We start from the raw sequence: 57,671 nt of genomic DNA on the forward strand, positions 1-57,671 counted from the left end.
GAGGAAACGGCGCTGATAAAAGAGCAGACACGGATAAGATTTTATCGAACAATCCTCATATTAAGTTTTTCAATGATTACCGCGGCTATGTGCGCTGTACGGTCACACCGGAAGAATGGCGGACAGATTACCGCGTCGTCCCATATGTGACCGAGCCGGGTGCAGCGGTTTCGACAAGAGCTTCCTATGTTTATCATAAAGACTACACAGGGCTGAAACGGACCGCTTCCAACATTGTGCCTGGAGGCGTGAAGAAGTCTAACGAAGTCGAAGAAGACCGCTTCCTCGCACATACAAGAGCCCATCAGAAGCAAGTGAAGCAAAAGGATAAAAAGGTAACCCAGTAATCAATGAAAGGATGACAGCAAATGCTTTCAAATATCGGTATTCCGGGTCTCATTCTGGTTCTGGTGATTGCGCTGATCATTTTCGGGCCTTCAAAGCTCCCGGAAATCGGCCGGGCTTTTGGAAAAACGCTGACCGAATTCAAAAGCGCGACAAAGTCTTTAGTATCTGCCGATGACAATGAGATCGGACAGGAGCCTAATGCGAAAAAGCAAAGCTGATCCATCGGCAAGATGATCAATAGAGCGGGCGGGTAAACCCGTCTGTTCTTTTTTCTGTTTAACATGCGAAGGGGAGGAAGGCGAAGGTGAAAAAAAGGGAAACACATTTGATTGCCCATCTTGAAGAACTGCGCCAGCGAATCATTAAAACGCTTCTTACGTTTATTCTGTTTCTCATCACCGGCTTTTTGTTTGTTCAGGACATCTATGACTGGCTGATCAGAGACCTTGATGAAAAGCTTGCTGTACTGGGGCCGGGGGATATTCTTTGGGTTTATATGATGATTGCGGGGGTGCTGGCGATCGCTGCCACCATACCGGTGGCTGCTTTTCAGACATGGCGGTTTGTGGCGCCTGCGCTGACCGACCACGAACGGAGGACGGCATTATTTTATATACCGGGACTGTTCATTTTTTTTATTTTGGGGATTGTATTCGGCTATTTTGTGCTCTTTCCGCTCGTTCTTCAGTTTTTGATCGGCTTATCTGCCGGCCATTTTCAAACGATGTTTACGGCGGAGCATTATTTTCGCTTTATGATGAACCTCACACTGCCATTCGGGTTTTTGTTCGAAATGCCCCTCGTCGTGATGTTTTTAACGAGCCTCGGGATTTTAAATCCGGCCAAGCTCAGTAAAATGAGAAAAATTTCTTATTTTGCGCTGATCGTCGTATCAGTTGTGATCACGCCGCCCGATTTTATCTCGGATGTGCTGGTGATCGTCCCGCTGCTTGTATTATACGAATTAAGCATCTCTTTATCAGCGTTTATCTACCGGAAAAAAACAGCTGCACAACAAGGGGCTGAGGCTCAAGGCTGAAGACGGACTGTGTCTTCAGTCTCTTTTTTTTGCTTGAAATGAAAAAAATCAGAAAATAATGATATTGACAATTTGTTTATTTGTCTTACAATTAAACAAAAAGATGAATGGAGGGATTTTCTAAAACAGAGACATCGCATTTTAGCCAAATGACAACGCTTTCTCAGGAAATGAACGACAGGGGGATGACGGAGATGAGTCAATTACGGAAGGCGCCGGAAGGCATATTGGGTTTCCCGGTGGCACCCTTCAACGGGGAAGGAAAACTGGAGGAAGAAGCACTTTACGAAAACATCCGCTTTTTATTGGATGAGGGGCTTGAGGCGGTTTTTATCGCTTGTGGCTCAGGAGAATTTCAGTCTCTCAGCACAAAGGAATATGAGCAAATGGTCGAAATTGCCGTCTCGGCGGCAGGCGGGAAGGTGCCTGTTTACACAGGAGTGGGCGGCAACTTAAGCACTGCTTTGGAATGGGCGCGGATTTCCGAAGAAAAAGGGGCCGACGGCTATTTGATTCTCCCGCCGTACTTGATACACGGAGAGCAGGAAGGCCTCTATCAGTACACGAAAACAATCATTGAAAGCACGGATTTAAATGCCATCATTTATCAGCGAGACAATGCGGTTTTGACGCTTGAACAGATTCAGCGGCTGACCGATCTCGAGCAGCTTGTCGGACTCAAAGACGGCATAGGGGATATGGCATTGAATATCAGTTTGTCATATACGATAGGAGACAGGCTGGGCTGGCTCAACGGAATGCCGATGGCTGAAGTCACGATGCCGGCCTATGCTCCGATTGGCTTTACCTCGTATTCTTCGGCGATATCCAATTATATTCCCCATATTTCCAGAATGTTTTATGAGGCATTATTAAACGGTAACGACCAGCTTGTCAAAGAGATTTATGAGCATGTCATCATGCCGATCAACGAGATCCGCAAACTTCGGAAAGGCTATGCCGTGTCCTTGATCAAAGCCGGCATGGAAATCATGGGGCTTCATGTGAAAAACACGGCGAGACCGCCGATCGTTCCGGTGGAAAAAGAACATTGCCGGCAGCTCGAAAACATTCTGAAAAACGCGATGGCGCGTTATCCGAAAACGACCGCTGCCCTATAAACAAAAGGAGGAACTTGAAGATGTCTGTTGCAGCTGAAAATAAAACGTATTTTAACTTTATCAACGGCCGCTGGATGAAGGCCGAATCGGGCGGGATGGAACAGAGCTTGAACCCGGCAGATACACGGGATATCGTCGGGCTTGTCCAAAAATCTTCGATTGAGGATGTAGACCGGGCGGTTGAAGCGGCCAAGCAGGCCAAGAAGGCGTGGAGAAAGCTGTCGGGTGCGGAGCGCGGTCAATTCCTTTACAAGGCCGCTGACATCATGGAACAGCGCCTCGATGAAATTGCCGAATGTGCGACGCGTGAAATGGGCAAAACACTGCCTGAAGCGAAAGGAGAAACAGCACGGGGAATCGCGATTCTCAGATACTATGCCGGAGAGGGGCTGCGAAAAACAGGTGATGTGATTCCGTCGACCGATTCATCCGCTTTTATGTACACCGACAGGGTGCCGCTCGGCGTCGTCGGCGTCATCTCGCCGTGGAATTTCCCTGTTGCCATCCCGATTTGGAAAATGGCGCCTGCTCTTATCTATGGAAATACGGTTGTCATTAAGCCGGCTACGGAAACCGCAGTCACCTGTCTTAAGGTTATCTCGTGCTTTGAAGAAGCAGGGATTCCGTCAGGCGTGGTCAATGCGGTGACAGGACCGGGATCATCGGCCGGCCAAAGGCTTGCCGAGCACCCGGATGTGAACGGAATTACGTTCACAGGATCGAATCAAACAGGAAAAATTATCGGCCGGACGGCATTTGAAAGAGGGGCGAAGTACCAGCTTGAGATGGGCGGCAAAAACCCGGTGATCGTAGCGGATGACGCCGACCTTGATATTGCGGTTGAAGCGGTCATCAGCGGAGCGTTCCGATCGACAGGCCAAAAGTGTACGGCGACAAGCCGCGTCATCGTCTTAAACGGCGTTTATGACCGGTTTAAAGAAAAGCTGCTTCAACAGACAAAAGAGATTACAATTGGCGACAGCTTAAAAGAAGATGTCTGGATGGGACCGATTGCGAATAAACAGCAGCTTGATAACTGTCTGTCCTATATTGAAAAAGGAAAGCAAGAAGGCGCGGACCTCATTTTCGGCGGCGAGAGGCTGGCAGATGGGAAATACGAAAACGGCTATTATATCAGGCCGGCCATTTTTGACAACGTCACTTCCGGCATGACGATTGCTCAAGAAGAAATTTTCGGCCCGGTCATCGCTTTAATCAAGGCGGATACACTTGAGGAAGCTTTGGAGACGGCCAATGACGTCAAATTCGGCCTGAGCGCCTCCATTTTTACGCAAAACATTGGGCGGATGCTGTCATTCATAGATGAAATCGAAGCGGGGCTCATTCGCGTCAACGCCGAAAGCGCCGGTGTCGAACTGCAGGCGCCATTCGGAGGCGTTAAACAATCGAGCTCGCATTCACGGGAACAGGGAGAGGCAGCCAAAGAATTTTTTACAGCCGTAAAAACGGTATTTGTCAAACCGTAAATTAGCCGTTTCGGTACAAATGAATAAAGGAGAAGATGCTATGAAAAAAAATCGTGCAGCCTCCCCCCATACCGCGGGGAAAAGAAGTTCTGTCCGCTGGTTTGTCGTGTCTATGCTGTTTCTCGTCACATCCATTAATTATGCCGACCGTGCGACACTCTCGATCGTCGGCGATTCTGTGCAGCATGAGCTTGGGCTAAGTTCGGTGGCGATGGGGTATGTCTTTTCCGCATTTGGCTGGGCGTATGTTGTCGGCCAAATCCCCGGAGGCTGGCTGCTCGACCGTTTTGGGTCGAAAATCGTCATTGCTGCCAGCATCTTCTTTTGGTCATTGTTTACACTTTTGCAGGGGACGCTGGGCTTTTTCGCCGCGGGAACGGCCGTTATCCTTTTATTTGCGCTCCGATTTCTCGTCGGTCTGTCAGAAGCGCCGTCCTTTCCGGGCAACGGCCGGGTGGTGGCTTCCTGGTTTCCAAGTTCTGAACGCGGAACAGCGTCGGCGATCTTCAACTCGGCGCAGTACTTTGCACTTGTCATTTTTTCGCCGCTGATGGGGTGGCTCGCCCACTCTTTCAACTGGCATACGGTTTTTGTGATTATGGGTGCTCTAGGGATCGCGATGTCGTTTATTTGGCTGAAAACGATTTACGAACCAAAAAAACATCCGAGAATGAATGCCGCCGAACTGGCGTACATCGAAGAAGGCGGCGCGCTTGTCTCGATGGATGAGGGAAAGAACGCGGAAAAGAAAGAAAAGGAGTCGCAATGGCCTTACATTAAGCAGCTTTTAAGAAGCCGGATGCTGCTCGGGGTGTATATCGCCCAATACTGCATCACAACGTTGACCTATTTCTTTCTGACATGGTTTCCGGTCTATCTCGTTCAGGCGCGCGGCATGTCGATCCTTGAAGCGGGTTTTGTCGCATCGCTTCCTGCAATCTGCGGATTTTTAGGAGGGTTGCTGGGCGGGTTCGTGTCAGATTACCTTCTGAAAAAGGGCTGCTCCATAACGGTTGCCAGAAAAACGCCGATCATCCTTGGAATGCTGATGTCCTGCTCGATGATCGTATGCAACTATGCAGATTCGTCTTGGCTGGTCATCTCCATCATGTCGCTTGCCTTTTTCGGAAAAGGATTCGGCGCGCTGGGCTGGGCGGTTGTGTCAGATACCTCGCCAAAGGAGTGTGCCGGCTTGAGCGGCGGCATCTTCAATACCTTTGGAAATATTGCGTCCATTACGACGCCCATTATCATCGGATATATCGTGAATGCGACAGGCTCATTTAACGGAGCGCTTGTTTTTGTCGGCGCCAACGCGATTGCCGCGGTATTAAGCTATCTGTTTCTCGTCGGGCCGATCAAGCGCATCGAACTGCAGAAAGAGGGAGACCCTGCAGACACCACTTTATCCATGTAAAATGTAAGCGCTTTAACAAGAGGGAGGCTAAATCGATATGAATACAAACATCCATCAGCAGGTAAAAGAGGAGAAAGCATCGCAAACACCGTCTATTGCTGATATGCAGGTCATACCCGTGGCAGGGCACGACAGCATGCTTTTGAATTTGAGCGGAGCTCACGGCCCCTTTTTCACACGGAATATCGTGATTTTAAAAGATTCATCAGGTGCTCTCGGCGTCGGCGAAGTCCCGGGCGGCGATCGGATCCGCCAGACGCTTGAGCAGGCGAAGCCGCTTGTTATTGATCGGCCGCTCGGCGCTGTTCAATCGATTTTGCAGTCTGTCAGGAGTCAGTTTAAAGACCGGGATGCCGGAGGACGCGGGGTGCAGACTTTTGACCAGCGGACGACGATACACGCAGTGACTGCATTGGAAGCAGCTTTGCTCGATTTGCTCGGGAAATTTCTCGGCGTCCCTGTGGCGGCGCTGTTGGGGGAAGGCCAGCAGCGGGAAAAAGTGAAGATGCTCGGCTATTTGTTTTACATCGGCGACCGAAAGCGGACGACGCTTCCCTATATCAGTGAACAAGAGGCAAGTGACGACTGGTTCCGCCTCCGCCGTGAAGAAGCGTTAACACCCGGAGCGATCGTCCGTCTTGCTGAAGCAGCTCAAGAACAATACGGTTTTCACGATTTTAAATTGAAAGGCGGCGTCCTCTCGGGAGAGGAAGAAATCGAGGCGGCATCCGCTTTAGCGAAGCGGTTTCCTGAAGCGAGAATCACACTTGACCCGAATGGCGCGTGGTCATTGGAAGAAGCGATTGCGCTTTGTAAGGGAAAGCGGGATGTGCTCGCCTACGCGGAAGACCCTTGCGGAGCGGAAGCCGGATACTCGGGGAGGGAAATCATGGCCGAATTCCGCCGTGCGACAGGCATTCCGACAGCGACGAATATGATTGCCACAGACTGGCGGCAAATGGGGCATGCGATACAACTGCACGCCGTTGATATACCGCTTGCAGACCCGCATTTCTGGACGATGCAGGGATCCGTCCGCGTTGCTCAAATGTGCCATGAATGGGGGCTGACATGGGGCTCTCACTCCAATAACCATTTTGACGTCTCACTGGCTATGTTCACTCACGTTGCCGCAGCAGCTCCGGGTGACATCACGGCGATTGATACGCATTGGATTTGGCAGGATGGACAGCGTCTGACAAAACAGCCTTTTTCAATCGCTGACGGATATGTCCAAGTTCCTGATCAGCCAGGGCTCGGCATTGAAATCGATATGGAACAGGTGGAAAAAGCAAATGAGCTGTTTGAGAGAATGACAGCAGGCGAGCGGAATGATGCCGTTGCCATGCAGTTTTTGATTGAAAATTGGCGTTTCGACCCTAAACGCCCTTGTCTTGTTCGATAATTGCTGAAACAGCGGTTTGAGAGGCCCCTAGCCGACATTGTCATACGCGATATTTTGTCTTACAATATGAACAACTGAAAGGGGGCCCACAGTCGTGGAAGAAGATATGGAAACATTGCAGGTCGAATCAGTCAATCGCAAGACATTGGCAAAACAGGTTGTTGAACGAATCGTCCATTTATTATCAAGCGGCCAATTGAAACCGGGGGACAAACTGCCGACGGAGATCGAGCTCATGGAAAAGCTAAATGTCAGCAGACCCGTTCTCCGCGAAGCTTTAATATCACTCGAAACGCTCGGAATTATTAAAAGAAAAACCCGAGACGGCACGTATTTTAATGATAAAATCGGCATCCAGCCGTTTTCTGTCATGCTGGCTTTGGCGGTCGATAATTTGCCGGCCATTATTGAAGCGAGGATGGCACTTGAACTCGGGCTTGTCACGATCGCCGCAGAAAAGATCAATGACAGTCAGCTCGAAAGGCTGCAGGAAACGATCGATATCATTGCAAACAGCACAGATAATCATTATGGAGAAGCGGATAAGGAATTTCACCGGATTATCGCTTTGAGCGCAAACAACCCGGTGCTGGAAGGCATGATTCAATCACTCTTGATCACACACGCCAAAATCGACAGCCAGATTCCATACAGGGAAAGGGACCGGACTGTCGAATATCATACGAATATTTTGAAAGCCCTTCAACAAAGGGACCCATATCAAGCCTATCACCATATGTATGAGCATTTAAAATTTGTACGTGACAAAATACTGAATGGTCTTCGTGATGAAAAAAACAATCATTAAATTGTTTGACAGCGCTTTCTAACATGTGCCGCGGCGGGAGAAGGGCCGCGGAAAGGCGCTGATCGAAAAGGGGAGTTGATCAATCCTTATGCTTGTCAATCAAACTGAAACCCCGTTGTACATTAAGGTGAACGAAAAAGACAATGCCGCAATCATCGCCAATGCCGGCGGACTGCCGAAAGGGACGGTGTTTCCTTGCGGGCTTAAACTGCAAGAGCGCATTCCCCAAGGGCATAAAGTGGCTTTAACGAACATTACACAGGGCGGAGAAGTTATTCGCTACGGTGAAGTCATCGGCTATGCCGTTAAACCAATCGAAAAAGGCGGGTGGATTTCCGAGTCGCATATCATGCTTCCGGATGCTCCGCCGCTCGATGAACTGCCCATCGCCAACAAAGTTCCAAAACCCGCTCCCCCTCTTGAAGGGTACACATTTGAAGGATACCGGAATGAAGACGGGAGCGTCGGCACGAGAAACGTGCTGGGCATCATGACAAGCGTGCAATGCGTCGCAGGTGTTCTCGATTACGCAGTTAAACGAATTAAAGAGGAACTGCTCCCAAAATATCCGAATGTTGATGGTGTCGCTGCATTAAATCATCAGTACGGCTGCGGTGTGGCGATTAATGCGCCGGAAGCCAGAATCCCGATCCGAACAATTCAAAATATCGCCAGGCACCCTAATTTCGGCGGCGAAGCGATGGTGATCGGACTCGGCTGCGAGAAGCTCCTTCCGACGAGGATAGAGCCGGAAGGAGACGCTGAAAATATTCTTTCATTGCAGGAACGGCAAGGGTTTCAGCAAATGATTCAATCGATTATGGAAATGGCCGAAGAGCGCTTAAAAAGGCTGAATGAACGGAAGCGGACGACATGTCCCGTTTCAGACCTGGTGATCGGCCTTCAGTGCGGAGGCAGCGACGCCTTTTCAGGGGTGACCGCAAACCCTGCGGCGGGATATGCTGCTGACTTATTCGTTCGGGGAGGGGCCACGGTTTTATTTTCGGAAGTCACCGAGGTCCGCGATGCCGTTCATCTCTTAACACCGCGCGCTGTCAATGAAGAAGTCGGCCGCGCCCTGATTCGGGAAATGGCTTGGTATGACCGCTATTTGGAAAGAGGCGAATCAGACCGAAGCGCCAATCCGTCGCCAGGAAACAAAAAGGGCGGACTGGCAAACGTGGTCGAGAAATCGCTCGGATCGATCGCGAAATCGGGAAGCAGCCCGATCAGTGCCGTACTTGCGCCTGGTGAGAGGGCTGTCCAGAAGGGCCTCATTTTTGCGGCGACACCTGCAAGCGATTTCGTATGCGGCACCCTGCAATTGGCCTCGGGCATGCATTTGCAGGTATTTACAACCGGTAGGGGAACACCGTATGGCCTTGAGATGGCTCCGGTTTTGAAAGTGGCGACCCGGCAATCGCTATCAGAAGATTGGCACGATTTGATTGACGTCAATGCCGGACGGATTGCAACAGGCGAAGCTTCAATAGAGGAAGTCGGCTGGGAAATCTTCCGGACGATACTTGACGTTGCAAGCGGAAGGAAAACATGGGCGGAACATTGGGGGCTTTCCAATGACTTGTGTTTATTCAACCCGGCGCCTGTGACTTGATTGGAAAGCACCTTAAAATAGGTGCTTTTTTAATTGCGAACTCATTTTTGACAAGAAGTATCAAGTGGTTCTTTTTTCATATTTCCTCTTTGGCGGACTAAACCGCAATACCCTTCGAAATCTTGGTGCATCAACCATACTGCCTGTTTTTTCAAAGAATTGGCATACGATTTGCAGTTTGGATGATTCATATTTCCTATTTATCTAATTTATTCCATGATGTAACATAAAAAAGTATCATTTTCAAGCAGGTCATTCGCATCAAAACGAAGTGCTTGCAGCTTAACATAAAAGCCCTTGGAGGTTTAATAAAATGAAAAAGATGATGATATTGTGTTTTTCTATAATACTAGTCTTTACAGGAGGATGCAGTATGAACGACAGTCAAAACGGCAAGAACGGCAATCAAGAAGAAGCGGTCAAACCGAAAGACATGGATCCGAAAAACCTGCCGCAAGTCCCGGCATTCCAGGATGAGAAAACTAGAGAATACATGGCATCAACAAAGGAAATCGAGCCCGGCTATTATCTGCTTGAGTCTAAGCTAAAAGGGTTTACAATGTTGTTTCCGGAGGATGGGAAGTATGATGACAATTTATCCTCTCTCGGAAAAGATGAAGAGATATTCTCTTTTTATAGCTACGATGAAAAAACGAATGTTTCTCTTAATGCTTCTGTAGAATATTACCTAAATCAATCTTTTATCAATAATCCAAATGAAATGTTAGAACAAGTGAGGGAGGAAAATGGATATAAAGGACAATTTGAAAAGTTCGAGGAAAAAGATAAGGATATTTATTTTGCGTATATGAAAACTGTTCACGACGATACAAATCAAAAAAATAATGAGACTCATTCATATATTGGTTATGTAAATAAACAGAATTATGTTGGTATACAATTTACATTTGACTTTACTTGTCTAAAGAGTTCTAAACCTTGTTCATTTGATGTTGATTCTGCTGAAAAGAAAGCTAAGAAGTTAGTCAAATCCATCGTATTTTTAACTGATAAGGAGAAATAGGATGGCAACTAAAAATATATTTGAAAATGAGAATGTGAAACTTCGTATTATAAACTTGGAATACAGCTATAAAAATAGGTTTGCTTCAAATAATCCAAATGAAGTGAAAAAAGCTAAAGACAATTTTGAGGCAGATGTTCGCAGAATTTATAAAGAGGAAACAAATCATGAACTTCCAGAAAATATTGAGATTTTTACGTCAAAAGAAATTCTAGAACATAGTAAGGATAAAACAATCAGTCAATCAGGCTATGATGGAACAGCTATTCATATAAAGGATAAGACAAAACATATCGATCAGCTCCACATTATTTCTGAGGGCAGCGCCGATAATGAAGATTGGAAATATAATTTCTTTGGATTGTTTTTGGGAATGGATAACAGACAATATAAGGCTACAAGGGAATTTTCAAGGGCCTCCAAGAGAAAAGTCGGTAACTCTAAAGAGTTAAAAACTTATGCTATGGGCCATTCTCTCGCAAACAATAACCAAGTTTTAGTGCAGTTAGTAAATGGTGAATTTGATGAAGTTTATGGTGTGAATGGGGCCCAAATAAGTGTAGATCATTTATTGTTGATTGATAAGAAAATGGCAAGGGAACTAAGAAAGAAGTATCAAGTAAACGATTTATCAACAATCCCAAAAGACAAACTCAAAAAAGCTATCATCAAATACTACAACGACAAAGGCGTCACAGCCAACATCACCCAGCGCATTTCCAGTGACGATCCGCTCTACGGTGTCAGCGGGAAGGCTGATTTTATTACGTTCGGCGATGTGAAGATGACGAACACACACCCGGATATAAAAGGATTCCGAAGTGTCATCGATCATATTCCTGATGAAGATGTGAGGAAACTGAAAGGGTACTTTCAGAAATATGCTGCTGATTATCGAAAGGGCGGCATTCAGGGTTTTGCTATGGAAGCAATCGGCGTAGATATGGATTTTTTAAACAGAATCATGAATGAAGAGGGTACAGCTCAGCAAATAGCATATTGCTTGAAACATCCGATCCGCCTCTCGAATATGGTGGGTGCACTTGATAAAAAACTGCCAGAGTTCAAAGAGTTTTTTGCAAAAGTCAAGGCCTACAGCGGTCCAGTTCTCAATCAACTTGAGGCAAATGGTTATATTGACGAAGCGAAAAAGAAGACCATCCAAAAAGACATTGCCGAAGTAGAGCGGCTGACTGGAAGACTGGACGTTTTATATGAGAAGATCAAATTTCTTGTCGACTGGAAGACTGTCATATTCACCCTAAGTAATGGTCAACTTTCTCAATCACTAATGAAAAATTTAATCGAATTTTATTTAACTTATAAAGCATTGGAAGAAGCTTTGGGCAAACTGGATCAAGATACAAAAGACCTTCTCAATCTTATTGGCGATGGCCACAGCATCACCCCGCTTTTAAACGCTTTATCCAAAAAGAAAGGCATCAGCTACAAAGGCGGAGACATCTATTTTTCAAAGAAAGGCAAGGATGGAAAAGAGATAAAGGTCAACCTGTCATCTGCCGTCAGGATTTACCAGACGGGGATGGCCGCCATTTCGAAGATTGAGGATGAAATTGACCGCTACCAACGTGTTTTCCACCATGAAATCCACGATCATTTCGCAACTAAAAAAACTGAGTTGACAAAAGCCATTCATGAAATGGAAGCCAATCCCTCCCGCTACCAATTCGACCTTCAATTTAAACTTGCCTCAGGCTTCGTCGGATCAAGCGGAAAGCTGAATAAAATCGTCGTCCACGACTCGTACCACACGGCCCCGCTTCCTCAGTGCGACGGCGTCGTCAGCGAATTAAAAAAACAAACCTCCAGCAAAAAGAGATTTGTGAAAGATATCCGCTCAAGTATTGAGAAATTGTTTGATGAGGACGAGGAAATTTCGGCATTATTTGATTTTAAGGCATAGGGGGGATATTAAGATGGTAAAACCGTTATTGGAGGAAACTGAAACAGTTTCAGCGACATATATGTTTTTAAGCAGTATTTCAGCAAAGGATAAAGCGGCCCGGCTGAACGCGCCGCTAAAAAGCGTTTTAAAAGAACTGAAAGAATTTGATAAAGTGCTAAAAAGCGAAATCGAAGGGCAAAAAGGCATGATGATCACGAAAATTAAAGAAGAATTGGATCACAAAAGTGAAAACCGAAAAACCGTCATCACCCGGATGAAATCAGACAACGAGCAGTTTGCAAACAGTTATCATGACATTATTGAAACTTTACGGAAACAAAACGTGACGCTTTACTATAAAAAGAATAAGCCCCTTGATCAATAAAAGATGACCTCTGACATCAGAGGTCATCTTTTTGTTCCAATGACTTGTGTTTATTCAACCCCGCGCCTGTGACTTGATCCGTGTTAGTGGGAAAGTAGATTGGTATCGCTCAAAAGATCCGGAAGCTATAAGAGGATTCAACTAGAAATATAAATTAATTTTTATAAAAAACACACATTTTTCAATTACAATGAATGTAATTGCACGTGTGTTTTTATGTTGAAAAGGATGGGTGAACAAGATGCAGCGCATATTGCTTATTGAAGATGATCATTCGATCAGTGAAATGGTCGATCATTATTTAACAAAAGAAGGATTTGAGGTCGTGCTTGCTTTTGACGGAGAAGAGGGCGTTCGCTTGTTTCAGCAAGGCAATTATGATGCGATTCTGCTCGACATCATGCTCCCTAAGCTGAATGGAATGGATTTTCTGAAAATGATCCGTGAACAGAGCAAAGTTCCGGTTTTAATGATTTCCGCAAAAGACGGGGATGTCGATAAAGCGCTGGGGCTGGGCTTTGGTGCGGATGATTATATTGCCAAGCCGTTTTCGATGATCGAACTGACCGCAAGAATAAAAGCCGCCATTCGGCGCGCAACGCAATATTCCGCCAGTGAGCCGTCAAATCAAAAAATAGTACGTGTTCACGAGCTTACGGTTGATATAGAAAATGTATCCGTACAAAAAAATGGTGAACCGCTTCAGCTGACATCGACGGAATGGAAAATGCTGACTTTGTTTGTGACAAACCCTAAAAAAGTGTTTACAAAAGAACAAATCTATCGTTCGGTTTGGAATGATGATTATTTTGGCGATCAAAATATTATTAACGTTCATATGAGGCGCTTGAGGGAAAAGATAGAGGATGATCCTTCCTCCCCGCAATATATTAAAACGCTTTGGGGCATCGGCTATAAATTAGGAGAGTTTTAGGATGACAATGTTATGGATTGGCATGCTGATATTTTTGGCGTCTCTCAATATCGTTCAATATAAAATGAAAAAACAGCGGGACCAAAACTTGAAGTACATCACGGAAAAGCTCAATGTGATGCTAAATGAGCAGGCGGCTGATCAAATTTTATTAGGAACGGCTGATAAAGTACTGCGGGATCTGCTCGTGCAAATGAACCTGTTTGTTGAGGAGCGTCAGCGCATAACAGCCCGTTTTGCAAAAACGGAGCAGTCAATGAAACGAATGCTGACCAATATGTCCCATGATCTGAAAACTCCGCTGACCGTCGTGCTCGGATATATCGAGGCGATTCAAAATGACTCGGACATGGCGGAAGAAGAGCGTGAAAGGCTGCTGGAAAAACTTTATCAAAAAACAGGCGAAATCATTCAGCTGATGAATTCTTTCTTCGACTTGGCCAAGCTCGAATCAGAAGATAAGCAAATACTGCTCACTAAAATACATATCAACGAAATATGCAGAAAAAACATTCTCCAACACTATGACGCTGTTCAGGCAAAAGGTTTTAAAGCTGTCATCGACATCCCGGATACCCCTGTTTATGCACATGGAAATGAAGAAGCGCTTGACCGGGTTCTGCAAAACCTTTTATCAAACGCGATTCAATATGGTGCAGATGGAAAGCTGATCGGATTGTCCCTTACATATGATGACACGCGGATTGTCATTACGGTATGGGACCGTGGGAAAGGGATTGGTGAGTATGATCAGCAGCGGGTGTTCGAAAGGCTGTACACCCTTGAGGAATCGAGAAATAAAGCGTTCCAGGGAAGCGGGCTCGGCTTAACAATTACAAAAAGGCTCATTGAGAAAATGGGAGGGGTCATCTCTCTCCAAAGCAAGCCGTATGAACGGACGGCGTTTTCCATCACGTTAAAACGAATGACCTATTAGCAAACGTAAGAATTTCTTAAGAAACAAGAAATAAAAAAGACAGCGTCCATCGCTACAATAGACGTATAGCAGAGAAAGGAAAGGGGAAACAGAGTTGACTTACATCGTACAAACAAGCGGGCTTACCAAGACATTCAAAGGTCAAGAAGTTGTGTCAAATGTAAGCATGCATATACGAAAGGGAGAAATATACGGTTTTCTCGGCCCGAACGGAGCCGGGAAAACGACCGTCATGAAGATGCTGACGAGCCTCGTAAAACCGACAAGCGGGGAAATCAATATTCTTGGGCATAAGCTGACAAATCAATCTTACGAGATTCTCGGCAAAATAGGCAGCATGATCGAATACCCGATTTTTTATGAAAATCTGACAGCCAATGAAAATTTAAATCTGCACTGTGAGTATATGGGATATCACAATAAAGCGAAGATTCAAGAAGTGCTGGACATGGTGAATTTAAAAAATATCGACAGCAAACCTGTCAAAACATTTTCCCTCGGTATGAAGCAGCGTCTTGGAATCGCGCGTGCCATTCTCACCAAACCCGACTTGCTCATCTTAGATGAACCGATTAATGGCCTTGATCCCATCGGGATTAAAGAAATCAGAAACTTATTTCAAGTATTGAGCAAAGAGTATGGCATGACATTGCTCATCTCAAGCCATATCCTGAACGAAGTAGAGCAAATTGCAGATACAATCGGAGTGATTCGGGACGGCAGGCTTGTTGAAGAAGTATCGATGGAAAGCGTAAGGGGCCGGAACACAGAGTACATTGAACTCGTGACGCCGAACCAATTGCATGCTTGCTTTGTGCTTGAACATGAGCTGCAGATTGCTAATTTTAAAATACTAAATGATAAAACGATCCGAATTTATGATGCCGAAGCTTCTCAAACAGCCATTTCTAAAGCTCTGATTTTGAATGATGTAGAAATTGAATCCATGAATAAAAAGCATACTTCGCTTGAGGACTACTTCCTCAGCTTAATCAACGGCAATGCGGTCAACGCATAAGGAGGCGGAGAAATTTGCTGAATTTGATGAGAATCGAAATGAAAAAGCTGAAGCTGGGCTGGTATGTACGCGGAGCCGTCTTTGCCACTTTCATCATTCTCGGTTTTCTGTGGATGGTGACCTTCACAGAAGGCAAGGATACATTCCAAACGATTGATGAAACATTTCTTGTGATCGGCACTTTCGTCAGAGCGGTTTTTATCGTGTTCGGCGCTGTGCTGATCTCAAAATTAGTGATTTCAGAGTTTAAAAACAAGACAATACTTGTGATGTTTACGTACCCGATCAACCGAAAAAAACTGCTGGCCGCTAAACTGCTGATCGCAGGCGGGCTGACCTTCATCACGATATTGCTATCAAATGCATGCGTTGCAGCTGGTTTTTTTCTGCTGAACTCAATCTATGGGGTCATCCCCGGCGAATTAACAATTTCTACGGTTTCTCAGCAGGCTTTGAAAATGCTCATTTTTGCTTTTGGCGCCGCCGGAACGAGTTTAGTACCTATCTTTTTCGGGATGAGAAAGTATTCCACTGCGGCAACGATCATTTCGTCTGTCGTGATCATCATGCCGATCAGTTCCACAAGCCCGGGCTTTTCTATTTCTTCAATTGTTTATATTCCCTTATCTCTGGCCGCTGTCGGTCTGTTTTTTTCCTTTTTGGCTGTAAGGCGTATCGAAAAAATAGATGTATTCTAACGGAGTTGAAGTTCAATGCTGAATTTGATTAACTTGGAGTTTAAAAAAACAAAATTAGGGTGGTATTACAAAGGTGCAGTGATTGCAAATCTATGCATTCTCGGTATGTTGTGCCTGATCGGGGCAGACGAAAAAAGCCTCCCTCAAGCAAAAATGTCGATGGCTGACGCGGAATCCACGCTGCAGCTTATCGGGATTTTTGTAAGGTCTGTGTTTATTGTATTCGCTGGTGTGCTGATTGCCAAACTGATCATCGGAGAGTATAAAAACAGAACCATCACGGTCATGTTTACATATCCGGTCAGCCGAAAAAAACTGATCGCCGCAAAACTGCTGCTCACTGGCGGATTGACCTTTTTGACAATGATCGTGTCCGAACTGATTGTTGCATTTATTTTCTCGCAGCTCAATGATGTCTATCAATTCAGCCCGGAAAAACTGACGATACATGACATAGGAAATGAGATAGGCAGTATGCTCATTTATGCTGCTTCCTCTACAGGACTGAGTTTTATTCCATTATACTTTGGGATGCGCAAACAATCAGTTCCTGCCACCATTGTGACATCCTGTATCTTGACCACGTTGATCGGTCAGCAAAGCAATGAGATTTCGCTTGCTTCCATCATTTACATTCCAATTTCATTGGCTGTAGTCGGGGTTGCCATTGCGTTTTGGTCGATTCGAAAAATTGACCAGGAAGATGTGTTATAAGATCTCCGTATATCGTGAAGGTGCAAATTGACGGAATACCGGCATTTACCTATACTTGAAGAACTGAAACAACAAGGAAAACGGGTGAACATGTCATGGAATTTGAAATTCGCTATATTTCTTTTTACGTCATCCAGGTCGACGGCAAGGATGAGCAGGCCAACAAGCAATATAAACATTTTCAGACGCTGGATACCGAGGAATTCGAAAACAGCGAGCTGAAGGATTTCTTAGACGGGGAATTGAAAAAAATCGTCAAGCGGAAAGCCGAACGCCATCCGAAGTCAGAACAGGTGCCGACGAAAATCGGCCGCTTCATCACAGAGCCGGGGCATGAGCTTGATTCTAATCCGAACTACAATCTGTTTCACAAAACAAAACTGGCAGAGACAAAGGAAGAATTCAATGAACTGAGCGAACAGTTCGTCCGCACATACCTCGACACGAGCGCCGTCAGGGGAGGCGTTTTTTTAGTGGCGACAGCCGTGCCGCGCAAATACTTCGATGATACATTTGTCTTTGTCATGAAGTGCGATTTTGAACCGAAGGTCGCTTCGATCGCCGATGAATCATCGCTGATCCGCAAGGTCGAAATGGCGATCACGACGAAAAACATGAAATCGATTCAGTATCCACACATGCCTGAAGAAGGCATGACAGAGGCAAGCGAAGTGAAAATCCACCAGGCCTCACACGCCCGCTACTTTGAAGACTTCTTAAAATTCGTCGAGTACGGCGAGTCGATGCCGGAAATCATGAAGTCACAAGTGATGAACATGGTGCAGGAGCACGTGTACGAAGCATTTGAAGACAAAAGCGAAGAACTTCAGCAGTTTGAACACGACCTCGAAATCTGGGAAGCGAGCGAAAAGCGGGAAATTCAGGAACGTCTCGACACCCATCAAGTCATCGAAGCCTCCGCCCAGATCGTTGAACACATGCCTGAGGCAGAGCTGAAAATGAAATTGGGAGAAACCGAGATTAAAGGACTGCTGGCCGAATTCGGAGATTCAATTCATCTCGCCAAAGTAAACGGCCGCTATGTGGCGCTCATTGAAGCGGAGACGATTTCGTTTGAAAAGGGCAGCTCTCCGGTGGAGTTTTATAAGCCTGAGGGGCTGCATGAGGTGATTGAGCGGATACGGAATAAAAGTGACAGGGAAGATGAGAAATAAGAAAAGGCATCCGTTTTTTTGGATGCCTTTTGATTTTTTATCCAGATAAATGAGACTGCTAAGGATACTTTCTATGTAAATTACTGTTTAATAAGGTTAATATAAACATAATCAAGCCGATATAGGGAGTATAGAAAGAATTGAGGAGAGGTACCCAATGCGTCTCAATAGTCAATACATCCGTACACAGCTGATGGTTCAGAATATGTTGAAAAGGAATGCGGCTGATACAACTTTAAAAAATGTCTCTTCTGATATAACTGCCCTTACGAAGAAGGCCAGCAGCCAAGCGGGAAGACCATCGAAGGAAAGTTTGAGTAAGCTGAACTACTCAAAGGACAGTATTGTGAATCATGCCGGAGCTTTCAGGCGGGCATACGAAGCAGCAAATGATCGAACTGTCGCAGATACAGGGAAAGAAACGAAGATTAATGCCCAAAACCCCTATGAGTCAGAAAGTGATATCAGGAAAAAAATCTTAGATGAAAAATACAGCAAAATAAATGCAATGAACAAAACGAAACCTGACCCTTTAGGCTATATTAAGGATAAATACAAAAATCCCAATTCCCCTTATTTCAGAAATGACTTGTCGGCAGCAGAAAGACAAGCTGCATATGACAATGAAACTGAGTGGCTGTTCAAAGGAAAAGCGCAAAGTTATAATATGCAGGATGCCGCGTTTCGAAATGTGACTTTTAATGGGGAAGTAGAGACGGAGAATGAGAAAATATATCAGCGCAGCCAAGTCAACAAACAGCTTCAAGCGCTGCTGGATCAATATCATATTGCCATTCCAGCGGATACGGCGCTCACCTTTACGATTTCACCGATTGATTATCAAGTAAAGGTGAGCGGAACAGATGATGAGCAACTCATTCATCAAATTGAACATATATTGCAATCAGGAGAAAACAGCAAACAGTTATTTCTGCATATCATGAAAAGCTTGAGCAGCGATTCAGCCCAATATTCCAAAGAAGCGCACCAAAAATATCAGACGGTTCGCGAGATATATGAGGTGACAGGGTATCACCTGAAGGACTTGAAAGTGGTTGATGGCCGATATGTAACACCTGATGGCCGTGATTTGTTAGATGTGTATAAAGAAGAGCTGGAGAAGGACCCCGTCCAAAAGAAAACGGCCCATTTCGCAATCGCTCATTATGGAGCAGAGCTGAACAGGCTTGCGGAAGCCGGATATGATTCTGTTCCGGATTTTATCTTATCTATTGACTACAGCAACGGGTCTTTGCGGGATACAGGGCAAAAGAAGAGCTATGGAACCGGGGATACGGCTTGGCTAAGAGAATTAAAGCGCCGAACGGGTGTGAATTATTAGTTTAAAAGGCAGGAACGTAACCCTTTTTTCTGCTTCGATAAGCGAATTTCCTTTATCAGGATGATTTTCTGAAAAATTGAATTTTACATTGCGGGTCATTCCAAAACTTGTTAAAATAAGGCTAACTTTGATGAACGGAGGGATTTCCCAAATGGCATACATCAGATTCCGATTGAACTTTGTCCTCGCTAACTAAATTGTGAACAAAGTCTCTGCCCGTGTGCAGAGTAATCGGGATTAGTCTGCCTGTTTTTAGGGGACCCTTATGCAATAATTGAGGGAGAGGCGCGGATTCCAGCGCCTCTTTTTGCCTTTAAAAATAGATGATCTGAAGTTTGCCTTCAGTTTATTTGACATATCTTTTTTCCGTTTACTTTCCAGCACAGGCAGACGACCTGTGCTTTTTTTATTAAAAAACCTCAGTAAAGGGGAAGATCGTATATGGCAACTGTAAATGGGCAAATTGAACATACATTAAAACTTGCCGAAAAACACGGCCTTCGGCTGAAACGAAAGCATGCGGAAATCAACGAGTCCGGCATGGATTTTCAAGTCGTTTTTGCCGAAGATGAAGCAGGTAAGAGATGGGTCTTGAGAAAACCGCGGCGCGACGATGTGATTGAAAGGGCAGTGTATGAAGGGAAAGTGCTGAAGCTGCTGCAAAACCGCCTTCCCGCTGCTGTTCCGGATTGGCGCATTCATACCCCCGAACTGATTGCATACCCGAAGCTTCCGGGGGTTCCTGCCGCAGTCATTGACATGGAGATTAAGAATTACGTATGGAACATGGATCATGAGCCCCCGGCTGAAGCCTTTGTCAAGTCATTGGCGAAAACGCTCGTGCTATTGCACAGCATCGATCATAAGGCAGCAGAAGAAGCGGGCATGCATGTGATGAATCCGGATGACGTCAGGCGGTCAAAAGCAGAGCAGATGGAGTGGATCAAAAGAGAGCTCGGGGTCAGCGGCGAGCTCTGGGAAAGATGGCAAAAGTGGCTGTCTGACGACTCGTATTGGCCTGAATATACCGCGTTTATCCACGGCGACTTGCATCCTCCGCATATTTTGATTGACCAGCATCAGAGCATAATTGGACTGTTGGATTGGACGGAAGCAAAAATCGCCGATCCGGCAAAAGACTTTCTTTTATACGAGACGATTTTAGGAGGAGCCGAAACCGCCCGGCTCATCGCCTATTATGAAGAAGAAGGGGGCCGCGTCTGGCCGCGGATGAAAGAGCATATTACGGAATTGCAGGCCGCCTACGGCATCGAAATCGGCATGTTCGCCCTGCAGACAAAACAAGAAGAGCACTTGAAGATGGCGCTGGACGCGCTTGGCGTCAGACAATAAAAAAAGGGCTGTCGATATCAATCGACGGCCCGTTTTACATCATAATTTTTTCAATCACAGCAAAAAAAGCCTTTTTCTCTTCTTCCGACAATTTACCAAAGAGCTTGTCGATCAAGGCCTGTCGGTTCTCCACCATTTGTGCGGCGATCTTCGTTCCTTCTTGCGACAGTTCGATCCAGACGGTGCGCCGGTCATCGTTATTTCTCGATCTGATCACAAGACCCTCTTTCTCCAAATGGTTCAGAGCCGTTGTCGTTGCTGATGGAGACAGGGCGACTTCCTGTAAAATCTCCTTTATCGTACATGTTCCGTGTCTGTAAATGATTCGCAAAATAAACCCTTTGCCGCTCGTGATACTTTTCGGAATCGTTTCTTCGTCTAATTTCTTTGAAGACCGCAAATATTTCGTGAAAGCATGGTCCAATAGATTCGCTTCAATCCGATGGTGATTCATGAAGGTTTCCTCATTTCCGACATCGTGTAGTAGATCAGCAATTTCATGCTGACCAAACAAACATAGGTCTATTTTATCATAAGCGAATGCTCCGCAAAAAACGATTTTATGAATTTTAAAATGAGCCATTTAATTTCTTTTGTTATCAATTCATAAAGATAATAATTCTATTATGAAATAGTTTTACAATGGATATATTTTGTTTTAGAATGAATTTGTGCGTCACATAATCTCACCAGGTTTTGTGAGAAACAATGAAAATTTGGAGATGAAAATTTTGAGTACACTTCAGCAATTAATCAATCATCATATGGAAACGTCAGATGGGTTAGAAGCATTGTCCGGAGGAGATCGAACGTTTACGTTCAAAGAGTATCATCAACGGGTGAACCAGCTGGCTCATTATCTGCTGGAGGAGGGTGTTCAAAAAGGAGACCACATCGCGGTTTTATGTAAAAATAATCATCATTTTCCTGTCATTTTGCTGGCGTCTCTTAAAATCGGAGCGACAGTCGTGCCGTTAAGCTGGCAGCTGACATCGTATGAATTAAAAGGAATCTTGAACAACTGCCGGCCGAAGGTGATGTTTTATGACTTGGAATTTGCCGATATACTAACGCCGCTCCGCGAACAGCTTCAGTTCTGCCTGATGATTGAAGCGGGTGCGGGAATGAACACGACTGAACAGTTTGAGAGCTTATTTAAAAACAGGCCGCTGCAGGTGGAAGCTGAGCAGGTGACAGAGCATGATCTGGCTTTAATGCTGTTCACCTCGGGCACGACCGGAAACCCGAAAGGCTGCATGGTCAACCACGGCAGTCTGGCCGCATACTTGACAGAGGTAAACGTGAAATCGAAGCAGCTGAAAGGCGCGCGCTTTTTGGCAAGCCATCCGCTCTATCATATGAGCTCGCTCAACCATGTTTTTCAGGCGGCTTTTGAAGGAATTGCCCTTTATTTCTTATGGGATCCCGAACCGTTTGAAATCCTGCAGGAGATCGAGAAGAAACGCATTCATATGATGATGGCGTTTCCTTCCGTCTACACCTACATGCTGGAGGAAATGAAAAGACATCCATTCGACCTGTCATCTGTGAAAATGCTTGTTTCCGGCGGTACCAAGGTGCCGGCGCGGTTGATTAAGGAGTACAATGATCTGGGAATCCTGATGGTGCAGGGGTATGGCAGCACAGAAGCATGGACGGTCAGCGTATGGCGGCCTGACATGGGCTGGGATAAAGTCAATTCAGCCGGCAAGCCGATTCCACAAGTCAGCATAAAGATCGAAGACCCTGATACACATGAAGAGCTGCCGAGGGGAGAAGTCGGAGAAGTCGTCGTCAAAAGCCCGTATGTTTTTGAAGGGTATTACCAAAATCCTTCCGCCACGCAAAAGGTGCTAAAAGACGGCTGGTTCTATATGGGGGACTCCGGCAAACTCGATGAAGACGGATTTTTATATATTACCGGCCGGTATAAAGACGTCATTGTCTACGGAGGCGACAACATTTATCCGGACCAAGTGGAGGAAATCATCGATCAAGTGCCCGGAGTAGTTGAATCAGCCGTCATCGGCGTCCCGGATGAAATGTACGGCGAGGTTCCAAGGGCGTATGTGGTGAAAAACGAAAGCTCCGGCCTCAAGAAGGAGGACATTATCGCGTATTGCAAAGAGCGCCTGTCCGACTATAAAATTCCTGAGATTGTCTTTACGGAAAGCCTTCCGAAAAACAGGCTCGGCAAAATCGTCAAAAAAGATCTGCGTGAACTGGCAGTCAAAGGGCAGTGAGCGCAATGATTGACCCGAAAGCTTATCCAGCATTGGATAAGCTTTTTTGCTGATTCCTTGCATCAGCTGCCGTTTTTTGTAACGTTTTCCAATGCTAAACCCACTACAACATTAGGAGGTGTTGACAATTGAAATCGAAATGGAGTGCGATGGTGGTATGGGCCGGTCTTTTATTGCTGGCCGGATGCGGTGCACAGAAGGAGGCTGATCCCCCGCGCGGCAGATCAGCGCAAAAAACGGAAGCCTCGTTTTCTGAAGCTGAACAGCGGTTTGCGCTCGCCTTGTTTCAAGACATGATAAAAGAGGAAGGGAGCCGGAAAAACATCTTCCTCTCGCCTTACAGTATTCAGCAGGCACTTTTGATGACGGCAAACGGAGCCGCGGGAGACAGCAGAAAGGAACTGCTCGGCACTTTAAATCTCAACCAGGCGGATATGGCATCGATCAACAGGATGTCACAATCTGTGAATCGTTCTCTTGAAACGCTGCCTCGCGGCGAATTTTCATCAGCTAATTCGATATGGACCAAAAGGGAGCTGAAAGAAAGTTTTCAAGACGCGATCAAAGGCCTTGGCGACGCCTATCAGCTTCAAAATGATCCTAATCGGGCAACAGAGGAAATCAACAGCTGGGTCAAAAAGAAAACGAAAGACCGTATCGATCAGATCGTTGACAAGGTCTCGCCAAATACGATTGCCTATATCATCAATGCCGTCTATTTTAAAGAAAGCTGGAAGCATCCATTTGATCCTCACATGACAGCGGAACAGCCATTTTATTCAGCGGACGGCTCCGCAAAAAAACACCCCATGATGACGCAGACTAACCGCTTTCCTTATCTGGAAAACGAACATTTTCAAGCCGTCAAGCTTCCCTTTCAAGACGAAGGACTGTCATTAGCTATTTTTCTGCCGAAAAAAGCGGCAAGTCTTGAACAGCTTCTGGCTGGCATGACGTATGATCAGTGGCGCGCCTTGCAGAAGGACTGGACGATGAAACAGGTGGAGCTCAAGCTGCCGCGCTTCTCATTTCAAACAGACTACATGTTAAATGAACCGCTTAAACGGCTTGGAATGAAAACCGTGTTTACAAGTGCGGATTTTTCAAATATGTTTACCGGACATGGCGCCGCTCAAATTAATAAAGTCAGACATAAAACATTTATCAAAGTGGATGAAGCGGGGACAGAAGCATCCGCGGCAACGGCGGTTGAAATCATTGAATCAGCCCCCGTCCCTGAAGTGACGATGACTGCAGACCACCCGTTTTATTTTGCGATTGTTGATGAAGCATCCGGAATGATTCTTTTTGTGGGCAGTGTGGCAGAGCCGGCGGATGATTAAACCTGTTAAAAATTCTATAATTTTATAAAATATTCATTAAAATTCCAGTTTTATTACCGATATTAGGAAGGGAGTTCCTTTATGGTGATGAATAAACGGGAGGCAAGGACAAATGAAAAAAAGTTTGTTTCTGTTTGTGTTCAGTTTGTTTTTGATGGCGATTCCAGCATTTTCGGCTTCGGCAAATGTTTACGAAGATGAGTATGAACCCAACAATTCTTTCGCTGAGGCTTACGATTTAGGATTGTGGAAATACAAGACGATTTCGGCGACGATTCACAGCGAAAGCGATAAAGATTATTACAAATTTTACGCGGCAAAGGGAGAACAGCTTGCCATTCACCTAAAGAACATCCCCGCAAATACTGACTATGATCTTTACTTATTTAAAGATGCTTACGGCTATCCCGCAGTAGGATCTTCTGAAAGAACGGGAAACCAAAATGAAATCATCCGCTTGGATGTTCCGGAGACAGGCCGATACATTGTGGTCGTCATGTCTAAAGACGGTTCATATGACGGATGGGGATTTTACAGACTTGAATTTATCGACAGAATGAAGAGCGGTGCTTATACGGCGAATTTGTCTCCGTCATCCATCTCAAGCCCGGGACAGGGAGTCTTTTCTCCGGTTGCCGCCATCAATCTTGCCAATGTCTCGGCCATTCCCGAAGGGGCGATTGTGAAAAGCGTTTCCGCCGAGGGATCAATCTCTCCGAGTCTCGGACACACCTACAGGGAAGTTCTGAACAAGGAAGAAGGCGTTTGGCACACATCAGTTTCAGGCGGCACACTGTTTCCGGATCTGAAGCCTGAACTTGCGCTTCCGGTCAAAACGACATGGAATGTGAGATACTATTCGCTCGCTTGGAGCAGTTCAACGTGGAGATCGCCGCAGCTAAAGATCAATTATCAATATGATTCAACATACGGCTGGTAAACAGATCCAAATCCCGGCCGATATAAAAAGTAATAGGATGTAATTGGCATGAAAGGAGCTCCCATGAATATTAGAGACAGGGTAAAACTTTCGCTTTATTCCGAGCAGATGATGAAGCCTGCTGCCGCGGAGATGCCGGCCAAGACTAGAGGTTCCAAGAGGATGCCCGTCAGGCAAACAGACACACTCTCCATCAGCAAACAGGCTGAAGCGGCTCAAAAAAATGCACCGTCATTACGATCACAAATGAACGGCGTTCAATTTGAGATCTATAATCTTTATGTAGACAGGCAGCGTTTGAACAGCCAGATCGAAGGGGCGCTGCGGGAGAACGGAATTTCCCTTTCCGAAAGCGAACATCTGACATTGCATGTTGACGGAAATAACCGGATTACAGTTGAAGGCATGGAAGACGAACAAAAAAGAACCCGGATCGAAGCTGTTTTAAACGACAGCGATAAACGGTTCGGTGCGCGTCTGTTGAGCCATGCGGAACTGATCGGTGAACAAAATGGAACGCCGTTGGATAAAGAAGCTTACGAAAAATGGCATGTGAATGAGTTTTTGAAAACGATCGCCGGGCTGTCTTTGGCTGATGTCAGTTTGGATGAAAAAGGAGAGCTTGAAGGCGGAAATGAAAAGCTCATCCGAGTGATTGAAGCAGCTAAAGACCCGAAAAGTGACATGGAGAAGAGCTTTCAAAACATGCTGAAGAAGCTGAAGAATGTTCTGGCAAAAGGGCCTGACACAATTGCGGACAGATCGGCTTCTTTCGGCTATTCCGGCGGAACGCTCATCGATCTCAATGTATCAAAAGGATTCTCCGCGGGCCAGCTGAACGAGTGGCTGGATGATCCGTTTCTTAAAGAAGTCTTGCTGAACAATTCTTAAAAGACCCGGCAAAGCAATTTTGCCGGGTTTTTTGTTTGTATAAAAAAATTCGTGAAAAAAATTTCAAATTTCGCATTGACCCTCACGTTGCGGGATACTTTATAGTCGATATCAAAGGGAGGTCAGATGGATGAAAATGAAAGTAAAGGAAGTAGCCGATTTAGTCGGCATCAGTGTGCGCACACTGCATCATTATGATGAAATCGGATTATTAGCTCCGTCGGAGACAACCGAAGCGGGATATCGGCTGTATTCAGATGACGATCTGGAAAAGTTGCAGCAAATCCTGTTTTTCAGAGAGCTTGACTTCCCTTTAAAAAAGATAAAAAGCATTCTTGAGAACCCTTCATTTGACAGGAATGAGGCGCTTCAGCTCCATCGGAAGGCGTTGCTGGAGAAGAGAAGCCGGCTTGATCAAATGATTGCGACAATCGATAAAACGATTCAATTTGCGAAAGGAGAAATCAACATGACAAACGAGGAAAAATTCGCGGGATTTGATTTCAGTCAAAACCCGTATGAGGAAGAAGCGCGGGAACGCTGGGGAGATGAAGCCGTCGACAGATCGAAGGCCTATATCGAATCCATGTCCGAAGGTGAACGAAAAAAGATGGAACAGCAATATGACGCCATTTACAGAAAAATTGCCGCACTCAGAGAAGGCGCCCCAGACTCAGAGGAAGCGCAAGCAGCTATAAAGGAATGGTACGACTTTCTAAACAATAACACCGGCCACAGCTATTCGCTTGAAGCTTTCAAAGGTCTAGGACAAATGTATGTGGCTGACGAGCGCTTTACGAAAAACATCGATCAATACGGCGCCGGCTTGGCGAAGTTTATGTGCGACGCCATGACGGTGTTTGCTGACAGGAATAAGGAATAATCGCTGGAAACCGCCTGATAAGGTTGTGAAATGACCTTTTAGGCGGTTTTTTTAGGTTTCGCTTCTTTTGCACAGTAGCCTGCGCTCACTTGAGGGAGTTCTTGCTCATCCCCATTGGAAAGGGGTGGTGCATCTTGACAACATTCGAATGATTTGCAGGCTAATTGCTGTGATTGATTTGTGTCGAATCGTCTAATATGCTATTATATCGTTAGTCGATATATCGTAAGACGATATAAAATAAGGAGGCAAATGATTTGAATACATACCTTACCGGGATTTTATTTGTTTTGAGCGGAATTCTTTTATTAAATCTAGTGATTTTATCAGGGATAAACGGTGTATTGTGGGGGTTAGTTCTTAGCGGCAGCATCATATTCAATCTAATAGGTGTTGTACTGCTCATGAGATATATAAATGAAAAACGCCATACTTAATAATGAGGTGCGAAAAGTGAGGAAAAAAACGGCGGAAAGCTATTTACCGCTTACGCAGGCTACATATTACATATTATTGTCATTAACTCAACCATTACATGGCTACGGCATTATGCAAAGGGTTGAGAGCATGAGCGAGGGAGAGGTCAAACTAGGGCCTGGCACTCTTTATGGTGCATTAAGCAAACTCGAAAAGCAGGGGTTGATTAGAAAGGAAGGGGAAACCGGCGATAATCGGCGAAAGCAGTATATTTTAACGAATGAAGGATGGCAGGTGATTCAACTCGAATTTAAACGTCTGTCCAAAATAGTGACGGTCAGTCAATCTATTTTTCAAAAAGAGGGAGTTACAAGTCATGAGTAAAAAAAGAAAGCGAAAATTCCGTTTTTTTCTTGCTTGGCAAGACCGGAAGGAAGAGAACTGGCTGAATGAGATGGCAAAACAAGGATGGATGTTAAAGTCATTCTTTTTATTTTTCTATATATTTGAAAAGACAAAACCAAGCAATACAGTATATCGGCTCGACTATAAGACAACATCAAACCTGGATCAGGAAGAATATATTCATATATATGAGGATGCAGGCTGGAAGCATGTGACACAGTTTTTAAATTGGCATTACTTTGCGGCTGATCCGAGTCAAGTTCAAACAAATGTGATTTATACAGACCGTGAATCTGAAGCAGAAAAATATAATGGCTTACTAAAAGTGTTGTATGCTGCATTTGCCAGTGTATTTCTCAGCTCGGGACTTCCGCTTCTCATCATAGACATCCCGGGATATTTTTATTGGATAGAAGCATTCAATCTCTTTGTTTTGTGCTTGTTGATCGTGTGTATATTAAAGGTTCGTAAAAAAACAAGAATTTGACGCTGTTTGACACCCGCTAATTTTCAGAGTAATATATTTTTTACAAATCATGTACGGTTAAACGATATTGAGGAAGAGCAAGTACGTGTCAGAACAGGGGTTTAAGAGAGTCGGTGGCTGGTGTGAACCGATGCCCTTCTGATGCCGAATGGGCTTCTGAATCGCTTCGCTGAAACGGGTAGTAGGCGGAGTCGGGATGTTCTCTCCGTTATCAAGAGAAGAGTATCGAAAGGGCTGACTGTTCCCTTTCCGTATGTTCCGAGCGAATCGTTTATACGATTAATAAAGGTGGTACCGCGAGACCCTCGTCCTTTTGTGACGGGGGTTTTTTGCATTTTTTTAAGGAGGTGGTGGCCATGGAGGAAGGATGGCCGGAGTGGCCGCATCATAATCTAAACGGAAACGGAGGTGTGATGGTAAATGGTGATTGCAACGGACGATTTGGAAACGACATGTCCAAATTGCAATGGAAGCGGAAGAGAAGAGCCGAAGCCTTGTCCAAAATGTTCGGGAAAAGGCGTGATTTTGACGGCGCAGGGCAGCACATTGCTCCATTTTATAAAAAAACATATCAACGAATAAAAAGGACGGGTGTTTAGAGTTGAGTCGAGCAGAGAAGAGTACAGCTGAGCAGAGCGGCTATATTCAACGCGGTGTTCGAAAAGCGGCCGGGGTCGTTTTTATGGTCTTTGGGACGATGTGTTTTGCTTCAAAATCCATTTTTGTCAAATGGGCTTATGAACAAGGTGCACAGCCGGAAGCGGTGCTGTTGTACCGGCAATTATTTGCGGCGCCGCTGTTTTGGCTGATTTTCCGGCTAAGCCTGAAAAAGCGGAGATTTTAAAAGCTTATGCGGCCGGATTGCTTTGTTTTTTTCTGTCGCCATTGCTAGATTTTATCGGCCTTCACGATGTTTCTGCAATCATAAACATAGTATCCTAAACTAGAGTACTCTAAGTACTCAAAGTTTAGGATTTTTTTAATTTAATACTTTAACTAATGGATATATATAGTTATTATTTATAGTAGTTAAGGTATTTAAAGGTGGTGGAGAAATGAAAGTTCAAAAAGTAGTTGTTGAGGAAAAATCATATCCATTATACATACTACTAGACAAAAATTTTGAAGTGGTAGAACCGGTTAAGAGATATATAAAGTACTTGGATAATACGGGGAAAGCGCCAAATACGATTAAAACATATTGTTATCTTCTCAAGCTGTTTTATGAATTTATGAGCCAGAGAGGAATTGGATTAGAAGATTTGAAATTCGAGGAAATGTCAAACTTTGTGGGATGGTTAAGAAATCCAACGGGAGAGGTAAAGGTAATAGATTTACAATCAAAGAAGGCTAAAAAAGAAGAAACATCTGTTAATGCCATACTTAATGCTGTAACTAGTTTCTTAGAGTATTTAAATCGTACAGGAGATTTTAAAGCTATAGATATGACTAAAGAATCAAGTGTAATAAATTTCAAGGGGTTTCTTAACCATATTTCTAAAGGTAAATCTTATCAAAAAAATATTTTAAAGCTTAGGGTCAAAAAGAAACTTGTACAAGTATTAGAACACGCACAAGTTAAAGCAATAATTGATGCGTGTCACACAAGTTGTTTTAGCTTTTTCGGTTTTCCTACATTTAAATAGTAATTCAATGAATAGGTAATGTTTTTAGTGTGAATTAAAATAAAAATCATTTCCATATAGAGGTGGATTCTGTGGCTAAAATTGACAATGTACTAGCAATTCTATGGATGCTTAGTTCAGGTGAAAAAATTACTGCAAAACAAATTTCGGAAAAGTTAGAGATGAATATAAGAACTGTATATCGTTATATTGATACACTTTCAATAAGTGGTGTACCTATAATTTCAGACGCAGGACATAACGGTGGATACACTTTATTGAACAATTTTATTGAAGCTCCTCTTTTTTTTGATTTTGAGGAGCAAACCTCGCTATTTCACGCTGCTATTTTTGCAGAAGAAGCGGGATATTATGGAGGTGAAGCACTAAATAGGGCTATTTCAAAGCTAAGAAAATATTCGAATCAAGAGCAGGAAACAAAGATAAATCAACATTTAACTAGTCTTGAAGTAATAAGTCGATTAAGTTCCCTCGCTATGGAACCTTTTTTGAAGGAGTTGGAGCAGGCCGTAGCTGACGGATACTCTGTAAAAATTCTATACCATAAAAGTGGCGAAGGGCAATCAAAGTATAGATTGGTGGATCCGTACAGGATTATTTATTGGAATAATAAGTGGTATGTGATTGGATTTTGTCATCTTAGGAATGATATCCGTAGTTTTAGAGTAGATCGAATGGAAAGTCTAATGTTAACCGAAAATAAGTTTAACCGACCAGAAAATTTTTCAGCACGTGACTTTTTTATGAAAAACCTTGTTCCAACAATAGAAGATAAGGAAGGGATTATTTCTTTGGTTATTAATGGAGATAAAAGGGCATTGGGTGATATTTGCCAACATTGGTTTTTAGGAAATTATTTACAAGATCGAACTTCAAATCAAGCAGTATTTCTCCTTGAGAAAGATATGATACATACATATGTACCTTATTTACTTTTACCGTACGGTAAATCTATTCGAGTTATTGAGCCAATCAGTCTTAAGAAAAGACTGGTTGAAGTTTTGTCGGAATTAATAAAATTTCATCAAATTTGATAACTTCCCTGACGCTAGGTGTCAGGGAAGTTATGTTATATTTGGCTATATTAAACGTGATTGGAGTGTTATTGAATGCAAACAAAAAAAGTTTTTCTTTATGTATTTAATACAATGTCGGACTGGGAATATGGATATTTAATTGCTGAACTAAACTCAGGAAGATATTTCAAAAAAGATTTAGCACCTTTAAAAGTAATTACAGTAGGAGCTAATAAAGAAATTATTACTACAATGGGAGGACTGAGCATAGAACCAGATATTTCCCTTAATGAGTGTATTCTTGAAGGCACAGATCTTATAATTTTACCTGGAGGGAATACTTGGGGAGAAGTTATTCATCAACCTATTTTGAAAAAAATTGGCGAGGCTTTAAAGCTTGGCACTATTGTTGCTGCAATTTGTGGTGCAACTGAGGGACTAGCGAATGTTGGATATCTAGATTCTAGAAAGCATACAAGCAATGACTTAGAGTATATTAAAATGGTCTGTCCTAATTATAAAGGAGAAAAATTTTATGAGATGAAACCTGTAGTATCTGGCGAGAATTTGGTTACTGCATCAGGAGTAGCTCCTCTGGAATTTACGATGGAAGTAATGAAAAAATTAGATGTATTTGCACCAGATACATTGCATTCGTGGTATAACCTAAATAAGACTCATAAACCCGAATATTTTTTCCAGTTAATGGACTCAATAAGTAGATGAGCTAAAAAAATCAACTTAGCAGTTTAATATTAGTTTAAATAATTACCATGCTTTAGACGATGTCTAAAGCATGGTTCTTGTATATAACTTAAAATAAAGACCTTAAAAAGCAGTATAAATGCAACTTGATCTTTCATTTTTTTGCCTGTTTTTCACAAAATAAGTAATTTAATTATGCCGACTTTGAAGACATGTAGTCAAAGCAAAGAGGTTGCTGTGATAATATTTTTTTCACTTTACTCTTGATATGATCCAGTTGAACGGATGATTGTGATGAGCTACCCCATGTTCGTATTGATGATAACTGTCTTTGTAAATAAAAAAATGATCTCGGGTAAAACGTTTGCTGCCATCTTGCTTGTGAATGCCGGGCTGTTCTTGGCTGTCGGCGGATGGGATATGCAAGCATTGGATGCGAACCTGTCAGGGGCTTTTTTGATCTTATTGTCCGCTGTTGCCTATGCGGTCTATCTTGTTGTGTCGGGAGGACTTGTCCGTCAAATCGGCGGGATTCGGATGAATGCCTATGGAATGTCGGCGGCAAGTCTTGCGATGGCCGGTTATGCGCTGCTTCGCGCGACTGGAGAACAGCCGGGAATCCTGCTTTCTTATTCTCCCGCAATGTATGGTTTTTTTATGATCATTGCGGCGGTGACGACGGTCATTCCCTTTTTATTCATGCTGGAAGGCATTAAGCGGATAGGAGCGGAGCGGGGGGCCGTCATTTCCATGATCGGCCCCGTCCTCACCATCTTCGGAGGTGTTTTGTTTTTAAACGAACGTTTAACTCCCGTTCAGTGGCTGGGATGCTTTCTGGTGCTTCTGACCATCAGTCTGCTGGAATACCGGAAATAGAAAAAGGGATTCATATCCCTTTTTCACTGCTTTTATGCACTTAAATGTATAAAGGTCATTTACTCCGTGTCGGCCGTTTTCATGACATATGTTCTAGCCGCGAAATCGTGGACGGCTTGTTTCGTTCCTGAAAAAACGACGGTTAAATAGAGCAGACTGAAGACGATATGCACCCATGAGACGATGTAGCGCACGAAAGCCTGCCAAAGCTTAATCCGTCGGCCCGTATCATCAGAGACGATGCGAATTCTAAAAATAGCTTTTCCAATCGTACTCTGGAGCTTTGTCAGCGGCATCAAAAGCGGATACAAAACGTATATCAGCAGGGCTGCTGCAGCAACTTCAGGAGACCCGTCTCCGAATATCAGTGCGGATGAAAAGTGTAATCCGACCGCCAATACACAATCGATCAACAATGCACCCGCTCTAACCCAAAAACCAGCGTATTGCAATATGTATAACATCCTCTGTTATAAATGGATGATAAAAACACAACGTTAACCATTTTATAGTCTTTTTTTCTGTTTTTAAATAAATCTTTTGACCCCTTTTGTAAAATTTTACTTTTCAGCTAAATCATACTGATTTTCATTATCGGATTTCCCCCTCCTGAAAGTTTTGATAAAATAAATAAGTTGTAGTATAAGATACGGAGGTTTAAACGTGGGAAAAGTAAAAAGAAATATGCCTTGCCCCTGCGGCAGCGGGCTGAAATATAAAAAATGCTGCGGCAAAGCAGAGGGAGCGTTTCCGGCTGTCGCGGTGCAGGAACTGAAACAAATCCAGAAAGACGTCATGGAATTCGCTTTTACAGAACATAAAGACACAATCGATCAATTTCTCAATCAGTATTCTTTTCTGTCAGACTTGGACCAGTCTGCACAAAAGATATGTGTTTTTAACCTGGGCGTGTGGGGAGTATTTGCCCGTCCGCTGGCAGATGGAGGATTGACGATTTTTGAAGACTTTTTACAGAAAAAAGGATCTTCGATTATCAGATCGCAGACAAAGGAAGCCGTTCAATCGTGGAAAGACCTCTCACCTGCATTGCTGCGTGTGAAACATATAACAGATGGCGGCATTCGCTTTGAGGATGCTGTAACGAATGAAGAGCTTACCGTGAGGATGAATGTGAAACGGGAGGGGCCTTTTGTAGGCGAGTACGTGCTCGGCTTTCCGATCAAGATCGGAAGCCATACCGAGTTCTTCTTACAATTCACCATTTATCCTGCAAAAATGGCGGATGCTCTCAAAAACAGGCTAAGCGAGGCTTTGAAACGTTTTACAGAAAAAGGCGGTACGAAAGAACAGCTGATGAGAGAGGATTTTCATCATGTGTTAATGCATCTTTGCCGGCAGGAAGAGAATGCACCGTCTGAACAAGGGTCGGAAGACATCGAATGGGCCAATGAGATGGAAAAAGAAACAGCGCTCGTTTTTGAGAAAGGTATGCTTGACGAAGGACATTCTGAACCATTTGTGTCCTGGGCCGTCAGCCTTTGGAAATCGTATTGTGCCAAAAAAGCACCGGTCATCAAAAAAACAGAAGCCTTTGCAGCTGCTTTGGAGTATTTTATCAATTCGATCTCCAAATCGGAAAAATCGATATCCCAGGCAAAGCTTGCAAAAAAATACGGCGTCAGTGCTTCGACCGTATCGAATCGTTTTAAAGATATTGAAGCCGTCCTGCAGGATGAACTTGAACATCATCTTGAGCTTATGCCTTCTTAAAAAAGCTCACACAACTGCCAACCTTCCGGGGAACCGGAAGGTTTTTTGCGTTTGATTCTGATTAAATCTTGAGAAAGATATTTTAAGATATCGGTACCGATCAGATCAAACAAGGAGAGATTATGATGAGTACAATTCTATTGGAAACAAGGCATCTTCAAAAAAAGTTTGGAAGGTCGCAAGCGGTCTCAGACGTCTCATTGTCAGTTAAAAAGAACAGTATTTACGGACTGCTTGGACCGAATGGAGCAGGAAAATCAACGACTTTAAAACTTTTAACCGGAATCTTAAATCCGTCTGCCGGGGACATTTTGTTTGAGGGACGGAAATGGAAAAGGTCTGTATTAAAAGACATCGGTTCTTTAATAGAATCCCCGCCTCTGTATGATAATCTAACAGCCTACGAGAATGCCAAGGTGCATGCCACATTATTGGGTCTTCCGGATGCGAGAATAACAGAGGTGCTTAAAACTGTTGATATGCATCATACCGGAAAGAAAAAGGCGGGGCAGTTTTCTATGGGGATGAGGCAGAGGCTGGGGATCGCCATCGCTCTTTTAAATCGCCCTAAACTACTCATACTTGATGAGCCTACTAACGGTCTTGACCCGATCGGTATACAAGAGTTGAGGGAACTGATCAGATCATTTCCCGAGCAAGGGATGACGGTCATATTGTCAAGCCACATTTTGTCGGAAGTCGAGCAGATCGCAGACCATATCGGGATTATCAGCGGAGGGTATCTCGGATATCAGGGGAAAATCAATAAGGGAGACGATCTTGAGCGGCTTTTTATGGATGTTGTCAAATCAACGCGGGAGAAAGAGGGCGGAGAACAATGATCGGATATTATGTAAAAGCGGAAAACCTGAAGTTTAAAAGAACATTTTCGAGAAAAATGATCTTCATTGTGCCTTTGATTAATATTTGCTTCGCCTTTTTAATGAATCCGGGATTTTTTGTAGCAGGCACGTATAATTGGTGGTCTGTCATCTTGATGCCGGTCATGATCGCCTTGTTTTGTGCACTATCACACCAGAAAGAAAAGAAAGCGTCGAATTATAACGGCATTTTTTCTTCTCCTGTACATTTGCATCAGATTTGGTATGCAAAAATAAGCGTCATTGCGCTCTATTCTTTAGCATCTCAAGCTGTTTTTTTAGGATTCATGGTTGGGATGCAGTTTGTCATTCCTCAATTTTCGAGCATTCATTTGACAGTCATTGCCGCGAATCTGCTGCTTTGGCTCACGACACTATGGGAGATCCCCATCTGTTTATGGATAGCGCGAAAGTACGGGTTTATATCTGCCGTTTTGTTCAATATGCTTGGCAGTATCGTGTTGGGCATCATGTCGGCATCAAGCCCTTTTTGGTGGCTGAATCCTTGGAGCTGGCCGATCAGGGTCATGTGCCCGACAATTGGCATCCACCCAAACGGTGTGCCTCTTGAGAATGGCGATCCTTTAACGAGCTGGGCAGTCGTTCCTCCGGCTGTTGTTCTATCTGTTGTTTTATTTGCTATTTTGGCGCGTCTGACCAGGCGGTCTTTTTCCCCTGCCGTTAATCGCAAATCTAAACGGGAGGCGGTTTGATTTGTTGTTATTTTTTAGATGCCTGGCGGCTGACTTTCAAAAAACAAAGCGTACATCTTTTATTTGGCTTCACTTGACCGTTCCGGTTATCTGTGCGGGTGTTTTTCTGCTTTATTTCTATAACAGAGAACATGATCCGTATCAATTATACCGCACGTATTTTGAAGCAATTGCGATTGCACTGCCGCTTCTGATTGGAATTGTGTGCGGAATGACGGCTTCATTAGAGGAGCAAGCAGGCCGTTTTCAAGTGCTGTTGGGCGGCACGGCGCCCAAATTAACGGCTTATTTAAGTAAAGTCACGCTGCTTCTGATCATGAACATTTGTGCGTTATTCTTGGCTACTGGACTCTACTTATTGGGGCTCAAAGTTTTTTTTCATGTACCAAATCTGACATACGCTCTTTTTTTTGAGGCTGGGGCATGGTTGGCAGCCGGAAGCGTCACACTTTATTTCATTTATTTTTTGATCAGCTGTACATTCGGAATGGGGGCTTCGATTTTAATAGGCGGGGCAGGCCTTTTGATGACAGCCCTGATGAATACGGGATTGGGCGATGTCATTTGGAAATATAATCCCTGGGCATGGGGAATCAGGCTGGCAGGGTATAAGGGGATTGACCGATTTGTCCAAATTGATCCGTCTCTGCGCTCTGTTCTATACGGGGAAATCAAGCAAGGGGCTTTCGTCATGGTATTTGCTATAATAGCTGTATTCGCTCTAAGCATCATTTGGTTTATCCGCTGGGAAGGAAGAAAAGCTTATGAATAATGAAAAAAGGGTGGTCAGCAAGTGGCGAAAATTTTGGCAGTAGATGATGAGAAAGATATTCTTGTACTCATACAAAATATTTTGCGCCGCGATCAGCATCAAGTTCATACGCTAAGTCAAGTTAACGCCGAATCTCTCGACGTGTTTTCAGGGTATGATTTAATTTTGCTTGATGTGATGATGCCGGGGATGGACGGGTTTGAATTATGCGAGAAAATCCGGCCGCTGGTAGATTGTCCGATCCTGTTTCTCACCGCTAAGACGGAGGAAGAGGCCATCGTTAAAGGCCTCTTGACTGGAGGAGACGACTATATTTCAAAACCCTTCGGCGTTCTTGAGCTCAGTGCAAGAGTAAATGCACACTTGAGAAGGGAGAGAAGAGAGAAACACGAGACTAAACGGGTGATTTCCGGTTTTTTATTTCACTTTGACAGCAAAGAAGTATTTATTCATGATCAAAAGCTGAATTTAACAAAAAATGAATTTAAAATATGTGAGCTGTTGGCTCAGCATAAAGGACGAACCTTTACAAGAGAAGAAATTTATGAGCATGTATACGGGCTGGAAGGCAATGCTTTATACTCCACGATAACCGAATTTATCCGCACGATTCGGAAAAAATGCAAAGAACACAATAGAGATCCGATCAAAACGGTATGGGGCGTAGGGTACAGATGGGAATAATCCGTAAAAAAAAGACGCTGCGCAGAGAACTGATCAAATATATGCTCACTTTGAGTCTCTGCCTGATCGCGATCACGGGTTTATATGTTTTGATCAATATGATAGGAATGAATGCAGGGCTGTTTTATCCTGCCAACTACAATGAAATCGAAGCTGAAAAGCTTAAGCCCAGGCTTCAATCGGCTGAACGGATAACGGAAGACATGATACCCGATACGATGCTGTACGCCATACTTGATAAAAAGTCGAAACAAAAGACAGCGGGAAACATGAAAGAAACGAATCTTTCGATTGTACGGAAAAAAATAGAAAGCAGGCCGTATGTCACCTTAAGTCAAAAAGGCTATATGATCATCGAACGCAAAGACGAGTATTGTGTATTGGAGTATCCTTTGCGTGCTGAGTTTCGGTCTCCCTTGCTGAGACGACTTCTCCCGAACTATGAGCTGACAAGCATATGCATCATTATTCTTCTTTTAATTACGGTCGTTTTTACGGTGACAACCCGATTTGCAAACAGGTTAAAAGATCATTTTCAAACATTAAACACCATCGCTGAGCAAATTAAAAAACAGAATTTAAATTTCACTCCGGAATTCTCGAATATTGAGGAATTTGATCATGTGATCAGTTCCCTGATGGACATGAGGAATGCCCTCCAAGCCTCCCTCCGCGCCCAGTGGCATTTAGAGAAAACGAAAAAAGAACAGATCGGCGCATTGGCTCATGATATTAAAATTCCAATGACCATTATTAAAGGTAATGCGGAGTTGCTGAGCTTATCACCGCAAAATCAAGAGCAGTCGGAATATATCAGATACATCCTTAATGCGGGGCAAAAAATCGATCAGTACATTGACCAATTAATCCATTTGTCAAAAACGGAGGAAGCATTAAATATCGAATACAGAGAAGGTGCTGTGAAAGCGCTAGTCGAAAGTGTTCTCAATGACACTGAAGCATACATAGGGAACAAATCGATTGACATTGTGTTGAAAGAACAAAACCTTGAAGGAAAAAAAGCAGTGTTTGACAAACAGCTGCTTCATCGAGCGTTGATGAACATCATGACGAACGCCGCAGATCACACACCAGAAGGCGGGAGAATCGATTTTGAAGCTGTGTGTACGGCGGATCAACTGATTTTCACAATCACTGACAGCGGAAAAGGATTTTCTCAAGAAGGCCTGCAGAAAGCTGCCGAGCTTTTCTATATGGAAGATAAAAGCCGGACATCGAATGGACATTACGGTATGGGACTTACCTTTGCGCTTCGTGTTGTCAAGCTTCATCAAGGCGATTTAGCGATTAAAAACGGTGAAGCAGGAGGCGGACAGGTGCAAGTGAGCATCCCTCTCTGAGACCAGATCATCATCATTCCATATCCCATCATGTCATAATCCCAAACCTTCCGACATCAGCCGGAAGGTTTTTTACGGTTCTCCCAGCTCCTGTTTCAAATATTGATACAGCTTTGCACCGGTTTGTTTCAGCGGAAACGCCGCGGTTTTGCAAAGGATGCCGAAGGTTACGCTAATCGGGTCATTGGCGATGAACCGGACAATCGTTCCGGGAGGAGGAGGGGAAACGATGCTTTTCGGAATCAGGGCCACGCCGAGTCCTGCTGCAACATAGTTTTTCAAGGCGGTCATGCTTCCGATCTCCATCGTGTTCATTTGGCTCCCCGGCAGCTCCTGAAACGCGATTTCGACTTTCTTCCGGTAGGTGCAGTTGTTGGCCGTGATCAGCAGGCGATGCTCCCTAATATCCTTCAGATCGATGCGTTCATTGTTTCTGGCGGCGTGTCCTTCAGGGAGCAGCACTACAAGCTCTTCAGCATAAAGCGGTTCAAAATAAAGATCAGTTCCCATTGCCGGAGTCGAACAGACGGCAAGATCCAGGCTGCCTTGAACCAGCCGTTCCCCCAATGCCGACGAGTTGGCGATATCTACGGAGACCCGGATCTTTGGATAATCCGCTAAAAATCTCCCCAAAATCCGCGGTAATTCACAGCTCGCGATCGGTTCGACCGCTCCCAGACGGATATTTCCCGCTTCGCCAAGCAATAAGTCGGCCATATGATGTTGAAGGTGATCCATATCCTTGACAATATGTCTGCTTTCTTCAAAAAAAAGCCTGCCGGCTTCAGTCAGACGGAATGTTTTCCCCCGCTCGAGCAAACGAATGCCGATGTCTTCTTCGAGCTTTTTAATTTGCATTGTGACCGTGGACTGCGCATAATTCAGTTCTTCAGCTGCGCGGTTAAAGCTTCCGCAAGCCACGATTTTATGAAACGTCTTTAACGTTTTGAAATCCATCCCATCACCTCAAGTTCAATAAAATTGAATGAATCATTCAAATGATTCAATTATACAAAATGATATAACCGTTATACACTATTAAACAATACAAAGGAGGAATGAATATATGCCATTTGTCAGGATGGATCTTTTAAAAGGAAGATCAAAAGAAGAGCTTCGCCGGATCAGCAGGTCGGTTCACCAGGCGATGACGGAGACGATCGATGTTCCGGAAGACGATTATTTTCAGGTCATCACCCAGCACGATGAGGTAGAGTTCTTTTTCGATCCTAGCTATATGAACATCAAACGGACGAAGGATTTGATCTATATTCACATCACAATGAAAGAGAGACCGATCGAAAAAAAGCTGGCTCTGTATCAACGAATTGCAGAGTGTTTACAAAAAAACGCCGGCATCCGCCAAGAGGACGTCATGATCATTGCGGCTGAAAACGTGAAAGAGAACTGGTCGTTTGGGAATGGAACAGCACAGCTTGCATCAGTTGAAAAGGGAGTGTTGAAAAATGGAAATGAAAGATAAAACAGCCCTTGTCACAGGAGGCGGCACAGGGATCGGCAGAGCGGTATCGCTCGCTTTGGCAAACCGAGGCGCAGCGGTTGTTGTCAATTATTCGCGTTCCAAAGCGGAGGCTGAAGAGACGGTTGGGATGATTGAAAGTCAAGGCGGACGCGCGCTCGCGGTTAAAGCCGATGTTTCTAAGGTCAGTGAAGTTCAAGACATGTTTGATCGGGCGGTGCGCCAGTTCGGTACCGTCGATCTGCTCGTCAACAATGCAAGCATCACCAGGCATATTGAGCTTGATGACTTGGATGGGGCTTCTGAAGAAGTCTGGGATGAACTGTATGAGGTAAATGTCAAAGGGATGTTTTATTGTGCGAGAGCGGCGGCACCTTTTATGAAGCAAAATAAACAAGGCGCCATTGTAAATGTCGGCAGCATCGCCGGGCTTACCGGTTCAGGTTCTTCGTTACCCTATGCCGTATCAAAAGCGGCGGTCCACGGTCTGACGAAATCATTGGCGCATGCGCTTGCCCCTGATATTAGAGTCAGCTGTGTGGCACCAGGCGCGGTATCGACGAGATGGTGGGAGGGGAACGAAGAGAAAATGAAACGGCTCAGCCAAAAGCTCCCGCTTGAGCGGATAGCAGAACCGGAAGACATCGCCTTGCTCATTTGTGCGCTGCTCGAACAAGAAACAGTTACAGGCCAAATTTTAACGGCGGACTGCGGTCAAACATTATAGCGATTATAAGCCTATTATCCTATTTCTATATGAAACCATTTACCTTATGATAAATCATATCGAAATAGAAAAAAGAGGGAAGAACGTATGAGGCGTTTACAATCGTTAGAAGCCATTGAAAAAGTAAAAAGCGGGGATTATCACGTTTTGCGGGATGCCGAATGGCTCAAGTATCTCGTTTTAACTGAAGAGCAAAATGTCAATCTGGAGCGGATTTCTTCGCTGGAGAATATGCCTCAGAATCCCGTTTTTCTTTATGTTGAACAGACGCTCTCCATTTTGGAGAAAGCTGACATTCCTGAGCAGGAAAAAGAAATCATTGAAGAGGTTCTCATATGGAGTGAAGCGGCTAAGTGCGGCCAGCCTCATAAAAGAAAGGAATGGCGTGAGAAAGGCTTTCAGCTTGCGATCCATAATATCGGGTCGGCACAGATTTATGCTGATCGAAGACAGGCGTACATGCCGGAACGGCAGACTATTGAGAAACTCATTTATATTTTGATTTTGACGCATGGACTCGTCGGACAGTATATCCGCGGGGAAACAAGGTATCGCCAATTCACTCCTCTTATCGATTGGATTGAAGCATCCGAACTTCAGCACATTGACATCAGGCGGGTTTTGTACGTTCTGAACAAATGTATCATTGAAGGGGTTTCGCCGGCGCTTTGGGATTCGATTGAACGAGACGTGAACCGGGTAATCGGCCAAATCTGCACAGGTGAAAGAAACAAAGACTGGCCGTTTGCGGAAAGGATCAGAAAACTGCGGGGACAAGCGCTCGATTCCGGTGAAGACAGCAGCCAGTACGAGCGCTTTTTGAGGGAACATTCGGCGGAAGATACGCTGAGACGGTTCTTTCAGCGGATTGATTTATGGTATGTGGAATCCGCCTTGTCATCGTTCAGTTTTGAAGAGTTTGTCAAAATCTTTCTGCTCATGCTTCGTTCTGTCAACCCTTTATCAATCAAGCACATCAGCTTTGAGCCACTGATGAAGGACATGTACCGCGATTATCAGGGTGTGAGGCATATAAATGTTTATAAAAAACGGATTATCGAAGCGTGCTTAAAAGAGATGTCAATCAGCGATTTGCTTTACGGCGAGGTGCCTGTAAATGAACACGTTTCGTTTGCTGTTCAGCCGTTTGATCCGTCCGAGATTGTCGGTGTCACGTTTTCATTTTCGCAGGCAGGGCTGAAGCTGATTGAATTTTGCCAGGAAGCGGAGAAATCGCCTTTATATGAACGGGCGATCGTGCTGCTTTATGATTTTTTTGAGTTTCGCAAGGATTCGTTTGACCGGCTGCAAAATGAAGCGGCTTATCTGTCTGACATGAACGGTGCCGAAGATTATAAAAAGAAGATTGCCGATTATGCTGTTGGAGAAAGAATGCTCGACATCGGAGCCGGAGGCGGCGTAATGCTTGATTTGCTGACAGACCAGCATCCTGAAGCAGAGGTCATCGGAATCGACCTTTCCGTCAATGTCATTGAGGAGCTCCAAAAAAGAAAAGTGCGCGAACATAAGCCGTGGCATGTGAAACAGGCTGATGCATTGGACCTGCCTGAGTACTTTGAACAGGAAAGCGTCGACACCATCGTATTTTCATCGATATTGCACGAATTGTTTTCATACATTCCATATGAAGGAAAAAAATTTAATCATCTCGTCATTGCCCAAGCGTTAAAAAGCTCCTTTGACATTCTGAAGCCGGGAGGCAGAATCATCATCAGGGACGGAATCATGACCGAAAACAAAGAGGAGACGCGGCGGATTCGTTTTAAAGACCCGGATGGAATGGAATTCTTGAAACGGTATGTCCATGATTTTAAAGGAAGAAAGGTGCAAATTCTTGAGACTGAAAAGGATGCGGCTGTACTGTTTGTGAATGATGCGATGGAATTCCTCTATACATATACATGGGGAGAAGAAGCCTATCCGCATGAAGTGCAGGAGCAGTTCGGCTATTTTACGCCGTCTGAATTCCGCCGCTGTATCGGGAAAGAATTAGGGGAACGTGCGAACATTCTTGTGTTTGAACACTATGTGCAGGCAGGATATGAAGAACACCTTTACCCTAAAATCGAGCTGACAGACCGGCTCGGCCGGCGTGTTCCGCTGCCGGACAGCACTTGTTTTATTGTAATTGAAAAAAAGCACCTCTAGGGTGCTTTTTTTAGTTGTTGCTTTTAAGGAAGCTTGAGAAGTATTGTTCGGTCTTGTAATTATCAGCATCCATTTTCCATTTGTCGTTTTTTGATTTTTCAAGCTTGACTTCAACGGTTTTCTCACTTGAAGTCGCCTGTGCTTTTTTGATTTCTTCACTCATGATGTCAATCGCAGGATTGATCAATTCATCTCTGGACATGAAGTTTTTGCCGCTGTCTTTCACATAGTCCTCCAGTCTTTTCTTCACTTTCTTTTGGACATCTGTATTATCGATTGGCGTAACGGTTGCCTCAACAGTTGCTTCATCGCCTGAGATTGTTTTTGTAACTGCTTTGACTTGAGATTTTTCTTGATAAGCGTTTTGGATGGCGCTGATCAGTTTATTCAATTTCTTTTTATCCACATCTTCTTCATCATAATATCCTAAAGAGCGAACGATTGATTTTTGAGCGCCTTCAAGGTAATCGGTAACGACTTCACGTTTGTTTTCGTCGACCAGTTTATCAAAGTTATCATTGTCTTTGCCGAAAATCGTTACATCTGTGTAAGCGAGCAAAGCTTTTGCCGGATCTTCAAGTTTTTTGGCCGTTTTCAGCAAATCGTCGCTGCCGCCGTCGATCTCGAATTTGACAGGATCTGCTTTATTTTCACCGTACATGTCAGGAGTGTATTCAAGCTGAAACTTCTTGCCTTTTTCAACGATGTAATAGATATTTCCGTCGACTTCTTTATCGGAATTCAGCGTGGAAGAGCGAAGCCTTTTGTTTCTTTCATCATATACGCTGACGTCCGACATTTTTGAGTCGCCTTCGTAAAGGCTGAATTGGTTTTTATCAACCATTAATGGTTCTTTCCCTGTATTTTTCACGGAAACATTGATCTTTAGTATAAGTTCATTTTCGTGCAGGTTTGTTGATGAATCATCCGGAAGCGTATATTCGGAGCTTAGTATTTTAACTTCTGCATTATCTGCTTTTTTCGTATCTTCTTTCTCTTCGCTCGCACTTTTGCTGCCTCCGCAGGCTGTTGACACGACTGCTACAATCATCAAAAGCATCATCAGAAAAAACTTTTTACTTCGCATGGTCTGTCTCCTTTTTTATTATTTTTTTCAATGTTATGTAAATGAAAAGAATGAGATGGTCAGGGTATAAAGGCCCTTCATCGGGACAAACCTTACTCAAGTCCCGGTCATTTCATTTATCTAACAGTGAAAATTTGATTATAATTCTTCCTTTTTCCTTAGTTTCTTTAAAAAAACAGAAACAACATCACTCATTTTAAGGTTTGAAGAATCAATAATAAATAGGTGTTAAATACTAATTTTGGTCAATGATTTGCAAGATTAGGCATGTTTTCAAACTTTGGGTAGGAATAAGAGACTAAAACTAATGACTTACAATTCGGTGCATTGAATTGAGGTTTACCCATTTTTTGCTTTGGCCAAGACAAGTCAGAGCAGGTAAAAAATATAAGTGTTTTGTTTGGAATCAGTCCTTTTGTTGATGAATTTTGAAATTGGAGCATGATAGATAAAAAGTCCCGTTTCCGGGTTTCCTTAACCTAAGCTTAAAATTTAGTAGATCAATCGTCGCAGAAACGCCGGTTTTGATGGTTTAAGGCTTTTCTATGGTCAGGGAGATGGAGGCATAAATGGGGAATGCAGCCGGGAGCCCCGGCTGCATATTTGGAGACTCGGATTTTTACTTAATTCCGATTATCATGGCGATAACAATCGCGGCTGCACCGATGATGATCCAGCCTGCGACCAACTTCCAGACAAACTTGACCCAGCGTTCATAAGGGACGCCTGCGATTGACAGTGAAGCCATCAATACACCGGAGGTCGGGATGATTGAGTTGGTGATTCCGTCTCCGTATTGATACGCGAATACGGCAATCTGACGTTCGAACCCCAATAAATCGGCCAGCGGCGCCATAAGCGGCATCGTTGTGGCTGCCTGTCCGCTTCCGGATGGAATAAATGTGTTAATCACGATTTGCACGGCGAACATGCCGATGGCGCTTATTTCGTTCGGAAGCGTGCTGATTGCTGAAGCAAGGCTGTTGATGATCGTATCGATAATATGTCCGTTTTCCAATACGATGACGATGGCACGGGCGAAGCCGACGATCAAAGCTCCGTATACAACCTGTTTCATGCCGTCGACAAATGAATGGAAGGTGTTGTTGATGCCGAGTCCTCCCGCAAGGCCGGCGGCAAAGCCGATGATGAGAAACCCGGCCGACAGCTCGCTTAAAAACCACCCCCATTGAAATACACCGAACATATTGATGCCGAAGCCCAATGCTGTAATCAGCAGGACGAGGCCATGTTTTCCAGTGAAAGAAAGGTCAGCGTGTCCTGCGGCAGTCTCTTCATTCATCTCTGTTTCGCTTCCATACATCAAACCTGTATTTGGGTGCGCTTTGACTTTTTGGGCGTACCGCATCACATAAAAAATGGAGAAACCGAGCATGGCGGCATAAACGGCCAGTCTATAACCGAAGGCGCTAAACACAGGGACTTCCGCAATTGTCTGTGCGATTCCGACTGTGAACGGGTTCAACATGCCACCGGTGAATCCTGCAGCCGCGCCTAGGGAAATCATCGCCAGTCCGGTCATAGAATCATAGCCAAGCGCTCTTGCAACAGCGATTCCGATCGGAATAAAAATAATCGTCTCTTCAGACAAACCGATCGTTGCGCCTCCGATGGAAAAGACGAACATGGTGACGGGAATCAGGAGGAAGCCGCGTTTCTTCAAACGCTGTACCAGCACATGGACACCTGCACGAATCATGCCGGTCTGATGGATGATGCCGAAAGCTCCGCCTATTAAAAAGATGTAAAAAATAATATCCGCCGATTGAATCATGCCTTCCGGTATGGCTTTAAACATTTCGAAAAAACCGACCGGGCCGGCGTCAGTCTGCTTGTAGCTCCCTTGTACGATAACCGTTCGGCCGTCTTCTTCAACCCGCTCAAATTCTCCGGATGGAATGAAGTATGAAGCCAGTGCAGCTAAAATGATAATGAAAAAAATCAAAGCATAAGTATGAGGGAAGTGCAGTTTTGTTTTCTGGGGAGTGCCATTGCTCATTCCGTTCGTCTCCTTTATAATGTATTAATATTCATAGAATTATATATTTAAACATTTTGAGGATATGAGCTTTACTTTGTCAACCCTGGAAAAGAACTTTCGGTAATGGAGAAGGGAGAACCGTTATGAAAAAACAAATTGAGAAAGAGATCGAAAATATTCGTGAAGAGCTGCTGCATATCAGCCAGTATATAGGCAATCATCCTGAACTGGGGCACGAAGAATTCAAAGCTTCAAAGATTCTGTCCGAGGAACTGAAAAAACACGGTTTTCAGGTGGAATTAGGAACATGCGATCTTGCGACGGCGTTTACGGCCGAGTTTGACAGCGGCCGTCCCGGCCCTTCCATCGGTTTCATGGCTGAATATGATGCATTACCTGACCTTGGCCATGCCTGCGGGCACAATTTGATCGGCACGATGGCAGTCGGCGCCGCAATCGGCATCAGCAAAGTCATTGCCTCGTGCGGAGGGAAAGTGTACGTTTACGGAACGCCTGCGGAAGAGACGAAAGGCGGAAAAGTAACCATGGCCGAACAAGGGGTTTTTGATCACTTGGACGCCGCTATGATGGTTCATCCGTATTGCAGGCATGAAAAAAGCGGGACATCGCTGGCGATGGATGCGATCCAATTCGAATTCTTTGGAAAGGCCTCGCATGCGGCGGGAGCACCTCACGAAGGAATCAATGCGCTAGATGCCGTCATTCAGACATTCAACGGCATTAATGCGCTCAGACAGCATATTCTCCCTGATGCCCGGATTCACGGGATTATTCCGGAGGGAGGGAAAGCGGCAAATGTTGTGCCGGATTATGCGGTTGCCCAGTTTTATGTCAGAGGAACGGAACGGGCTTATGTCAATGAACTGCTCGATAAAGTGAAAAATTGTGCAAAAGCAGCCGCGCTTGCGACTGGAGCCCGGCTTGAGAGCTCTTTTTATGAGCTGTCTTACGATGATTTGAAAACAAATGAAACGCTGTCAGACGCTTTCACACAAAACATGATTGAGTTGGGCGTCGACCCCGAATCGATTCATGAAAAAGCGGACGGAGGAGGTTCGGTTGATATGGGGAATGTCAGCCAGATCGCACCTTCCATTCATCCTTATGTACAAATTTGCGATGAGCCGTACGCGTGCCACACACCCGAGTTTCGGGAGGCGGCCATGAGCAGCCAAGGGTTCGAAGGCTTGATGCTCGGCGCAAAATCTATGGCATTCACCGCATATGATGTACTCACCAATGAAAAGCTGCTGAAAAAAATAAAGGAAGAATTCAACCTTTTAAAACAATAGAAGGTCAGAAGAGGGAAACGGGGTTTCCCTTTTTTTAATGCAAAAAAACGCAGAAGAAAATCTAACATATGAATAGACAGCGGATACATGCATTTTAAACTGGTATGAAAGAGAGGAGGAAAGAGAAAATACATATATAAATAGCGGATTTCGCAGCAGGGAGAGATCAAAACATGACGAAAAAACGAATGTTATTTATTGTGTTAGGCTTATTGCTTTTGATCAATGCCGGGTGCTCCGGTTCAAACGAATCTCGAAATGAAACAAAGGCCCGGGCGGAGACAGAAACTGCGTCAGCTAAGACTGCTCAAGGAAATGAGAGCCTGCCAACATAAGAATTTTAGCTACAGGGGGGACGATTGCCGGAGCGAATCAGTCCAAATCGTCGACGACCAATTATAAAGCGGGTGCAGTCGGGATTGATACGCTCATCGAAGCCGTTCCGGAAATGAAGGATATCGCGAATATCAGCGGGGAACAAGTGGCAAACATCGGCAGCCAGAATATGACCAACAAAACACTCCTGAAATTGAGCAAACGCGCAGCGAAGCTTTTAGCTTCCGATGATGTCGATGGAATTGTCGTCACTCACGGAACGGACACTTTGGAAGAAACGGCTTATTTTTTAAACCTCGTCCTCAAAAGCGATAAACCTGTCGTTGTGGTCGGGTCCATGCGGCCTTCCACAGCGATCGGAGCCGACGGACCTGCCAATCTGTACAATGCCGTAAAGGTCGCTGCGAGCAAGGAAGCTCACGGGAAAGGAACCATGGTGGTGCTGAATGACCGGATTGCTGCTGCAAGGTATGTGACGAAAACCCATACGACAGCTCCTGATACTTTCAAGTCGGAAGAAATGGGTTACCTCGGCAATATTGCTGACGACATTTATTTTCATAATGACATCACGAAAAAGCATACGGAAGATACAGATTTTAATATTTCCAAGATTAATCGGCTTCCTCAAGTCGACATTATATACGGGTATCAAAACGACGGGCGCCATCTGTTTGACGCTGCAATCAAGGCGGGAGCGAAAGGCATCATCTATGCGGGAAGCGGAAACGGTTCAGTCTCCGACGAGGCGAAAAAAGGGGCAATCACAGCGGTGAAAAAAGGGGCGGCAGTCGTCCGTTCCACACGCACGGGCAGCGGGGTCGTCACGCCCAACCCTGATCTTGAAAAGGAAAACATATTGGCTTCCAACTCTTTGAACCCGCAAAAAGCCCGGATTTTGCTGATGCTGGCGCTGACCAAAACAGATGATCCGAAAAAGATCCAGTCCTATTTTGAAGAATATTGACGAGAAGCCGCCGGGATCCCGGCGGTTTTTTTAAAGGTCGAGCGCTAAGCGGACCATATCGATGCAGCGCATGCCGTTTTCGTATATCGGTTTCTCGTAATGTCTCAGGAAAAAGTCGCGGTCGATGCCGGTGATTCTAAATCCGCATTTTTGATAGAGCGCCAGCTGGCCGATGCTTGAATTCCCGGTTCCGATTTCAATCGTCTTAAATCCTTGAGATTTTGCCGTTTCAATCGCATGCATAACCAATTGTCTGCCGATTCCTTTTCCCTGCAGCTCCTCTTTGACGGCGATATTGACGAGCTCTGCCGTTTCAGGTCTCGTCGGCAGCAACACATAGACACCGGCAATCCGGCGGTCGATTTCGGCTGTAAAGCACTGTCCCCGTTTGAGATAATCGTTAACCAGTTTTTCGGAAGGGTCTGCCGTCAACAGTAAATCAAGCGGCGGCTCATGTTCCGGATGTAATCTCTGAATATTCATTTCACTCATCTCCTTTTGATCTAAACTGAAATCATTGAAATCCCCAAAAGGCTCATGCACAATAGTAAATACAAGCGAACAGTAAGGTGAGGTACTGATATGAATATATCTGACTATATAAAGCATGACGCAGTTGCTTTATCTAAGCTTATCAAACATGGGGAAGTAACGGTGAACGAATTAATCGACGCTGCTTTTTCCCGTCTTGAAGAAGTTAATCCAGAACTGAATGCGGTCATTCGGACGAGAAAAGAGCAAGTCAAAAATGAATGCAAACAGCTTGATATCAGACAGCAGCCGTTTGCCGGGGTGCCGATCCTTTTAAAGGATATCTCCCAAGCGATGAAAGGAGAGCCGCTTACAGCCGGTGCCAAGCTGCTTTCATCTTATCAACCAAAGCGCGATTCGAATTTCGTCGCTAAATTGCGCGGTGCCGGTTTTTTATTTCTCGGTCAAACAAATACGCCCGAATACGGATTGAAAAATATTTCTGAGCCTGAATTATATGGGCCGTCGCGAAATCCCTGGAACACCGATTATTCACCCGGTGGTTCAAGCGGCGGTTCTGCTGCTGCGGTGGCGGCCGGAATCGTTCCCCTTGCAGGGGCCAGCGACGGGGGAGGCTCCATCCGGATCCCCGCTTCCTTTACCGGGCTATTCGGTCTGAAGCCGACCCGGGGCAGAACGCCTGTAGGACCGGGCGCCGGACGGCAGTGGCAGGGGGCATCGATCGATTTTGTGCTGTCCCGTACTGTCAGAGACAGCGCGGCGCTCCTAGATATTCTGCAAACCGTTCAGCCTGAAGCGGCTTTTCAAACGCCTTTATTTCCAGGCCATTATGAAGAGGATATGAAAAAAGGGTTGGAGCGCCCTTTGAAAATCGCATTTTCTGTAGAATCACCCGTTGGAACGCCTGTCAGTGATGAAGCCAAACAAGCCGTCCGCCGTACCGTTCGATGGCTGGAAGCGCAGGGACACCATGTCGAAGAGCAGACGAACGGCGTTGATGGACTCCGGTTAATGGAGAACTACTACTTAATGAACAGCGGCGAAATTTCCGCGATGATCCTGGGAATGGAAAAAACGCTTGGAAGAGCGATTACTGTTCAGGACGTTGAAATTGTCACATGGGTGTTGAATGAAGCGGGCAAAAAAGTGTCGGCAGCCGAATTTACGGCAAGCCTTGCTTCCTGGGATCAAGCAGCTGCACAAATGGCGGCGTTTCATGAGACCTATGATCTGTATGTGACCCCGGCAACGGCTTACCCTGCTCCAAAGGTCGGCGAGCTTACCCATATAGAAAAAGAAGCCGAAGCGCTTCTGAAAGTGAGCGAGCTGGAAAAAAGTGAGCAACAGTCGCTGATTTATCAAATGTTTTTGAAAAGCTTAACATTTACACCATTCACACAGCTTGCCAACTTAACCGGACAGCCTGCAATGAGCGTCCCGGTTCACCTGACAAATGAAGGTTTGCCGCTGGGCGTTCAAGTGACGGCTCCGAAAGGAAAGGAACATTGGCTGCTTCGCACCGCCCATTTATTAGAGCAATCAGACTTATGGATCGGAATGAAAGGCAATCCGATGCTTGGCAGTCTGTAACTGCATAAAAGAAGACCGGCTGTTAATCAGGCCGGTCTTCTTTTGTATCGTACAGTTTTTCAAGCTCGTCAACCAATGTTCCGACATACGCCACAGCCTGGCGGACCGGTTGATCCGTCGACATGTCAACACCGGCGTGTTTCAACAGGTCCAGCGGCTTCATTGTACCGCCTGCTTTTAAAACGTTCAGCCATCTGTCGACGGCAGGGCGTCCTTCTTCTTTGATCTGCTGCGAGACGATCGTCGATGCTGTCAGCCCGGCTGAATAGGTGTAAGGATATAACCCCATGTAATAGTGTGGCTGTCGCATCCATGTTAAACCTGCTCCTTCATCAAGCTTTACTCCGCTGCCCCAGAATTCGGACAGTACGGCGGTGGTTTGTTCAGACAGTACGGAGGCGGTAAGTGCACACCCCTGTTCGGCAAGTTCGTAGACTCTCCGCTGATATTCCCCTTCAAGCAGATGGGTGACGAAATTATGGTAATACGTGCCCATCAGCTGGTTGATGACCCAGCGCTTCATTTTCGGGTCATTTGTTTTGGAAAACAAATGCTGGGCGAGAAGCATTTCGTTCATTGTAGAAGGCGCTTCAATGAAATATAGGGACGGTCTGACGTTCATGATGCGCTGTTTGCGGTTTGCGAAGTAGAAATGGCCGGCATGACCGAGTTCATGGGCAAGTGTAAAGGCATCCCGCATCGTATCCGTCCATGTCATCAAAATGAAAGGATGCACCCCGTACGGGCTTGAACAAAACGCGCCCGTAGATTTGCCGATATTGTCAGCGAGATCAATCCACCGCTCAGTCAAGGCGGTCTTCATGACTTCCGCGTACTCCGTTCCCATCACTTGTAAAGCGTCCAAGATCATGCGGCCGGCCTGTTCGAAAGTCGTCTTTGGACTGAAGTCGTGATCGAGCGGAGCCTGCAAATCGCAGAAGCGCATCTCGTCAAGGTCTAATACGCGTTTTTTCAAGGCGGCATACTTGCGCATATGAGGTGCAAGTTCGTTTTTAATCACATCAAGCTGGTTGTGGTACATTTCGAGCGTGACGCTTTGCGGCTGAAGAAGCATATGGGTGACGGATTCATATCCGCGCAGCCTTGACATACTGACCTGTTTTTTGACTTCTGTTTCATAGATGGCGGCGATGGTGTTTTTGTATGTTTGCAGGGTATTTGTAAAGGAATCAAATGCGGTTCTGCGAATATGCGTATCAGGAGAGAACATGTATTTTCCTTCATATAACGCGAACGAATTAGCCAGCTCATTGCCGTTCCGATCCTGAATCGAAGAAAATTGCATATCCGCAAGCTTCGCCATCCCGAAAATTTTGTACGGTGCATCATGTACTTCGCCTAAAACGGCTAACGCTTTCTCTGTTTCGGGAGCAAGTTTATACGGCTTGCGCTCTATTATCTCCATCAGCATTTTGCTGAAAGGCTCCAGTCCTTTCTCGCTTTTTATGTACGTCTCCACTTGATTTTCAGGGAATTCGAGAATTTCCGATTGGATAAATGAAAGCCCGGCGTTTAGTTTTGCTCGCAGCGCGGCCATCCTTGAAGCGTCAGCTTGGTTGACGGGGTTTGTCAAATCTTCGGACTTTCTGAGGTGAGTATAGGCGGCGGCCCGGACTAGACGCTCTAGTAGTTTCTCCTGCAGGATTAAACAATCGAGCAACACGTCAGCTCCTTCGTGAAGCCTTCCTTTAAAAGAGCCGATGGATATGAGATCTTCCTCAATTTTTACAAGTGCGTCTTCCCAAGCTTCATAAGAATAAAATAAATCAGTAAGATTCCAAGTCAGTTCCTGCGGCACCTCAGAGCGCTTCGGTCTTTTTTCTGCCACTTTTTCCAATGTACAGCCTCCCCTTGAAAATATTTCGTGTTTCTAATTAATTATATAAAAGACGGCAGCAGAATGAAATAAAAAACGACGGCTTCTGAAGAAACCGTCGCAAATCGTCCGCTTATTGAGCATTGCGGTTTCGTCCGCCCATGCTTCTCATGACGAGGCTGACGATGAAGATCAAAATGATCGCCCCGATCAAGGCCGGTATGATATTAAATCCGCCGATCATCGGACCCCAGCGTCCCAAAATCATGGAGCCGAGCCATGAACCGATAAATCCCGCAATAATATTTCCAATGATTCCTCCGGGTACATCACGTCTGATAATGAGGCCGGCCAGCCAGCCTAAAATTCCGCCGATGATCAATGACCAAATAAATCCAAACATTGAACAATCCTCCTTGTTTTTTAGACATTTTCAGCCTTATACCTATCTTTTGGAATTCATGAATAAATATACAAATTTTTTTCTAAATGAAACCATTCAGGCGAACAAACGTATGGAATACGGACACCATGAACAGGCATAAGACTCTTAGATCAAGAGAGGAGAGTAAGATGAGACAGCCCTTAAAGGAATTAAAAGGTTTTCGGGCATTTGCCTCGGAAAAAATGAAAGAGTGGAACGTTCCCGGAGCCGCAGTTGCAGTCATTAAGGAAGACGAGATCATCATGGCGGAAGGGTTTGGATTCAGGGATAAAGAGCGGAAATTAAAGGTGAACCCGGAAACGGTATTTGCGATCGGTTCCGCCTCCAAGGCATTTACAACGGCGGCGATGGCGGTTTTGGCTGATGAAGGGAAAATGGAATGGGACAAGCCGGTAAGGGAATATCTCCCGGAGTTTAAGATGCATGATCCGGTGGCAACTGAACGGATGACTCCCCGTGATCTGGCGTGCCATCGTTCGGGCCTCCCAAGACACGAAATGATGTGGTACAATTCTTCCTTCTCAAGGGAGGAGCTTTTCAGACGGATCCGCTACCTTGAGCCGAATCAGGATTTTCGATCAAAATGGCAGTATCAGAATCTGATGTATATGACGGCCGGTTATCTTGCGGGAAGAATAGCGGGGACGACATGGGAGGATCTTATTCATGAGCGGCTTTTCAAACCTTTGCATATGACATCCAGCAGCTTTTCGGTCGAAGATATGCAAAAGCTTTCCGATTTTGCCTTTCCATATCAAGAGAAAAACGGAACGGTTGAAAAAATTCCTTTTCGCAATATCGATGTGATCGGGCCGGCTGGATCGATTAATTCCAATGCTGTGGATATGGCAAATTGGGTGCTGCTTCAGCTTGGCAGCGACAAATTCAGCGGGATTTTATCAGAGGGAAGCCTTCATGAACTGCATACGCCTTGCATTTCCTGCGACTCTATTATTAAAGCGAAGGAACTTCCGGTCTGCAGCTATGGGCTCGGCTGGTTTGTTGAACCGTACCGGGGTCGCCATATGATTCATCATGGCGGAAATATTGACGGTTTTTCATCGCTTGTCGCTTTCATGCCTTATGAAAAAATCGGGATTGTCATTTTAACAAATATGAACGGCAGCTTTCTTCCAAATGTTCTGGCGTACAATATTTTTGACCGCTTGCTTGGATTGGAAGAGATCGACTGGAACGGCCGGCTGAAAGGTGAGGCGGAAAAAATAATGAAAGCCGCTTTAGGGGTGGATCGAACTGCGGATCTTACCAAAATTGAAGGAACGAATCCTTCTCATGCCCTGAAGGACTACACAGGTGTATACGAGCACCCCGGCTACGGAGAAATCAAAATAGAGCTGAAAGACGGTATGTTACAGGCGCTCTTCAATTCGTTTGTTATGCCTTTGAAGCATTATCATTACAATATATTCGAGATGAAAATGCCGCTCACGGAGATGGCGATGCTCGCATCCTTTGGCACTGATATACACGGACATATCAGCCGCCTTTCCGTACCGTTTGAAATGGCGGAAGGCGCTGGAGAAATCGAATTTGTCAGGAAGCCGGATCAGCAATTGTACGATCCTGAATTTCTTGCTTCTTTAACAGGGGAATATGCATTGGAAGACGGAACAAATGTCGTTGTGTCTCTCAGAAACAACCGGACTCTCTGGGTTTCATTGCCCGGTCAGCCTGATTACGAACTTGAGCCTTACCGTGAGTTGACATTTCAAATCAAAAATCTGCCGGGTTTCAGCGTCCGATTCGAAGCCGGCGATTCCGGACATGTAACAGGTTTGCGCTTCATCCAGCCGAATGGAGAATTTCCTGCTGTCCGGAAATAGCAGCAAAGGACATATTTCGATTTATTTCCCAAGAAATATACACGTGTGAGCCGGCCTATTCACTCCTTGACGGCTTCCAGTAATAAATCCGCCAGATGAACGGCTCTCACTTGGTCTGTAAGACCTGCTCGTTCAATGCCGAGCTTCATTTGCAGCAGACATCCGGGATTAGCTGTAACGATTGTAGCAGCCCGGGTCGCTGCTGCTGCTTCCATTTTAGTATCGAGAATTTTCATCGACATTTCGGATTCGACAATGTTATAAATGCCGGCTGATCCACAGCAGCTTTCGGCATTTTTCATTTCCTTGAATTCAATGCCCTTGATGCTGCGAATAAGGTGTCTCGGCTCAGCAGAGGTTTTCATGACATTTCGCAAATGGCACGAATCTTGGTAGGTGACGATTTGCTGCGGCAGTTCAAGGGATTGCTGTTCAAAGTTCAGTTCCAACAGGACGGAAGAAAAGTCTTTCAGTTTCCGTGTGAAAGATGCTGCCCGTACCCGCCATTCAGAGTCATCTTTCAGGAGATGATCATATTCCTTTAAAAATGCTCCGCATCCGCCTGCATTTGTCACAATAAAGTCCGCGTTTGAATCCTCGAATGCCTGAATATTTCGCTTTGCGAGCAGGATGGCCTCAGACTTTTCGCCGCTGTGTCCGTGGAGGGCGCCGCAGCAGGTCTGCTGTTCGGGAATGATGATCTCGCAGCCGGCCAGCCGCAACAGCTCGATGGTTGCCGTATTCGTATCTAAAAACAACGTATCCATGAGGCAGCCTGAGAAAAAGGCGGCCCGTTTTTTTCTCTCCCCGATCGCAGGAAGCAGGTGCGGCCGTTTTTTCAGCTGCTTCATATCGGGAACTTTCGGCAAAACCGCCTCCATTTTCGCGAGATGGTCCGGCAAAAGCCGAAGCAAGCCCGATTTGCGAATCACGTTTTGCATGCCGGAACGCTGATAAACGCCGAGCATTCCGGTCAGCGCCCTGATTCTGTTTTGGTGGGGGAAAAGCCCTTTGAATACTGCACGGCGAAGCACTTTAACCGGGAAGGCGTGCTTTTTGTTCTGCTGAATAATATCCCTCGCTTCTTCAAGCAAGCGCCCGTAGTTTACGCCTGACGGACATACAGGTTCACACGCGCGGCAGCCGAGGCAAAGCTCCAGTGACCGTTCGACATCCTCATCAGGTTCGATCGTCCCGTCGACGACCGCTTTCATGAGCGCGATGCGTCCGCGCGGCGAATGGCTTTCTTGAAAACCGGATTCGATATAGGTGGGGCATGACGGCAGACAGAAGCCGCAGCGCATGCAATTCAGCAGCTCTTCTTCATCCATTCTTTGTTTAAATTGCTGTTCAATGACCTTTCTTTCGTTAGCTGTCGTCATCTTGTCACCACCACCCGCTTGCGGAAGTCTTTCGCAAATATCTTCCCGGGATTCATGATGTTGTTTGGATCCAATGCCTGTTTTACCGCCTTCATGGCGGCGATTCCCGCTTTGCCCAGCTTCAGTTCCAAATAGGGGGCTTTCATTTCGCCGACCCCGTGTTCTCCGGTGATTGTTCCTCCCAGTTCAACCGCTTTTTTAAAGATGTCTTCAAAAGCCTGTTCGACCCGTTTCATTTCTTCACTGTTTCTGACATCTGTCGTACATGTCGGATGAAGGTTGCCGTCGCCTGCGTGCCCGAATGTACAAATCGATATTTGGTGCTTTTCGGCGATCGTATTAATCGCCTTTACCATTTCGGCAATTTCAGAGCGCGGTACCGTGGCATCCTCCAGAATGGTCGTCGGCTTTAAACGGGCTAAAGCCGAAAGTGCGGTGCGGCGGGCCTCCCGAAGGTTTTCTGCTTCAGATTCTGTTTGCGCAGTTTGAACGGACACAGCATTTCCTTTTTTGCATATCTCTTCAATCACGGCAATGTCACGGCGAACTGCTTCTTCGGTGCCGTCCTGTTCGATCAGGAGAACCGCTTTGGCATGGACGGGAAGGCCGATTTTCGCAAAGTCTTCGATCACCTGAATCGTGGGTTGATCAAGAAATTCGAGTGTCGTCGGAATGATTTTGTGTGCGATAATATTTGAAACAGTTTGGGCTGCAGAGTCGATATCTTGATAGAGAGCGAGGACGGTTTTTTTTGTTTCGGGTGCCGGGATGAGTTTTAATGTTGCTTCAGTGATGATGCCGAGCGTTCCTTCAGAACCGACGAACAGGCGCGTCAAATCATAGCCGGCAACATCTTTGGCCAGCTTGCCGCCGGTGCGGATGATGTCCCCGTTTGCAAGAACGATTTCCAGCGCCATGACATAATCGCGGGTCACTCCGTATTTCAAGCCGCGGAGGCCGCCTGAGTTTTCGTTGATATTTCCGCCGATTGTCGAGATCTTCATTGAGCTCGGATCGGGCGGATAAAATAATCCCTTTTCTTCAGCGGCGTGAATTAAATCAAGCGTGATCACGCCAGGCTGAACGGTTATCGTTAAATTTTCTTCATCGATTTCTAAAATTTGATTCATGTGCTTAAACAGGAGGACAATTCCCCCTTCAGTCGGGCATGTGCCGGCACAAAGGTTAGTACCTGAACCTCTCGGCACAATCGGAATGCGGTGCGTGTTGCAGATTTTCACGATTTGCGATACTTCTTCTTTGCTGCGCGGGGCAATGAC

At 45.1% G+C, this 57,671-nt stretch carries 53 protein-coding genes, 3 pseudogenes and 1 other annotated feature (2 of these 57 cut by a window edge); of the genes and pseudogenes, 46 read left to right on the forward strand and 10 right to left on the reverse strand.

Annotated features, from left to right (window positions below; translation table 11 throughout):
• The 20 genes from MKX80_RS01565 to MKX80_RS01660 all read left to right on the forward strand — a co-directional run.
• On the forward strand, positions 1–347 hold the 3' portion of the coding sequence (locus tag MKX80_RS01565) for an alkaline phosphatase (RefSeq protein ID WP_268342556.1). Its footprint begins 1,405 nt before the window's first position; only the last 347 of its 1,752 coding nucleotides appear in the window; its start codon lies beyond the left edge, outside the window; the stop codon is at positions 345–347.
• 21 nt (positions 348–368) lie between these two features.
• The gene (locus tag MKX80_RS01570; protein WP_154999399.1) at positions 369–566 is read left to right on the forward strand and encodes a twin-arginine translocase TatA/TatE family subunit; all 198 of its coding nucleotides are present in this window, start codon (positions 369–371) and stop codon (positions 564–566) included.
• A gap of 86 nt (positions 567–652) precedes the next feature.
• Entirely contained in the window at positions 653–1,387 is a 735-nt protein-coding gene (gene tatC, locus MKX80_RS01575) for a twin-arginine translocase subunit TatC (RefSeq protein WP_154999400.1), read from the forward strand.
• A 194-nt stretch (positions 1,388–1,581) separates the two neighbouring features.
• Complete coding sequence (gene kdgD, locus MKX80_RS01580; RefSeq protein WP_182069463.1) at positions 1,582–2,508, forward strand: 5-dehydro-4-deoxyglucarate dehydratase; 927 nt, start codon at positions 1,582–1,584, stop codon at positions 2,506–2,508.
• A gap of 20 nt (positions 2,509–2,528) precedes the next feature.
• Complete coding sequence (gene gucD / locus MKX80_RS01585) at positions 2,529–3,995, forward strand: alpha-ketoglutaric semialdehyde dehydrogenase GucD (RefSeq protein WP_268328819.1); 1,467 nt, start codon at positions 2,529–2,531, stop codon at positions 3,993–3,995.
• 40 nt (positions 3,996–4,035) lie between these two features.
• Complete coding sequence (locus tag MKX80_RS01590; protein WP_154999470.1) at positions 4,036–5,412, forward strand: MFS transporter; 1,377 nt, start codon at positions 4,036–4,038, stop codon at positions 5,410–5,412.
• 37 nt (positions 5,413–5,449) lie between these two features.
• Positions 5,450–6,817, forward strand: a complete 1,368-nt coding sequence (gudD, locus tag MKX80_RS01595) for a glucarate dehydratase (RefSeq protein WP_268328820.1) — start codon at positions 5,450–5,452, stop codon at positions 6,815–6,817.
• A 94-nt stretch (positions 6,818–6,911) separates the two neighbouring features.
• Positions 6,912–7,625, forward strand: coding sequence for a FadR/GntR family transcriptional regulator (locus tag MKX80_RS01600; protein ID WP_003178602.1), 714 nt, complete (start codon positions 6,912–6,914; stop codon positions 7,623–7,625).
• 82 nt (positions 7,626–7,707) lie between these two features.
• Positions 7,708–9,240, forward strand: a complete 1,533-nt coding sequence (gene garD, locus MKX80_RS01605) for a galactarate dehydratase (protein WP_154999472.1) — start codon at positions 7,708–7,710, stop codon at positions 9,238–9,240.
• A gap of 313 nt (positions 9,241–9,553) precedes the next feature.
• Positions 9,554–10,264, forward strand: coding sequence for a lipoprotein YvcA (locus MKX80_RS01610; RefSeq protein ID WP_186807250.1), 711 nt, complete (start codon positions 9,554–9,556; stop codon positions 10,262–10,264).
• A 1-nt stretch (position 10,265) separates the two neighbouring features.
• On the forward strand, positions 10,266–12,188 hold the full coding sequence (locus MKX80_RS01615; RefSeq protein ID WP_182069453.1) for a DUF6792 domain-containing protein: 1,923 nt from the start codon (positions 10,266–10,268) through the stop codon (positions 12,186–12,188).
• Between the two features lie 13 nt (positions 12,189–12,201).
• Positions 12,202–12,555 (forward strand): hypothetical protein, encoded by a 354-nt coding sequence (locus tag MKX80_RS01620; protein WP_154999475.1) that lies wholly within the window; start codon positions 12,202–12,204, stop codon positions 12,553–12,555.
• A 253-nt stretch (positions 12,556–12,808) separates the two neighbouring features.
• Positions 12,809–13,489, forward strand: a complete 681-nt coding sequence (locus MKX80_RS01625; RefSeq protein ID WP_268342561.1) for a response regulator transcription factor — start codon at positions 12,809–12,811, stop codon at positions 13,487–13,489.
• Between the two features lies 1 nt (position 13,490).
• Positions 13,491–14,426 carry a HAMP domain-containing histidine kinase gene (locus tag MKX80_RS01630; RefSeq protein ID WP_154999476.1) on the forward strand — a complete coding sequence of 312 codons (936 nt, stop codon included), beginning with the start codon at positions 13,491–13,493 and terminating at the stop codon, positions 14,424–14,426.
• Positions 14,427–14,520: 94 nt separating this feature from the next.
• On the forward strand, positions 14,521–15,444 hold the full coding sequence (locus tag MKX80_RS01635) for an ABC transporter ATP-binding protein (protein ID WP_154999477.1): 924 nt from the start codon (positions 14,521–14,523) through the stop codon (positions 15,442–15,444).
• 17 nt (positions 15,445–15,461) lie between these two features.
• Positions 15,462–16,142, forward strand: coding sequence for an ABC transporter permease (locus MKX80_RS01640; RefSeq protein ID WP_154999495.1), 681 nt, complete (start codon positions 15,462–15,464; stop codon positions 16,140–16,142).
• A 15-nt stretch (positions 16,143–16,157) separates the two neighbouring features.
• A complete protein-coding gene (locus tag MKX80_RS01645) occupies positions 16,158–16,856 on the forward strand; it encodes an ABC transporter permease (protein WP_154999478.1) in 699 nt (232 codons plus the stop codon).
• A 95-nt stretch (positions 16,857–16,951) separates the two neighbouring features.
• On the forward strand, positions 16,952–18,031 hold the full coding sequence (locus tag MKX80_RS01650) for a DUF3900 domain-containing protein (protein ID WP_154999479.1): 1,080 nt from the start codon (positions 16,952–16,954) through the stop codon (positions 18,029–18,031).
• Positions 18,032–18,188: 157 nt separating this feature from the next.
• A complete protein-coding gene (locus MKX80_RS01655; RefSeq protein ID WP_268342557.1) occupies positions 18,189–19,373 on the forward strand; it encodes a DUF4885 domain-containing protein in 1,185 nt (394 codons plus the stop codon).
• Positions 19,374–19,814: 441 nt separating this feature from the next.
• A complete protein-coding gene (locus MKX80_RS01660; RefSeq protein ID WP_268315815.1) occupies positions 19,815–20,726 on the forward strand; it encodes a macrolide 2'-phosphotransferase in 912 nt (303 codons plus the stop codon).
• A 34-nt stretch (positions 20,727–20,760) separates the two neighbouring features.
• Here MKX80_RS01660 and MKX80_RS01665 read toward each other — a convergent pair whose 3' ends face one another.
• The gene (locus MKX80_RS01665; RefSeq protein ID WP_154999482.1) at positions 20,761–21,180 is read right to left on the reverse strand and encodes a MarR family transcriptional regulator; all 420 of its coding nucleotides are present in this window, start codon (positions 21,178–21,180) and stop codon (positions 20,761–20,763) included.
• 277 nt (positions 21,181–21,457) lie between these two features.
• On the opposite strand from MKX80_RS01665, the gene MKX80_RS01670 reads away from it, so the two are divergent.
• The 13 genes and pseudogenes from MKX80_RS01670 to MKX80_RS01730 all read left to right on the forward strand — a co-directional run bounded on the left by MKX80_RS01670 (position 21,458) and on the right by MKX80_RS01730 (position 32,578).
• The gene (locus tag MKX80_RS01670) at positions 21,458–22,969 is read left to right on the forward strand and encodes a class I adenylate-forming enzyme family protein (protein WP_261763661.1); all 1,512 of its coding nucleotides are present in this window, start codon (positions 21,458–21,460) and stop codon (positions 22,967–22,969) included.
• 128 nt (positions 22,970–23,097) lie between these two features.
• Positions 23,098–24,312 (forward strand): serpin family protein, encoded by a 1,215-nt coding sequence (locus MKX80_RS01675; protein ID WP_268342558.1) that lies wholly within the window; start codon positions 23,098–23,100, stop codon positions 24,310–24,312.
• A gap of 112 nt (positions 24,313–24,424) precedes the next feature.
• Positions 24,425–25,252 (forward strand): PPC domain-containing protein, encoded by an 828-nt coding sequence (locus MKX80_RS01680; protein ID WP_268342559.1) that lies wholly within the window; start codon positions 24,425–24,427, stop codon positions 25,250–25,252.
• A gap of 63 nt (positions 25,253–25,315) precedes the next feature.
• Positions 25,316–26,143, forward strand: coding sequence for a DUF4885 family protein (locus MKX80_RS01685; protein ID WP_326849650.1), 828 nt, complete (start codon positions 25,316–25,318; stop codon positions 26,141–26,143).
• Positions 26,144–26,273: 130 nt separating this feature from the next.
• Entirely contained in the window at positions 26,274–27,026 is a 753-nt protein-coding gene (locus MKX80_RS01690) for a MerR family transcriptional regulator (RefSeq protein WP_268304473.1), read from the forward strand.
• A gap of 417 nt (positions 27,027–27,443) precedes the next feature.
• Positions 27,444–27,827 (forward strand): helix-turn-helix transcriptional regulator, encoded by a 384-nt coding sequence (locus MKX80_RS01695; protein WP_268342560.1) that lies wholly within the window; start codon positions 27,444–27,446, stop codon positions 27,825–27,827.
• Positions 27,820–28,335 (forward strand): DUF2812 domain-containing protein, encoded by a 516-nt coding sequence (locus MKX80_RS01700; protein ID WP_216930690.1) that lies wholly within the window; start codon positions 27,820–27,822, stop codon positions 28,333–28,335. The genes MKX80_RS01695 and MKX80_RS01700 overlap by 8 nt, the downstream gene beginning before the upstream one ends.
• A gap of 58 nt (positions 28,336–28,393) precedes the next feature.
• Positions 28,394–28,651, forward strand: a binding site (T-box leader).
• Between the two features lie 104 nt (positions 28,652–28,755).
• Complete coding sequence (locus tag MKX80_RS01705; protein ID WP_154999490.1) at positions 28,756–28,917, forward strand: tryptophan RNA-binding attenuation protein; 162 nt, start codon at positions 28,756–28,758, stop codon at positions 28,915–28,917.
• A 19-nt stretch (positions 28,918–28,936) separates the two neighbouring features.
• Positions 28,937–29,262 (forward strand): annotated as a pseudogene (locus MKX80_RS01710) (EamA family transporter); the annotation flags it as partial.
• Positions 29,263–29,390: 128 nt separating this feature from the next.
• Positions 29,391–29,942 (forward strand): annotated as a pseudogene (locus MKX80_RS01715) (site-specific integrase); the annotation flags it as partial.
• A gap of 110 nt (positions 29,943–30,052) precedes the next feature.
• Positions 30,053–31,015, forward strand: coding sequence for a YafY family protein (locus MKX80_RS01720; RefSeq protein WP_182069435.1), 963 nt, complete (start codon positions 30,053–30,055; stop codon positions 31,013–31,015).
• Between the two features lie 75 nt (positions 31,016–31,090).
• Positions 31,091–31,723, forward strand: a complete 633-nt coding sequence (locus tag MKX80_RS01725; RefSeq protein WP_182069433.1) for a type 1 glutamine amidotransferase family protein — start codon at positions 31,091–31,093, stop codon at positions 31,721–31,723.
• A gap of 273 nt (positions 31,724–31,996) precedes the next feature.
• The gene (locus MKX80_RS01730) at positions 31,997–32,578 is read left to right on the forward strand and encodes a DMT family transporter (RefSeq protein WP_254115751.1); all 582 of its coding nucleotides are present in this window, start codon (positions 31,997–31,999) and stop codon (positions 32,576–32,578) included.
• A 59-nt stretch (positions 32,579–32,637) separates the two neighbouring features.
• Here MKX80_RS01730 and MKX80_RS01735 read toward each other — a convergent pair whose 3' ends face one another.
• Positions 32,638–33,030, reverse strand: coding sequence for an RDD family protein (locus MKX80_RS01735; RefSeq protein WP_254115752.1), 393 nt, complete (start codon positions 33,028–33,030; stop codon positions 32,638–32,640).
• Positions 33,031–33,241: 211 nt separating this feature from the next.
• Between MKX80_RS01735 and MKX80_RS01740 the strand changes: the two genes are divergently transcribed.
• From MKX80_RS01740 to MKX80_RS01765, 6 genes are all read left to right on the forward strand, one after another.
• Complete coding sequence (locus MKX80_RS01740; RefSeq protein WP_216930692.1) at positions 33,242–34,309, forward strand: SEC-C metal-binding domain-containing protein; 1,068 nt, start codon at positions 33,242–33,244, stop codon at positions 34,307–34,309.
• Between the two features lie 125 nt (positions 34,310–34,434).
• The gene (locus MKX80_RS01745) at positions 34,435–35,151 is read left to right on the forward strand and encodes a lantibiotic protection ABC transporter ATP-binding protein (RefSeq protein WP_216930694.1); all 717 of its coding nucleotides are present in this window, start codon (positions 34,435–34,437) and stop codon (positions 35,149–35,151) included.
• Positions 35,148–35,903: a lantibiotic immunity ABC transporter MutE/EpiE family permease subunit gene (locus tag MKX80_RS01750; RefSeq protein WP_154998015.1), complete on the forward strand. Its 756-nt coding sequence runs from the start codon at positions 35,148–35,150 to the stop codon at positions 35,901–35,903. Before MKX80_RS01745 ends, MKX80_RS01750 begins: the two co-directional genes overlap by 4 nt.
• 1 nt (position 35,904) lies before the next feature.
• Positions 35,905–36,675 (forward strand): lantibiotic immunity ABC transporter MutG family permease subunit, encoded by a 771-nt coding sequence (locus tag MKX80_RS01755; protein ID WP_154998017.1) that lies wholly within the window; start codon positions 35,905–35,907, stop codon positions 36,673–36,675.
• 21 nt (positions 36,676–36,696) lie between these two features.
• Entirely contained in the window at positions 36,697–37,359 is a 663-nt protein-coding gene (locus MKX80_RS01760) for a response regulator transcription factor (RefSeq protein ID WP_182069427.1), read from the forward strand.
• Positions 37,350–38,720, forward strand: a complete 1,371-nt coding sequence (locus MKX80_RS01765) for a sensor histidine kinase (RefSeq protein WP_268310356.1) — start codon at positions 37,350–37,352, stop codon at positions 38,718–38,720. Before MKX80_RS01760 ends, MKX80_RS01765 begins: the two co-directional genes overlap by 10 nt.
• A 72-nt stretch (positions 38,721–38,792) precedes the next feature.
• Here MKX80_RS01765 and MKX80_RS01770 read toward each other — a convergent pair whose 3' ends face one another.
• Entirely contained in the window at positions 38,793–39,677 is an 885-nt protein-coding gene (locus tag MKX80_RS01770) for a LysR family transcriptional regulator (RefSeq protein ID WP_268342938.1), read from the reverse strand.
• A 109-nt stretch (positions 39,678–39,786) separates the two neighbouring features.
• Between MKX80_RS01770 and MKX80_RS01775 the strand changes: the two genes are divergently transcribed.
• The 3 genes from MKX80_RS01775 (at position 39,787) to MKX80_RS01785 (ending at position 43,096) form a co-directional block, all read left to right on the forward strand.
• Entirely contained in the window at positions 39,787–40,203 is a 417-nt protein-coding gene (locus MKX80_RS01775) for a tautomerase family protein (protein ID WP_268342937.1), read from the forward strand.
• Positions 40,187–40,927 carry a glucose 1-dehydrogenase gene (locus MKX80_RS01780; protein WP_268342936.1) on the forward strand — a complete coding sequence of 247 codons (741 nt, stop codon included), beginning with the start codon at positions 40,187–40,189 and terminating at the stop codon, positions 40,925–40,927. The genes MKX80_RS01775 and MKX80_RS01780 overlap by 17 nt, the downstream gene beginning before the upstream one ends.
• An 87-nt stretch (positions 40,928–41,014) precedes the next feature.
• A complete protein-coding gene (locus MKX80_RS01785; RefSeq protein ID WP_268342935.1) occupies positions 41,015–43,096 on the forward strand; it encodes a class I SAM-dependent methyltransferase in 2,082 nt (693 codons plus the stop codon).
• Positions 43,097–43,106: 10 nt separating this feature from the next.
• Here MKX80_RS01785 and MKX80_RS01790 read toward each other — a convergent pair whose 3' ends face one another.
• Together MKX80_RS01790 and MKX80_RS01795 are read right to left on the reverse strand one after the other, a co-directional pair.
• Entirely contained in the window at positions 43,107–44,183 is a 1,077-nt protein-coding gene (locus tag MKX80_RS01790) for a DUF4352 domain-containing protein (RefSeq protein WP_154998032.1), read from the reverse strand.
• 619 nt (positions 44,184–44,802) lie between these two features.
• On the reverse strand, positions 44,803–46,203 hold the full coding sequence (locus MKX80_RS01795; protein WP_154998034.1) for a Na+/H+ antiporter NhaC family protein: 1,401 nt from the start codon (positions 46,201–46,203) through the stop codon (positions 44,803–44,805).
• Positions 46,204–46,328: 125 nt separating this feature from the next.
• On the opposite strand from MKX80_RS01795, the gene MKX80_RS01800 reads away from it, so the two are divergent.
• Both MKX80_RS01800 and MKX80_RS01805 read left to right on the forward strand, forming a co-directional pair.
• On the forward strand, positions 46,329–47,498 hold the full coding sequence (locus MKX80_RS01800; protein WP_154998036.1) for a M20 family metallopeptidase: 1,170 nt from the start codon (positions 46,329–46,331) through the stop codon (positions 47,496–47,498).
• 173 nt (positions 47,499–47,671) lie between these two features.
• A pseudogene (locus MKX80_RS01805) lies at positions 47,672–48,801 on the forward strand (type II asparaginase).
• Positions 48,802–48,831: 30 nt separating this feature from the next.
• Here the strand turns inward: MKX80_RS01805 and MKX80_RS01810 are convergent.
• The gene (locus tag MKX80_RS01810; protein WP_154998040.1) at positions 48,832–49,284 is read right to left on the reverse strand and encodes a GNAT family N-acetyltransferase; all 453 of its coding nucleotides are present in this window, start codon (positions 49,282–49,284) and stop codon (positions 48,832–48,834) included.
• Between the two features lie 99 nt (positions 49,285–49,383).
• Here MKX80_RS01810 and MKX80_RS01815 point away from each other — a divergent pair, with 99 nt between their 5' ends.
• Positions 49,384–50,883 carry an amidase gene (locus MKX80_RS01815; protein ID WP_268342934.1) on the forward strand — a complete coding sequence of 500 codons (1,500 nt, stop codon included), beginning with the start codon at positions 49,384–49,386 and terminating at the stop codon, positions 50,881–50,883.
• A gap of 22 nt (positions 50,884–50,905) precedes the next feature.
• Here MKX80_RS01815 and pepF read toward each other — a convergent pair whose 3' ends face one another.
• Positions 50,906–52,741, reverse strand: coding sequence for an oligoendopeptidase F (pepF, locus tag MKX80_RS01820; RefSeq protein ID WP_268342933.1), 1,836 nt, complete (start codon positions 52,739–52,741; stop codon positions 50,906–50,908).
• Positions 52,742–52,853: 112 nt separating this feature from the next.
• A complete protein-coding gene (locus MKX80_RS01825; protein ID WP_017474015.1) occupies positions 52,854–53,123 on the reverse strand; it encodes a GlsB/YeaQ/YmgE family stress response membrane protein in 270 nt (89 codons plus the stop codon).
• A 170-nt stretch (positions 53,124–53,293) separates the two neighbouring features.
• On the opposite strand from MKX80_RS01825, the gene MKX80_RS01830 reads away from it, so the two are divergent.
• Positions 53,294–55,009, forward strand: a complete 1,716-nt coding sequence (locus tag MKX80_RS01830; protein WP_268342932.1) for a serine hydrolase — start codon at positions 53,294–53,296, stop codon at positions 55,007–55,009.
• A 59-nt stretch (positions 55,010–55,068) separates the two neighbouring features.
• On the opposite strand, the gene MKX80_RS01835 is transcribed toward MKX80_RS01830, so the two are convergent.
• Positions 55,069–56,391 (reverse strand): (Fe-S)-binding protein, encoded by a 1,323-nt coding sequence (locus MKX80_RS01835; RefSeq protein ID WP_268342931.1) that lies wholly within the window; start codon positions 56,389–56,391, stop codon positions 55,069–55,071.
• Positions 56,388–57,671 carry the 3' portion of a glycolate oxidase subunit GlcD gene (gene glcD / locus MKX80_RS01840; RefSeq protein WP_216930708.1) on the reverse strand. 129 nt of this gene lie beyond the right edge of the window, so the window shows 1,284 of its 1,413 coding nt (coding positions 130–1,413); the start codon falls outside the window, past its right edge — the gene reads right to left on this strand; its stop codon occupies positions 56,388–56,390. Before glcD ends, MKX80_RS01835 begins: the two co-directional genes overlap by 4 nt.

Origin of the sequence: Bacillus sp. FSL K6-0972 (genome assembly GCF_037976035.1) — a bacterium.
In the GTDB taxonomy this organism is placed as follows: Bacteria; Bacillota; Bacilli; order Bacillales; family Bacillaceae; genus Bacillus; species Bacillus haynesii.

Bases quoted from the DNA above. Each gene is read 5' to 3' on its own strand.
- MKX80_RS01570 (WP_154999399.1), top strand. From the start codon at position 369: ATGCTTTCAAATATCGGTATTCCGGGTCTCATTCTGGTTCTGGTGATT.
- kdgD (WP_182069463.1), top strand. From the start codon at position 1,582: ATGAGTCAATTACGGAAGGCGCCGGAAGGCATATTGGGTTTCCCGGTG.
- gucD (WP_268328819.1), top strand. From the start codon at position 2,529: ATGTCTGTTGCAGCTGAAAATAAAACGTATTTTAACTTTATCAACGGC.
- MKX80_RS01590 (WP_154999470.1), top strand. From the start codon at position 4,036: ATGAAAAAAAATCGTGCAGCCTCCCCCCATACCGCGGGGAAAAGAAGT.
- gudD (WP_268328820.1), top strand. From the start codon at position 5,450: ATGAATACAAACATCCATCAGCAGGTAAAAGAGGAGAAAGCATCGCAA.
- MKX80_RS01610 (WP_186807250.1), top strand. From the start codon at position 9,554: ATGAAAAAGATGATGATATTGTGTTTTTCTATAATACTAGTCTTTACA.
- MKX80_RS01615 (WP_182069453.1), top strand. From the start codon at position 10,266: ATGGCAACTAAAAATATATTTGAAAATGAGAATGTGAAACTTCGTATT.
- MKX80_RS01620 (WP_154999475.1), top strand. From the start codon at position 12,202: ATGGTAAAACCGTTATTGGAGGAAACTGAAACAGTTTCAGCGACATAT.
- MKX80_RS01630 (WP_154999476.1), top strand. From the start codon at position 13,491: ATGACAATGTTATGGATTGGCATGCTGATATTTTTGGCGTCTCTCAAT.
- MKX80_RS01645 (WP_154999478.1), top strand. From the start codon at position 16,158: ATGCTGAATTTGATTAACTTGGAGTTTAAAAAAACAAAATTAGGGTGG.
- MKX80_RS01650 (WP_154999479.1), top strand. From the start codon at position 16,952: ATGGAATTTGAAATTCGCTATATTTCTTTTTACGTCATCCAGGTCGAC.
- MKX80_RS01655 (WP_268342557.1), top strand. From the start codon at position 18,189: ATGCGTCTCAATAGTCAATACATCCGTACACAGCTGATGGTTCAGAAT.
- MKX80_RS01660 (WP_268315815.1), top strand. From the start codon at position 19,815: ATGGCAACTGTAAATGGGCAAATTGAACATACATTAAAACTTGCCGAA.
- MKX80_RS01665 (WP_154999482.1), bottom strand. From the start codon at position 21,180: ATGAATCACCATCGGATTGAAGCGAATCTATTGGACCATGCTTTCACG.
- MKX80_RS01680 (WP_268342559.1), top strand. From the start codon at position 24,425: ATGAAAAAAAGTTTGTTTCTGTTTGTGTTCAGTTTGTTTTTGATGGCG.
- MKX80_RS01685 (WP_326849650.1), top strand. From the start codon at position 25,316: ATGAATATTAGAGACAGGGTAAAACTTTCGCTTTATTCCGAGCAGATG.
- MKX80_RS01690 (WP_268304473.1), top strand. From the start codon at position 26,274: ATGAAAATGAAAGTAAAGGAAGTAGCCGATTTAGTCGGCATCAGTGTG.
- MKX80_RS01695 (WP_268342560.1), top strand. From the start codon at position 27,444: ATGAAAAACGCCATACTTAATAATGAGGTGCGAAAAGTGAGGAAAAAA.
- MKX80_RS01700 (WP_216930690.1), top strand. From the start codon at position 27,820: ATGAGTAAAAAAAGAAAGCGAAAATTCCGTTTTTTTCTTGCTTGGCAA.
- MKX80_RS01705 (WP_154999490.1), top strand. From the start codon at position 28,756: ATGGTGATTGCAACGGACGATTTGGAAACGACATGTCCAAATTGCAAT.
- MKX80_RS01725 (WP_182069433.1), top strand. From the start codon at position 31,091: ATGCAAACAAAAAAAGTTTTTCTTTATGTATTTAATACAATGTCGGAC.
- MKX80_RS01730 (WP_254115751.1), top strand. From the start codon at position 31,997: ATGAGCTACCCCATGTTCGTATTGATGATAACTGTCTTTGTAAATAAA.
- MKX80_RS01745 (WP_216930694.1), top strand. From the start codon at position 34,435: ATGAGTACAATTCTATTGGAAACAAGGCATCTTCAAAAAAAGTTTGGA.
- MKX80_RS01750 (WP_154998015.1), top strand. From the start codon at position 35,148: ATGATCGGATATTATGTAAAAGCGGAAAACCTGAAGTTTAAAAGAACA.
- MKX80_RS01765 (WP_268310356.1), top strand. From the start codon at position 37,350: ATGGGAATAATCCGTAAAAAAAAGACGCTGCGCAGAGAACTGATCAAA.
- MKX80_RS01770 (WP_268342938.1), bottom strand. From the start codon at position 39,677: ATGGATTTCAAAACGTTAAAGACGTTTCATAAAATCGTGGCTTGCGGA.
- MKX80_RS01775 (WP_268342937.1), top strand. From the start codon at position 39,787: ATGCCATTTGTCAGGATGGATCTTTTAAAAGGAAGATCAAAAGAAGAG.
- MKX80_RS01780 (WP_268342936.1), top strand. From the start codon at position 40,187: ATGGAAATGAAAGATAAAACAGCCCTTGTCACAGGAGGCGGCACAGGG.
- MKX80_RS01785 (WP_268342935.1), top strand. From the start codon at position 41,015: ATGAGGCGTTTACAATCGTTAGAAGCCATTGAAAAAGTAAAAAGCGGG.
- MKX80_RS01790 (WP_154998032.1), bottom strand. From the start codon at position 44,183: ATGCGAAGTAAAAAGTTTTTTCTGATGATGCTTTTGATGATTGTAGCA.
- MKX80_RS01795 (WP_154998034.1), bottom strand. From the start codon at position 46,203: ATGAGCAATGGCACTCCCCAGAAAACAAAACTGCACTTCCCTCATACT.
- MKX80_RS01800 (WP_154998036.1), top strand. From the start codon at position 46,329: ATGAAAAAACAAATTGAGAAAGAGATCGAAAATATTCGTGAAGAGCTG.
- MKX80_RS01810 (WP_154998040.1), bottom strand. From the start codon at position 49,284: ATGAATATTCAGAGATTACATCCGGAACATGAGCCGCCGCTTGATTTA.
- MKX80_RS01815 (WP_268342934.1), top strand. From the start codon at position 49,384: ATGAATATATCTGACTATATAAAGCATGACGCAGTTGCTTTATCTAAG.
- MKX80_RS01825 (WP_017474015.1), bottom strand. From the start codon at position 53,123: ATGTTTGGATTTATTTGGTCATTGATCATCGGCGGAATTTTAGGCTGG.
- MKX80_RS01830 (WP_268342932.1), top strand. From the start codon at position 53,294: ATGAGACAGCCCTTAAAGGAATTAAAAGGTTTTCGGGCATTTGCCTCG.
- MKX80_RS01835 (WP_268342931.1), bottom strand. From the start codon at position 56,391: ATGACGACAGCTAACGAAAGAAAGGTCATTGAACAGCAATTTAAACAA.